Origin of the sequence: Chthoniobacter flavus Ellin428 (assembly GCF_000173075.1) — a bacterium.
Classification (GTDB): Bacteria; Verrucomicrobiota; Verrucomicrobiia; order Chthoniobacterales; family Chthoniobacteraceae; genus Chthoniobacter; species Chthoniobacter flavus.
In genome coordinates, this window is sequence record NZ_ABVL01000020.1 from 57,672 (window position 1) to 115,342 (window position 57,671).

A 57,671-nucleotide genomic window follows, 5' to 3' on the forward strand; every position below is an offset into this window, starting at 1 on the left:
GATCGAGCGAGCGGTGATCAAGGATGAACGGCAGCGTATCGCGCGGGAATTGCATGACACCATCGAACAGGAACTCGCAGGGCTTTCCGTCCAGTTGCGCAATGCCCGCCAGCGTCTCCTGAATATGCCTGAACAGGCGGGCACGGCGATCGAACTCGCGGAACGAATGCTACGCCACTGCCGCGAAGAAGCGCGCACCTCGATCCGCGATCTACGCAGCGTGGCGCTGGAACAGCGCGGCCTGCCCGGGGCATTGGAAGAAACGCTCGCGCCGCTGGTCGAGGGGAGCGGTGCGCGGCTTTCGTTTGAGGCCAGAGGTCGCGCGCGCAGTCTGGCCGGCCCGGTGGAGATCCACATTCTGCGAATCGCGCAACAGGCCGTGGCCAACGCCGTGCAACATGCCGCGCCGAAGGAGATTCGCGTTCACTTGGAATACCTGGCTGACGCCGTAACGCTGGAGGTGCGCGACGATGGGCGCGGTTTTGATCCCGCGGCGCCCGCGCCGCGCGGACATTTCGGCATTCTCGGCATTCGCGAGCGAGCGAATAAGATTCACGCTACGCTGACCGTCGACAGCGCGCCGGGAGCGGGCACGACGATTCGCGCGGTCGTGCCGATCGCCGCCGTGGAGATGGCGTGGAATGGCCACCCCAACGGAACAGTTTTATGAAACGAAAAATTCGCGTCTTGATCGTCGACGATCATGCTATGATGCGGCTCGGTCTGGTGGAAGCAATCGCCGGCGAACGGGATCTCACCCTCGTAGGTGAGGCCGCCAACGGCACGCAATGTCTCGAGCAGTATCGCAAGCATCAGCCCGATGTGGTGACGATGGATTTTCGCCTGCCTGGCGCCGATGGCGCGGAGAGCACCGCGCATCTGCGCACGGAATTTCCGGACGCGCGGGTCGTTGTCCTTTCGGTCTTCGAAGGAGAGGAGGACATCTGGCGGGCGGTCGAGGCCGGGGCGATGGGCTATGTCTCGAAATCCGCCGAGGTGGAGGAAGTTCTCGAAGCGATCCGCTGTGTTGTCGGAGGGGAGACGTATTTCCCTGCGCCGATCGCCAGCAAGCTGGCCTCTCGCCGGACGCGGGACGCGCTCACTCCGCGCGAGCACCAGGTCCTGCACCACATCGTCGCTGGTCTGAGCAACAAGGAAATCGCCGCGGCGTTGCACATGTCGGAAGCGACGGTGAAGCTGCATATCTCCAATACGCTGGCCAAACTCCACGTGGCCGACCGCACGCAGGCCGCGATCGTCGCCGTGCAGCGCGGGATCATCCACTTGGATACGTGAACGTTACGGCCGGAACGTCCGGATTCGTCCGGTGACCGGCTCGACCAGCGCCGTGAAGTAGTTATCCGGAATGCCCGTGGCGGCATTCTTGGGCGCGTTCTCGAGATACAAGGTCAGAAACCACCGGCCATCGGGCGGGTCAACGGGGGTCAGATTGGTTCCGCCCGTGGAGCGGAAGAGGAAGCTAATATAAGTGGTCGGGTCGGTGTTGCCCGGTAGCGTCTCCTGTCCCTTCATGAGGCCGGCGCGCTGGCCCCCGATGCTGCCGTAATCCAGCAATGTCGAGTATTGCGCATTACTGGAGATGATTGCCGGTTCCGGGAGATAACGGATCTCGCTCAGCGGTTGTGCGGCGGCGGCATTGAGCGGGTTCGGCAGAAAAGAACGAAAGGCACGGAATTGCAGATCGTTGGGGTCCGACTTTGAGGCCACCTGATAGAAACGCACCTCCACGTCGCGGTTCTGGGTGAGAGCAGTCTGGTGCGCGAGGTTGAGCTCGTCCATGAGCATCGCTGCCGATTGGTTGACATTGGAGGCGCGCAGCAATGGCACCACCGCCGGGGTGATGAGGGCGATCAAAATAAGGATGATCGCAATGACGATGATGAGTTCCACGAGCGAGAACGCTCGCGCGAAAGATCGTCGTGGATTCATCCGGTTCATATTCACTACGGAGCAAATCTTTTGCTGCTCAATACGCGGATTTTATACGGGCCGACCATCGCATCGGCATCCAATTCGGTGGCCGGCGTGCGGCCGTCCGCCTTGACCAGGCCATCGGCATTGGGATCGAGATAGCGTTGCACGACAAAGGATCCGCGAAACTCACCGACAACCTGATCCTGACCCTCGACAAATTCGTCCACCGCCGTTTTCCCGATCTTCTTCAGCGACTGGGCGCGGACGTGGACGGTGAAGGTATTCGATTTCGTGGTGACGCGAGGATAGATGTTCCCGTAAGGACTCTCGCGAACGTTGTCGCCGGTGAGTTGATAACCGTTCCACCAACTATCCATTGTGGCGTAAGTCGGATTTACCCCTGGCATGCCCGGGTCGACGGAGTCCTTCGGCACGAGGGAGATGTCACAAATCTCGGAAGCGGAGCGGAAGATGTCGCCGTTGTTGAAGCGCTGCTCGAAGCCGGCCAGCGTGCCGCTTTTTTCATCCAGGTTGAGCGAATAGCGGTAGTCCTGGGTGGGGGCGGCGGCGGTATTCAGCTTGTAACGATCCCCCTGGCCAGTCCCAATCGCCATGACATCCGTGGACTTTAGAACCGCCCGCATCCCGGTATCGCGCGTGAGATAGGTGAAGGGCACGATTTGGTAATTCATGTTTACCTTGCCCGCGGTGGAGAAAGGTTCGCTGATCGCGTAGGGTTCGACGATCGGCATATCGAAGAGATCGAGCAGCAGGTGATCGGGCGGCATGCTATAAGGCGGCGCGGTGCCGTGGGCGCTCGAACGCGGCACACCGAATCCCGGGTGCGCCTGGCCGCCGAGCGGATTTTTGCAAAACAGCAGGGTCTGCCAGGGTTTCGGATGTTCGGGTGCGGATGGGTCGATGCCACTCGGCAGCGAACCGAAGGCGACGGCCGAGCAAATCTGGCGGTTGGGCGAGAAGGAAGCGCCGCTATCCACGACACCAGCCCCGTTGATGTATCCGCCGCTGTCGTAGTAGAGCATGCCGCCCGACTGCGATTTGTTGGCACTGCATTGGTCGGCGGGATTGATGTAGGGACCGTCCGGTTGCGCGCCGATGCCCGTGTCCCAGTCTCCCAGCGTGAGGCCATCCGCCATGAGTGCCGCAGGCAAGCCACGCGGGACAATGGGTACCTTGCGATTGCGGATCGTCGCGCCGCGATTGGGGTCGGGGTAGACGACGTTCGCAACGAGCTTTCCACGCGTGTCTCCACTCCCACCCGCGCCAGCGTAGTAGCCATTCTGGCTGCTGGTATCAGAACTGCCGGCCATGCCGTCGATCGTCAGGCTGTGGACCAATTTGGCGGCCAAACTCGGGTCGTTATAAAGCTTCGCTGTGCCTTGGGGTGGATCGGACAGGCCGTGCCCTTCGAAATAATCCTGGGGCACATCCTGCAAGCCGGCGAAGACGCGGTAGTCGCCGCGAGCAGGACCGCCGTAACGGGCTTCCACGCTGCGGACGGTATCCCCGGTAGTGCCGGCGAGAATGATCAAGGGCAGGGGATTGTGTTGACTATCCTCAGCGATGCCGTAGCGGCCATTGCCCGGCGCCTTGGCATGAATGTGACTCAGGCGGTCGTTGTAGGAGGTGTAGTTATTGCCGTTGGAGTCGGTCTCGTTATCGGTAATGGTAGTCACTAGCGTTTTCGAGTTATAACTCGATGTCCGCGCATAAGTGGGGACCGGCAGCGTAGCCGGTGGGAACGACATGTGTATGGTTTGGACCAAGTCACCCGGGTCGAGGGCTCCCGTGCTGCCCTGGTAAATCTGGATCTGCACGTCGCCACCGGAGAAATCGAAAGTCTGATCGCCCGCTTTGGTGACGAAGTTACCAAAGAACGGATAGAGCCCAGGGTCCGGGTTTTCCGCCACCGTGGTTCCCAACGTCTTGGGCGAACGGGTTGGTTTTTGCAGAAACGGCTCCAGGCCGGTAAGCGCGGTCGCGTTGATCGTCGAATCGACGGATGCGACCATGTTCACCGCCTGCGACGGGAATCCCAGCGAGTTGCCGCCGGAAGTGAATTTATCGAGTCCGGTGACGACAAAGCGCGCATTGGTCGTCCACGGCGGCGGGCCAGGAGTGGAATTGAATGGCTCCAGAATCAAGACCACGCCGATGTTTGCGTCGGAATCAAAGTCCGAATAGTGAATGATCGTTCCGGGTTGCTTGCCGGGGACGACGACGGGGGAGTTTCCCGGGAGGATGACCGACCCGTTTGGCACGGTCGGTCCGCTGACCACCAGTTTATCCTTCCGATAGAAAACCAACGCCGCCTCGGTGACGGTGGAGAAGCGACCGAATCCTTTGGTGCCATTGGGGAGGACCAGGGGGACGACCTGGGATTGGCCTTTGACAAAACCCTTGGGATCAAAAGGCGTGTAATAGTAACTCGGTGTCCCCGCGGTGCTGAACGTGTTTACGTTACTGCGGATAAAGTCGAAGATCTCCGTGAGAATTTGATCACGGGTGGCCGCGTTGTATTTGCCGTTGGCGCCGCCAAAGATACCACCGAGTCCAGGGATCGACTGTCCAGTGAGCGATTGCAGGTAGGAGTAGAGCTCCTGGTTGCGAGGGACATTTGTCCAATCCATCGTCGGGCTCTGGCTGCTCGGGATGGGACTCTGGGTGGGCGAGGTGTAAGTATTGTAGCGCTGAAAATAGTAGGGTTTCTTTCCGATCGTGGAGCAGAAGGCGATCAACTTGTCGGCCGCATTGCGATTGGAGGCATGCGCCGCGTCGTCGACGTTGGCCGTATTGGCCTGCAACGGCCACAGACAGATGCGCGGCTTGTTGAAAAGATTCACCTCGGGCGCGCAACTGTTCGTCGTGAGGAAGAAGCGCGCGCGGTCGACGTCCTCCTCGGTGAATGGGGTGTTCGGGCCCTTGAGATTGGGCTGGCGCGGTCCCGCGGAAGCCTGGAAGAGAAATTCATCCACCGAGGCAAACAACCGGTCAGTGTCGGGGACGAGCGGCGCCGTAGTTTGATCGACCTGCACCGTCCCCGCTTCGCTGCCGCCATCGACGACGCGCGGGATGATGCCGTAAATGCGTTTGTCGTAATCGAGGGGACTCTCGCCCGACAGCGCCGGAAAAACCGCGCTCAGGCAGGTCATCGCCGGATGCCCCGGGTAGCGTTGAAATTCATTTTGCGCGGGTCGATTGAAGGCGAGATTTCTCTCGTAGAGATAGGGAGCGGTGCCTTGCGCCACCCATGGACGATCCCAATAGGTGCCTTCCGAAGCGGTGTTGACGTTGACTTTGCACGTCTCGTCATCGGTCCAATAAGCGATCCGGCCGACGATGGTATTCACCGTGCCGTCGGGCAGGTTCTGTCCGGTGCCCGGGATTTTTTTGGTCGCCGGGTCGATGGCGACGACGGCGCCGTTTTTCAAGACATACATCCATTGCACGGGCAGGGGCAGAGGATTGGTCTGACTCGCGCTGGCGCCGATCGGCGCATTGGTGGAATTCAGGAAACAGCCTGGGACCGGGTTGGTTCCTCCGTCGAGGGCCGTATTGCTATCCTGCGCGGAAGCCACCGCGGAGGGATCGAGGATGGGGTAATGTTGCGACGCGGTGCTGCCGATGGTCACGGTGACCGGTTGGTTCAGGTCGGTATAGAGATTGGCGTTGGCCGCGCTCGACCAATCGGTGGGTATTTCCTTGGAGAGATTGGCATTGGCATCGAAGCCGCCATCGACCCGCAACTTGTTTGAGGAATAGAGTTTGTAATCGGTCGTCTCGGTGCCGGTGTTGTCGTAGGTTCGGATCATGCCCGGTTGAGAGGCCCAGGCGAGGGATGGGGTGCCGGTGGCGTCCTGAATCTGCGAGATGACGATGTTCACCGCGGAATCGGCGAGGGCGCGGGCATCCGATTCCGAGGCATAACTCTTCGCGGAGCGTAACTCGAGCGAGACGCTGCTCAGAAAGGCCACGATGAGCACGGCGATCAAGACCAGCATGCCGAGGACGATGACCAGCGCGACACCGGCCCTGCGAAGCGGACGGTGCGGTGGCAGGCACTGCATTGGGTTCATAGTTCTAGTCATTGCTCCACTTGGCTTCGCGCATGATGATCTCTGTGTTGAAGACGTGGTAGGTCAGCCGCTGCCGGTTGCCAGTAAGATTGCCGGGTTTCGCACTGCAAATGTCTTCCACCGCCTGGAGGTCGCTGCTCATATTGGCGGCATCGGTAAAAAGCCCCGTGGCGTGCAGGTCGATCGCTGTGGGGACGTTGGCGCTGCCGCCCTGCAAACGGGTGGCGGAAGCCTCGTCGATGACGATCATCGCCACGCGCATCGTCGGCGGGAGTTGATGATGCCGGGAGGCCTGGGCCGTCGTTCCGTCCGAGGGGTAGGTGGTAAATGAATCGGGAGGAAACGCGGGAGTGGCGCCCGGCCAGGAATCGTCGTTCGTTGCGCCGAGGGCGACACGGGAGTTATAGTTATAGTTAGGCGCGATGGAGACGCCTTTGCCCTGGAGACCGGGGTCGTCCTCGCGGGGCGATAGCTTCGGGAGCAATACCAAGGCGATGACATTCTCGGCCAATACGCGACTGGAAGTGCCGGCGTTGTCGGTGAACCAGGAATTGGGCGTCTTCGCCGCTGGATCATAGATGCCCGACTGCTCCGTGCGCTGCATCAATTCCATGAGCCGATAACGATAGCGAGGTTGATAGCCCGGCGTTTTCACCACATGATCGGGAACCATTTGGGAGGCGTCATCGAACTGCAAAAAATAGCCGCAGCTATTGAGGGCGTTGTCCAGTCGTTGATACGAGACGGAATAGCCCAGCGGCGCCTGAAAGAAGACCGCATGCGTCTGCGTGACGATGGGCGGAGAACTGTCCTTGAGCAACGTGCCGGCCTGTCCGGAGATGAAGTGCAGATCCGACATCCGGTCGTAACGGGTCGGCGTGAAATTCGCGAGATTGGAACCGGTCAGCGGCGCGCGTGGGTGATTGGACGCGTCGTAGTAGTCGTAATAGGTGTTCAGCGTCGCCTGGCTGAGTTTGCGCGTCATCGCTTCGAAGCCGGCCCGTGCATCCTGGAACGACTGGATCTTGGCCGCCGACGCATGCCAGATACGGCCGGTTTGATCGGACATCTGGAGCACGATCGCTACGACGAGGACGAGCAAGACCATCGAGACCAGCAATTCGACCAGGGTAAACGCCGCCCGTGATCGCCGGCCGCGATGCCTCAAGGGGGGAGGGGGCGTGGACATGGCTCAGCGACCGTTGTCCGGGACCAGAAAGGTGATCTTTTTCGAATCCGGATTTTTCGTCAGGTCCTGTTCCTTGCTGTGGCGGTTCGATTTCGTGTTCAGGACACAGAGGGTGACCGTGGCCAGCTTCTGCGTCGCGACGGCGTCGGGCAGCGTAGTGCTGGTGGAAATGGCAAAGACCGCTTGATAGATCGCGTTGTTCGGATCCGTCACTGGATTGCCTTGGTCGTCGAAGTAGTACGGGCTGGCTGTGGAGGCGGAGGCGAGGTCGCCGAGTCGGGAAAAGTCGGTCTGTTGCACCTCGGTGGTCAATTGTTGGACGATCTGCGCCTGGACCGTGGTATCGATCGCCTGCCGGGAAAGATCGAGACCCATGGGCAGCATGCCCACCATGGGAATGAAGGCGAAGGCGATCACCCCGATGGCGATGATGACTTCGACCAAAGAGAAGCCGCCAACGCGCGCCCCGCGTTTCATTCCGGCAACGGGCGCATCCGGCACGCGATGCAAATTGCGGGACGGGTTGGCCAGGGAGTGATGGGCTAAGGGGGGCATCGGCACGTTACGGTTTCCGGAATGTCCGAAAAAATGACCGCCGGGCCCGGGACTGTCTACCTAGCCAAATGGCTAAATCGATTCACAGCGCCTCGGAATCGAGCGCCTTCGTTCGGTGCCGATTGTGGAGATCTCGGGGTGTCAGGGTAGCGAATTTTCGGAGGAGGCTGTCGTAGAAGTTTTGTTTCGGGGCTGATTTCGAAAATATTATTGAAAGCACGATACTTGCTTTGGCTCCTGTGAAGTGCTGCGAAACCCGATCAATGCCCGCGCTGAAGTGGGTACGTGAATGCCCTTATTCGATATCTCTCCGAAACGTTTGCTGGCTGCCAGCTGCCCAGAGAGCGAGGACAGCGTAAAAAACGCTTGTCAGAATGCCCCGTCGCTAATAAAAGATGCTGCTTGACGGAAGGCCTGTAAAAGAGGAAAAACTGCCCCGTCTCTCCAAACAAATTATCAACTTGTGAAAAAGCTGCTTTTGTCCATCTCGGTTGTGTCGGTGCTCTGTGGTTCCGTGGCCTTCGGTCAATCGACGGCAACCACGACTCCAGTCGGATTTATTTCTGAGACATTGTATGGGGGGGCTCTTTCGGCTCCAAAGTTGAGTCTCATTTCTCCTACGCTTACCCAGCCGGTCGTTTTTCAGGGAACCATTTCATCCATTTCGGGCACTTCCATCACTATCTCAGGGGCGTCGTGGACGTCGGGGCAGTTCAATGGTTCGAACGGCGAATATTACGTGGAGGTTTTTTCGGCATCGAAGCCGGGTGCGCTGTCTGATGTCACCGCGACCGGGACATCTTCCGTGACGACCGCCGACGACTTGAGTTCGTTCGCGGCGGCGGGTGATTCGATCGCGATTCGTAAGCACGTTACGATCAATGATTTGCTTGGTGCAACGAATACTTTCGGCCTGCTGGCCAGCGACGATCCGACTACGGCTGACGAGATTCAGATTTACGATGGAACCAATTCCGTTGGTTACTTCTACTATACCGGCTCGCCTGGCTTTCCTGCGGGTTGGTGGGATTCTGCGTTCACCGGTCCGGCTGGTAATGTCGTCATTGCTCCTCATGATGGAGTGCTTGTAAAACGCAGGGGCTCTAGTGCCCTTACTGTTGTTTCGACCGGAACTGTAAAGACGGGCAATACACTGTTTCCGGTGTATGTTGGAACAAATATAATCGGAACTGTTGCCGCGCAGGGGCTTACGTTGGATTCGAGTGGCCTTTATAAGGCCGATGGATCGCAATTTCGCGCATCGGATGACCCAACTACAGGTGATGAATTGACCATTTACGGTGGTGGCACTTCGATCAGCTATTTCTATTATATTGGATCGCCTGGCTTTCCTGCGGGTTGGTGGGATTCTGGGTTTACTGCGCCGGCTGGCAGTGTGGCCATTGTGCCGGGCACCGCATTTATTCTCAAGCATCGGGCAGGTAATCCGTTCAACTGGACTGTGCCGGCGCCGACAACCTTCTGAAAAATTCCTGTTCTCCCATTAAACTACATTCTTTTCTATGCGTCGCATTTTACTGAGTTCGCTTTTCGCGCTATTTGCGGCATGTGCCTCTAGCTATGGCACGATCGTTGTTTTTAGTGCGAGCCCGAGTGCGCGTAATGTCCTCGATTCGTCTCTAAACGCCTTACCCGCGAACGATCTTGTATTGGTCGGCATGTTCTCGAATGTCACCAATCCGACGAGCGCTCCGTTTACGTTCAACGCGTCGGAATCGATTGCGCAAAACTTCTCGGCTATTTCAGCGGCTGGTGGATGGACCCAATTTGGTTCGTCGGGACTGGCAATCACTTCCTCGCCTGCGGATAAGATCGGGGGAACCGTGACGGACGATACGGCTGCTGCAAATCCGTTTAATGGCCAGATGCTGTATGTGTGGGTATTCAATGCTTCTTCCGTCAGTGCGGCGACGGAGATGGGTATCTTTACCGCGACATCCGCGAACGAACCGTGGGTCTTCCCTGTGAACGCGGGTCCGAACAACAATACAACCTATTCCACTACCCCTTCGGCGACGACTACAATGGTTGCTGTTGGCAATACGGGCGCTGTGCAGCCTAGTGGGACGGGAAATATGGTTCTCTCCGCCGCTTCCCCAGCTCCAGAGCCTTCGACCGTAGTTTCCTTGATCGGCGCCACTGGCTTCCTGGCCATGCTGCGCCGGCGGCGGGCGGTTCATTCCTAAGTCCTGATTTTCTGGACGGCCCGGTCTCTGGACCGGGCCGTTTCTCTTTTATGACCTTCTGATCATGAAGCCTCTGCGAGCTTTGCTGCTGGGAATTTTTGCGGCAGGCTTCAGTTTGGCCACGGGCGTGGCGGCCACTCCGCCGGCGCTTTCCCTCAAGACGATCAGTAGTGGTCAGTTAATCGCGCCGGTTTTCATTACGAACGCCGCCGATGGGTCCAAGCGGCTCTTCGTTTGTGATCAGGTGGGAAAGGTTCGCATCGTTCAGGATGAGATGCTGTTGCCGACGCCGTTTCTCGATGTTTCGTCGGAAATGGTCACGCTCAGTCCCAACTATGATGAGCGCGGTCTTCTGAGCGTCGCCTTTCATCCGGACTTCGCCCATGTGGGAATGCCCGGCTACCACAAGTTCTACGTCTTTTACAGCGCCCCGTCGCCCAACGCTCCGGGAACGACCACGAACCCGGTCAATTGCCGATCGACGATTTCGGAATTTCAAGTCTCGGCCAGCAATCCGAATGTCGCCGATCCCACCTCCGAACGGGTGGTGCTGTCGTACGACAAGCCGCAATCGAATCACAACGGTGGCCAGCTCGGCTTTGGGCCGGATGGATATCTTTACATCAGCGTCGGAGACGGTGGCAGCCAGCACGACAACGACTACGGGCACACCGGTGGCCAGTCGGGAGATCCCGTCGTCTCTGGCAACCTCGGCAACGCCCAGGACCTGACGAAGCTCTTGGGCAAGATCCTGCGCATCGATCCCTTGGGGACGAACGGGCCGGGCGGCAGCTATGGCATTCCGGCGTCGAATCCTTTTGTGGGCGCTGGCGGCGGTGTTCGCGAGGAAATCTACACCCTCGGCATGCGCAACCCATGGCGCTTTTCGTTTGATACGGACCCGGTGCTGGGCGCGCGGATGATCGAGGGCGACGTGGGGCAGGACAACGTGGAAGAAATCAACCTCATCGTCTCGGGTGGCAATTACGGGTGGCGCATCAAAGAAGGCACGTTCAACCATGATAGCACGGCGCCGAGTGGCCCTGGCCCATTGATCGATCCGGTAGCCGAATACGCTCATCCCCTGACCAACCTCACCAACTATCCAGGCCTGACGCGGATTGGTGTGGCGGTGGTGGGCGGCTATGTCTATCGGGGCAACGCGATCCCCAGTTTGGTGGGGCAGTACGTCTTCGGCGATTACAGTACCAGCACGAGCTCCACTCCGGCCGGCGTCTTGCTGGCTTTGGACTCGAGCAACTGGTCGCTCTCCCGTCCCTTGGTGGTGGGCAATGTGCCGTTCTTCCTCATGTCCATGGGACAAGGCGAAGATGGCGAATTGTACGTCGCCACCGAAGTGGCCCGTGGCCCGCGCCTGAACCCGACGAACAGCCAGCCGAGTGGAACGATCTACAAAATCGTCCAGGCCCAGACGGCGACGATCACGCTGGCGCCGGTGCAGGACAACACCCTCTTTTCAGAGTCTTCCGCCCTGAGTAATGCCGTGGGGAACATTTATGCGGGGGAGACCAACACGGGCACTTGGCGCCGCGGCTTGCTGGCTTTCGATATTGCCAACAATGTGCCCACGGGGGCAGTGATCAACTCGGCGCAGTTGAGTCTGAATATGAATTTTACCGCGGCAACCACGGCCGCGAATATGTCGCTTTATAAGGTCTCGCAAAGTTGGGGAGAGGGGACTTCGGGGCCGTCTTCCGGCGGCGGCTCGCCGGCAACGGTGAATGATGCCACTTGGGGGGACCGTTTCTATGATCCGACGTCGCCGACGGCGTGGGCTGTCGCAGGTGGCACTCATTCGGCCACGGTCACTGCCACCACTTCTGTGGGCACGACCGCGGGCTTTTACACCTGGACTTCCTCCCAGATGGTGACCGACGTCCAAGGCTGGCTGACCACGCCTTCGACGAACTTCGGTTGGTTGCTCATCGGAGACGAGACCACCGTGCAGACGACCCGGCGTTTTGACAGTCGCGAGAGTGCGGCGGGCGTGCAGCCGGCCTTGCAACTGACCTACTCGTTCGCACCGCCGCTCACCCGGCGCGAAACCTGGTTGCAACAATACTTCACCCCAGTCGGAACTTTTGTGAGCGATACCGCGGATGCGAACGGGAACGGCGTGAGCAACCTGCTCGAGTACGCTTATTCCTTTTCGCCGATCGCCGCGAACTCCAGTTCGCCGGGATTCCAAACCAGCGCGAGCACGAGTGGAACGACGACCACTTACATGATGACCTTCCGTCGCGATCCGCGCGCGGTGGATCTGACTTATCAACTGCAGACGAGTGATGATCTCGCGCATTGGACCACGGTCGTGCAAAGTGCCGGTGGCGCCTCTCCCACCGGCTCGGCATTCGTTTCCGAGGCGGATGCGCCCGGCGAGGCGCCTGTCAAAGTCGTCACCGCGGTCGAAACTTTGTCCTCTTCCGTGAAGCATTTTTCGCGATTGCAGATTACGCGTTCGCAATAGGGATCACTTTGCCGTAAAGACTTTCAGGTCTCGTCCATGCTGCTTGCCCCTTTTCGGTATCCGCTTTTGCTGACGCTCGCCCTGGCGGGCGTGGTCGTGCCGGCTTGGGCTACCACCGTGGACCTGGTGCCGGTGGCGGACACCACGATTTTTTCGGCGTATCCGGACAATAACTTCGGCGCGAGCACCTTGGAGACGGGAAGCAATGGCGTGGGCGCGCCGGGACGCGCTCTGGTGCGCTTCGATCTGAGTTCCATACCCGTTGGCGCGGTGATTACCGACGTAGAACTCACGATGACAGTGGTGAGAGTTCCGCCCGGAGACCAGCATGCGGGGGCGATCGATTCGGATTTCAATCTTTACCGAATGCTGGTTCCGTGGACGGAAGGGACGGGCGGTGGTAACAGCGGTGGGATTGCCCAAGTCGGAGAAACGACCTGGAACGAACTCGGTGCGGATGGAGTGGCCGCGTGGGGCACACCGGGCGGACAGATCGGCACCGATTACGCCAACAATCCCAGCACCTCTGCCGCCGTCGGAACGGTAACCGGAGCGATCGGCTGGGGTTCCACTCCGGACTTCGTGGCGGACGCGCAATTCTGGTTGGAAAATCCGGATCAGAATTTCGGATTCATTACGATCAGCGATCAGGAGGGTGCGCCCGGCACCGCCCGCCGCATGGCTTCGCGCGAGAGCGCCGGCGGCTCAATCCCTCCTCCGACGCTCACCTTGACTTACTCGCTGGTTCCCGAGCCCAATGTGGGCGTGCTGAGTGTGGTTGGTTTGATGGCGTGGAGTGGCCGGCGACTCCGAGCCCGAGGGAGCCGCTAATCCTAAAAGCGGAAGCAGGGGATGGCCACAAAGAGGCACAAAGGGCACAAAAGGAATTTTTTCCGTGGACCAATAGACAGCGCACATGGGCACCCTTCGGGTGAGGCTGTCGTGCCCTATCATGGCCTGCCTCTGTGCTTTTTGTGCCTCTTTGTGGCCATTCAATACCTTATTTAGGCTAAGCCGCTTTACCTTTGAATGAGGTCGTCGCTCGTGCCCATCTTCCGGTCGGGGCCGGCGGACCAGATTTCCATTTGGGTGCCTGAGAGTTGATGGAAGAAATAGGGCGTGCCCCAGCGGTCGACCAGTTCTCCACTGCCGTTGAGGGACTGCCCTTCGGGTGGGCCGAGCTTGGCTCCTTTGGGATTGGCGCCCAAGATCGCTTTCATGATCTCGGCATTGGTGCCTACCGGATTCTCGCCCATGAGGGTGCGATAGTCGCGCACCATGAGGCTGACTTTATTGAGGTCGGTCAACGCTTCCGCCGTTTCTTGGGGCACGGGGGGAGCGACATATGAAAGCGGCTTCGATGGTGGATTGCTATTGGTGGAGGCCGCTGCAGGGGAGGGTGGGGATGGAAGGATCGACGATGGCGGAGTGACTTGCCCGGGTCCAGTCGGACCCGGTTTCTGTTTTGCCGTCTGTCCGGTGGATGAAGGAGAGGAGGTTGAAGCGGTGGCCGATTTCCCGGTGGGTGATTCCTGTGTTCCATTCGGCTTTGGCGTGATGGCGGATTCAGGGCTGGCGGTGTCCCGTTTCGAAGTCGTGGCAAACCAGATCGCGGCGATCAGCACCAGACCGCACGCGACTATGACTCGGACCTGCGATTTCATGCGGCGATGAACATCCCGCGATGAAGCTTAGATAAAGCCCAGGTTGGAAGAAGCAAAACGGCCAAGATTGGGGAAAATGGTGCTGAGATTGCCCGGGTCGACCCCGAACCACGTCGCCAGGGTCGCGGCATATTGATCGACGGACGTCGTCGGATCCAGCGGCCGGTGCCGGTATCATCCGGACCATTGATCGTCAACGTGGGCAATTTGCCGTAGGTCGCTCCGCCTTTGACGGCGCCGCCCACGACGAAGTGGTGGCTACCCCATCCATGGTCGCTGCCCGAGCCATTGCTGGGGAACGTGCGGCCGAAGTCGCTCATCGTAAAAGCGGTGACGTTGTTGGCTAAGCCCATGTCCGACATGGCCTGATAGAAGACGTTGAGCGTCTGGCTCAGTTCAGCAAAAAGTTGCGCCTGCGCGCCGAGGATGACCGTCGCGTTACTCGGGTTCGAACTCGTGGCGCTGGCGGTCTGCACAGTGTGCGTATCATAGCCGCCGACCTGGATGAAAAAGATCTGGCGTTTCATGCCGAGACCATAGCTGCCCCCTCCGGTGTACGGACGACTGCCGATATCGATCAAGCGAGCGACCATTTTCATCTGGTTCATGAGCGAGGAGGTAAACGGGACTCCCCCGTTGGGAGGGACGACCTGCGCTGGGAATCGATTCAAGAATGCGGGGTTTGCCGTATTTTGCGCGGTAATCGATGCCGAGACGATGGAGGCTTCGTTGATGGCGTGATTCAGCACGGATGCGTAGGCTTTCGTTTGCAAGTCCGGGCTGGCGATATCGCTGCTCAGGAGCGACTGCATTGCTGTCAGTCGCGCGCCAGTGACGCCGGAAATGGTGACGGCGCCACCTGTGGAGACGGAATACTGTGGCGCCGCGTTGACATTGCCGACCTCGAAGATATTCGAACCCGCGATGGTGAGTGCCATGGAGATTTGCCCGCCCGCATTGACATTCACTGGCGTCGTCATGAGATCGCCGATGCGGCCACCCCAGCCGCTGACCGCGGGTTGATCCGGGATGGAGGTTTGCCATTGCGTCTGCTGGTCGCTGTGCGAGTAGAGCTGCGGAGGCTTGGGTACGGTCCCGGAGTTGTACTGGGCCTTGGTGATGGGGTAGCTGAGGGTCCCTACATTGAACAGAGCGGCTGCGTGTCCGTTGTTGAACAACGCCGCCAATTCCGGCATCGCCGGGTGCAGACCATAGGTGTGGTGGTCATTCGCGGGATAACCAGCCTGGCCATTGCGCGAAGTGAGGGCCTGAGCGGTGGCGGGTCCACCATCGGTATTCGGAATCGCCAGCACGCTCGTTCGTGCGGCGGCGTAGCTTTGCCATTCCGCCGGAATCGTCGGAATGATCATGTTGTTGGCGTCGTTTCCTCCGTTGAGGAAGACACAAATGAGCGCCTTGTAATCGGTGATATTGCTTTGGGCGAGAGCGCTGCTCATGAAGCGCAAGTCGCGCAGGACACTGCTCATGCCGATGGACCCCACTGCCGCACAGGCGGCGTGGCGGATAAATTTGCGCCGGGATTGCAATTCGGAGAGGTAATTCGATTTCATGTGAGGATTACTTTTGAATGGCGAATTCGGCGGAGGTAAGGATCAGTTGAACGATGGCGCGTACCCGGTCTCGCATTTGTGAATTGGTTGGGGGTGACGAGAAGGGAAAGTTCGTGGTGTTCGCGACGTAATTGCTGATCGTCGTTTGCGACGCCGCGGAGAGATTATTTCCGCAGAGCAGAGTTCCGAGCGCCGACACGAGCGCCGGGATGCCGGAATTCTGAGTCTGCGCTTGCGTAAGATACGATCCCAAATCGATGGCCGCGGAGCCGTTGCCATTGACGTTCCAAAAGGAGAAGCCGAAGGTGTTTCCCGAAGTCAGAATACTGGAGGTGATCGCGTTGGTCAGATTCATTGTGTCTGAATCGTCGGTTAACTGGAACTCCGGCGTCGTCATTCCGGCCGTCGCAATTGCGCCCGGATATTGATAGCTGGGATAGAAGAAGTTGAAGACGGTCGCCGAATTTAAGGGCGACTGGTTCAACGTGCTGTTTGTCGTCGTGTTGCCGATACCGAAAGTCCCGTAGTCGACGTGGACCGTGCCATTTCGCTTGGCCGCATTGTTCGTCAGGGGATAGGCTACCATGCCGGTGGTGCTTTCCGTGCCTGCCGTAATGACGGTGGGGCTGGCGACGGTGATGAGATTATTTCCCGGCACAGCGGTCACCGTGTAAACCTGGCTGGCGGCTCCCAATGGCGTCAGCGTCACCAGGAAATCCACCTGAATCTGATCGCCGACCTTCACATCGAAGTTATTGGCGGTCTGCAAAGTGATGGTGGATTGATTGCCCGCCGTAGTCACCGTGTAACCGCCACTGAGTTTTGGAATGAGGGTCAACCCTCCGGTAGTGCCCGGCGGAGACGCAGATAGGGTCACGGTAAAGTTGGTGCTGGTGTTGCCGCCGCTGCCGTTTTGGACCTGGTAGATGCCGTCGTAGCCAGCGCCGAGCAGGCTGCCCGACGTGAACTCGATGTAGACGCTGTGTCCGGCGGTGTAACCCGGCGAGGTGATGGTGACGGTTGTGCCGCTGATGGTATAGCTGGGCGTGCTGACGCCGGTATTGTTTACTGTAAAGTTATTTGGAGTGAAGGCCGCGCCCGATGTGTCGCCACTTGGGGCGCTGGGGCCGAGGTCCACGGTAAAGCTTCCCGAGGTGCCGGTATCCGGAGGGGCGCTCACCACGCCGTAGGTCTGTACCGTGCTAAACGGGCTGATGGTGCTCAGGGTGCCGGTGGTGAACTGGATATTTACGCTATCGCCGGCCTTGTAACCGGGCGCGGGCGATCGTCGCAACGTGCGTGGCCCCCACGTAGGTATAGTTCGGTGTCGTGTTGCTGACCGGACCATAACCTTGGGTGTAAGGCAGGTTAGTCGTCGAACCGCCTCCATCCGCCCAGTTATCGAGCAGGACGAAGTCACTGTTGCTGAGCCGGTGCGGGTTGGGGGTGGTGATGAGGATAACCTGTTCTCCTTGTTCACGGTAGGTGGCATTGGTGATTCCCGTTACGGGGAAGGCTCGCATCGCGGCGGTGACGCGCAGCAGCGGTTCGCGTTGCTTGCCAAAACCGATGGCCGTGGCCTCCGTGGCGTTACGCGCTTCCGGATCGAGGAGAATGGCGCGGATGACGTCTTTCATGTCGCCCACGACCCCCGTGGCTACGCCATCGATGTTGCGCTCGCCATTGAAAGCACGAACGACGCGATAGACGTAGTCAGGTTTCGGATTGCTGGTGACGAGACGCTGGATGAGCTGCCGGCAGATGAACGGGCCGACGCTGCCGCTGTTCATGATCCCGTTGAGGGCGGCTTCGAGATCGTGCAGGCCGTTGAGGTCGAAACTGCTCGTGATGCTGGTCGAGACCAGGTTGCCCGGTCCGTTGGCAGGATCCGTCGACTGGATCGTGATCGGGTTCGGGTTCGGATCGTGTGAAGTATCCGATTGGCTGGTGACGATTGCCGCCGGCAACATGACGTTATCCAGCAGGATCTTCGTTCCCAGTTCGTGCTGGGTGGAAATCAAGACCATCGGGTCGAGGTAATTGGAACCCGGCGTGCCGGTGGGCAGGCGGCCATTGTTGAGGGATTGGCCCCAATTCCAGCCAGTAAAGACGCGGGCCATGCCGGTGATGACCGTTTGGTCGTAAGTGGGGATCGGATTGCCGGTGGAGTCCAGGACGAGCGTGCCATCCGGCCAGAGGCGATACAGGCCGATCGAGAAGAGCTGCATGATTTCCCGCGCGTAGTTTTCGTTCGGGTGCAGGCCGGTCTGATAGTTGCCCTTGTAGTTGCCCTGCATATTCAGATAGACGCCCATCGCCGAAGTCAGCGTGACTTGCTTGAGGATTGTGCGGAAGTCCGTGAAGGCGTAGTCCACGAGGGTGTCATAATAGTCGGCGAGCGTCCGCCCGTTGTTGTTCAGCGGGCCCACATCGGAGGTGACCAGGATTTCGCTCAAGGCGAAGGCCACCCGTTGTCGCAATTGATCCGGCGCATTGACCGAGTTGTTCCACCAGGAATTGAAGAACAGCGTATCGTAGTATGGGTTCTGTGGATCGCCGGTGAGATGCGCCAGGATGTAGGGAACATTGTGGGTGCCCGACAAAGTAAATTGATTCTCCATCCACGGGCGATAGCCGAGGCTCTTCACGGAGCTGGACAAAGTGGCCGAGACGAAGCCCATGTCCGATGGACTGGGGCCGAACGTCGCCTGGGTGAGGAAACGCGAATTGCTGGCGTCGTTGGTGGCATGGTCATCCGTCCAACTTGGCGAAGTGTAACTCGGCAACGATGGCGCGATCTGTGAACCGGCGACCGCTCCGAACGTGCCAGTGAGTTCGCCGTAGGGATTGTTGGCCGTGATCGGGTTGCTCGTGGTGCCGATCGCCAGGAATACCTTTCCAGTCTGCAGCGCAGTGAGGTCGGACCCCTGCATGCTCCAGGTATAGCCACCGTCCGAGGTCTTGAGGGTGGAGTAGTTCTTGTCCTGGGCTCCCAGGTCGAAGAGCAGGGTGGGCGGATTGCTGCCCACGGCAGCGGCGTAGAGTTGCTGGGTGGTGGCCCCGGAGGTGAGCCCCGAAGAGTTGACGTGAACGATTCCCGTGGAACCGTTGACGCGGATGTAGGCGCCACCGGTTGCCTTGATGCCGCTTAGGGTGGTGGGACCAGCCAGTGAGGCGAGGTAGATGGTGCCGGATGTTGCCAGCGTGGGAGGATTATCCCAAGGCCAGAGAACAAAATTCGGGACCACACCGCCGGCGGTGGCGGCGGCGGGGTTGGCGCCGTTGGCAATGGGATTGGCCGTATTGCCCGTCGGATCGAAGAACCAGCCCACGGAAAGCGTGCTGCTCGACCCGCTGGAGCCGGTGTTATGCAGCACTTCGAAATAGTAGCGCTGGCCGCCGACCAGCGATAGCCAGGGCGACTGCTGGGTGGCTTGCGCGTTCCAGACACGCGAACCGGTGCCCGTCGTGCCCGAAACGTAGGCCCGCCGGATTTTTGCCACCGCTTGATCACTGTCGGAAATCCACAATTCCGCGACCGTGTGATTGGCATCGACAGCGCCACCGCTTCCGGCAATCCAGAAATAGTAATTGCCCGTGGCGGGAGCGGTGAAATAGCCGCGGAGACGCTCGCCGGTGTTGTTACCGTAGGCGCTGGTGTCCTCGATGGTAGTGAGCGTGTTGTTGGTGCTGTTGGGGGCCGTCGAGAGCAGCGGAATATCCGACACGCTGGGGCCCGCCAGGCCGGTCCAGATTTCGCGGGTAATATTGCCAGGCGCGCCCACGACCTGAAGATTGACCACCTCGCTGCTGGTGCCGGAAGCGTTGTTGGTGGTGACGGTGAATTGGTAATTACCCGGTGTCGACAGCGTGCCGCTGATCACATTGCCGCTGAGAGAAAGTCCCGACGGAAGATTGCTCGCGGAATAGGTTCCGGGTCCATTGCTTCCCGAGATGGCATAGGAATACGGAGTTCCGGAACCGGCGACATACACGTCATTCGTGTTGCTCGTTACCCCCGTCGCCCCGGCGCCCGCCAGGCCGGTCATGTTCGGGAAGAGTCGGGCCATCGGAATGATCTGCTCGGCCTGGTCGGCACTGTACCAATTCAGATGGCACTCGGCGTTGCCGGTGCTTTCCAGATACTCGAGCTTGATGTCATAGAAGACCCCGGCCTGGAGATAGATCGGCGGACTGATGTTTTCCGTGGTGCCCTGGCTCTTCCATTGGTTGATCACTAACTGCCCATTCACCCAGAGTCGGGCGCCATCATCGCTCTTTACGGTGAAAAAATAAGGTTCCGTGTATTGCGGCAACACTTGTCCGGTCCAGCGCACGGTAAATCCGTCGAAGGGCAGAGACGGGTCGGGCCGCCCCGTCCCGTAGTAGTAATTCAGTTCCGGATTGTTGTTTTCCTGGACCTGATAGAAATAAGGAGCCGTCTGGGTGGTGTTGGCGTAGTACGTCGCCAGCAGACCTTGCTGGGAAGTCGTGGCATCGCGGAACACCGCGCTGTTGGGAAGCGTAGTTAGACTCGCCTGGGTCGGGGGCTGCCACAGCACGTAAAGGAAGCCTCCCGTGGCGCTGGAGGCATAATCAACGTGGATGGGGACGCGGGCGTTGGTGCCGCCGGGCAGAGAAATCGTGCCGGTCAACGGGTTCGCTGCCGAACCGGGCGTAGTCCAGCCGTCGATGATCAGCACGCCATTGACGTAAAGTCTCGCTTGCGATTGGGCCTGCAGGGTGAAGGTGTAAGTGCCGTTAGTGGCCGCGGCCAGATAGCCATCCCACGCAGCGGAGAAATTCGCTGCCGCCCACGTATCTCCCGGTTGACCGCTGCCCTTACTGTAGCTGATCTGCGTTTGGAAATCGGAGAATGACGGAGTTCCGAGGAAAGCGGTATTCGTCCAATAGCTGCCCACCACGCCAGGGGTGGTCGCTCCCGAGTCCTGGAAGAAGTTCGCCGCCGGCACCGTCACAAAGGGGCCGGTATTTCCGGGTTTCCAACTGAGGACGGCGGAGCCGTTCGCATTGACATCATAGAACTCCACCCGCACGGGATAGGCTGTACTCGCCGTCAGGCTGGCGACCGTGGTGGTCGATGTTCCGGCGGTGAAGGGGATGACTTCGGTGCCGTTGAAAACGAGACGGCCGGCAGTGGTGGCGACCAATTGGAATCCATAGGGGCCCGCGACCGTTGTCTTGATGTAGGTATCGAAACGTCCCGCATAGTTGTTGCTGCCGGCCGAACCAAGGCTGCCGGTGCCCGGCTTGGAAGCGCCGTAGGTATTCGTCAAGGTGACGCTCGTGCTGGTGGGCGTGCTCGGATCCTGGGCCGCATAAAGGGGCGGATCGGTCAGCGAGGCATTGCTGAAATAGCTGGCCCACAAGCCAAGGGTGCCGGTAGCCACTCCGGTAAGCGGGTCGGCGCGCAGGACGCAACCGACGGGAATCGGCGCCATCGTGCCGGTGCTGTTCGACTTCATTCGTACCTTTACCAACGCGTTGCTCGAGGCGGTGTCATTGTATTCGACGCGGAATCGATATACCTGGCCGGCAGTCAGCGTATAGGAGCTACTCGCGAGCGGGCTGCTGGCGGCCTGGCCGGTCCACGCATCGATGATCGTTTCGCCGGAGTCGAACGTTCCATTCTGGTTCAAGTCGAGATAGACCCGTGCGCCATCCGCCGCCTGAACATCGAATGTGTAAGTATCGGTGCCACCGGCGACCGCAGTCTGTGTTCCAGACTGAGTGCCAGACGTATTGACCGCAGAGCCCCCCGGCGTGGCCGAGACTTCGAAGGCATTCGCGGTCAAGCCGGCCGAAATAACGAAATAAGTCGTTCCCGCGGTTAGTCCGGTCGGAAGGGCGCCGGTCGTGCTGAAGACGACCGGGGCGCCGGGTTGAAGCCCGTGATTGGTCCAGGTGACCACGCAGGGCGAGGCGCTGGAGGTCGTCACGGTTGAGGTCTCGGTAGGGGAGAGATAGCCGTCCCAGCGGACCGAGTAGTTATTCGTGCTGGGTAACGTCGCCGACGGCTGGCTGGGCCAGCTTAGGTTGGCCAGCGAACTCGGGTAATCGCCATAGCGCGGCAGGCCATAAAAAGCGGTGAAACTGAAGGCGGTTTGCGTTCCTGATTGCGTACCAGAGGTGTTGATGGCCGCGCCTCCCGGCGTGCCAGCGACTTCAAAAGTGTTGGCGGTCAGACCCGCCGAGAGCACGTAGTAAGTGGCTCCAGCAGTCAGTCCCGTGGGAAGGCCATTGGTCGCGCTGCTGGTGAAGACCACCGGGGTCCCCGGGATCAAGCTGTGCGAATTCCAAGTGACCACGGCCGGCGTACCGATCGAGATATTGACTGCGGAATTTCCGGGGCTCGGAGCGTTCCCGCCGATGTTGGTCCAATACGAGCCGCTCCATCCATTGGCGCCGGTACCGGCGCCGGGGAGGAATACGTTCGAACTGGGGATGTTGACAAAAGAGCTGCTGCCCGGTGCCTTCCATCCCAAGTTGAACGACGCTGTAGTTCCGTCGAGGTGGTAGTATTCCACGCGGATCGGGATGACCGGAGTGAGCAAGGGGTTCAGCGAGATCGCGACGCCACCGGGCGGATAAGCTGCGTAACTGGAGACACCGGGAGTCCAGGCATCGATCACCAGGGCGTTATTAACATAGAGTCGGGCGCCATCGTTGGCCTGAAGCTCGAAGGTGTAGGTGCTGTTGCCGTAAGCGAGCGCGGTCTGCGTTCCGGATTGTGTGCCCGAGGTATTGATTGGAGTTCCTCCGGGTGTCGCGGAGACTTCGAAGTTGTTGGCCGTCAAGCCCGTGGAGCTGACGAAATAAGCAGTTCCCGCGGTCAGACCGGTCGGGAGCGCACCCGTGGTGCTGAAAACGACGGATGCACCGGCTTGGAACCCGTGATTGGCCCAGGTGACGACACAGGGTGAGGCGATAGTGGTGGTAACCGTCGATGTCTGGGTAAGGACGGCCGTCGCGGTCTGCGTTCCGGATTGCGTGCCCGAGGTGTTGACCGGAGTTCCTCCAGATGTCGCGGAGACTTCGAAGGCGTTGGCCGTCAAGCCCGAGGAACTGACGAAGTAAGTCGTCCCTGCGGTGAGACCGGTCGGGAGCGCACCAGTGGTACTGAAAATGACAGGTGCACCGGCCTTCAGCCCGTGATTGGTCCAGGCCACCACGCCGGGCGAGGCGATGGTCATGGTGACCGTCGATATCTTGCCGGAGAGGCTCCCATCCCAGCGAGCGGCCCAGTTGTTATTCGTGCCCGTTTGCAGCGAGGCGTTCGTGGGCTGGCCGGATCCCCAGAGAAAATCGACGGTGGGATCCAGGCGGGTGAGCGTGGGAGCGGTAAAAGGTGTGAGTGTCGCGTTCGCACTCCCGGTTTGGCTGCCAGGCACGGCGGTGCCGGTAATGGCGACGGTCAAAGTCCCGCTCCCTGATCCGCCGGTCACTTGCGTGATTGTGTAAGTTCTATCGTAAACTCCCACAGCAGAGCCCGTGAACAGGTTGCCCGAAGTAAATTGCAAAGTGACCGTGCCGTTGACTGCAAAAGGCGTCGCGGGAGTGCCGGTATAAGAGATCACCGCGGTGCCGGTGGTGCCCGTTGATTGCGTGTAGGTATAGGCCACCGCGAGGCCCCCAAAGTTCGAAGCATTGGTCGGCGCAGCAAATGGATTAATCGTGACATTGCCTGAGCCGGAGCCGGCCAGGGCCACGCCGTTCACCGATGCCGTGACGGTGAAGCTGTTCGTTCCGACCGAGGCGATATTATACGTGCCGTTGTAATAATCGTTCGAGCTCAGGAAAAGCGGCCCGTTCGTAAAGGTGAGGGTGACGGGACTGCCGACGGCGAAGGGAACGGCGGGCGCGCCCGTGTAGGTGACGGTGACCGTGCCGGCTGTCGAGGAGGTGGGAGCAAATGTATAGCTCCCCGTGGCGGCGCCGAGACCGCCGGAGTTCGTCGTATAGGCTGCGTTGGAGCCGACGTAATATTGGCCGGTTAATCCCGTTCCGGTCGCGGCTCCAGCCACAGTGCTCGGATAAATGGTGACGCTGGCCGAGGTCGGCGTGCCGAGCGAGTAGCCTCCACCGGCTTGCGCGGTAATGGTGAGAGTGGTGCTGCTCGTCCGGGTGGAATTGTAGAGCGGCGTCACATTCAATGTCACCGAGTTCACCCACGGCGGGAACGTCACCGAATTGGGCAGCGCCGCGTAATCGGTGCCTTCGATGGCGGTGCCGGATTTTTGAATCGGAACGGTAATCGAACTGAAAGATTGATAACCGGACCGGGTGAAAGTAATGACACCCGTGTCGCTTGGGGCGGTGACGCTGTCCGGAGGTTGGATGGCGCTGGGATCGGAGGTGGTGACGGTGACCACGTTTTGCGTCGCCAGGGCGTTGGCGAGCGCGGTGTGGTCATAAATGGATTGGGAGGAAATCGAAGTGCCCGTGGCATAACCCAGGACTGCTTTTGCCCAATCGGCGACCTGGTCGCTGGAGGTCGATTGATCTTGCGCGACCACGCGGAAGAATGCTCCCGCGGCCTTCGGGCAAACGAGCGTCTTCGAAGTGCCATCGCCCACGACGGAAACACCGGCTACCGCCTGCCAGTTCAGCGGGTTGAGCGAGGCCGTGGACTGCGCGGTGTAGAGCTTTTGATTGATCGTGGGGAAGGTGAGCGAAACGGTGGTGCTGTTACTCGTGATCGTGGCGACTTGCAGCCGGGAGTTGGGTTGGAAGGGATTGGTCCCGGCCGCGAGCTCCGCGCCATTGCTAATACCATCGCCATCATCATCCGCCGCTAGCCAGGTCGGACTGTTAATCTGTGCGTCGGTGACGCCGTAGAGCATTTTCCAGACGCTCTTGTTGATGTTGGAATCAATCTGTCCAAAGCTCAACGGAGCACTACAGCAGAGGCCGAGAGCGATCAGGAAGAGAAGCAATGGGTTGCGCCGTGGGTCGTTTGCTTGAGTTGGGTGGGTTGCGCTCATAACTAGGGTGAGTTGGCAGCTTGTTTGGAGGGAGAGGGGAAGCGGTCCGGAAACTAGAACGCAGCCGGAATCGGGTGCGGTATGGCTGGAGAATGACAGCAACTCGCGATGAAAAATCCCAATGACATCCGGAGCGGAGAGCGAGGCCTCAAGGGGGGAAGCGTCATTGTGGTTTGCGGGGACAAACGGAAGTTTCTCGAACTGATGTCGTAAACTGAATAAAGATTTTAGAGGAAATAATACGGGCGTCGAGACTTTTTCCGCTACGTGCTTGTCCTGAAATGCCTTCTCCCAGTTGGCACAGACCCGCGTTTGACAGAGAGGGGGATTCTGATAATTATCGCGGCGTGGCCCGCCTCCATTTCCTCATCCCACTTCTTGCCGGGGGCATTGCCCTTGGCCAGAATCCACCATCGCCGATTCTCCCCGCGGGAGGCCGCCCGCCTGTGCCGGAGGCTCCGGGGAAAGGGTCCGTGCCGACGCGGTTGCAATTTCCGAATACCGACGTGAAGGAAGTGCTCGCGTTTTACGAGCGCCTGACGAAGAAGCGGATGATCATCGACAATCAAGTGCAGGGCACGGTCAATATTGTCGTGAGCGGCGAAGTGCCGGCGGAAGAGGCCATTCGGATTATCGAGATCAACCTTTTGCTCAATGGCTTTACGTTGATTCCCGTGGAGGGGACGGACATGGTGAAAGTCGTCGGGAGCGGCAAGAACCCGCGCACCGCTGCTATTCCGATCATCTCCGACGAATTATTACTGCCGGAAGGCGAGCAGGTCGTGACTTACATTGCCAAGTTGCACTACGCCGACCCGACCGAGGTGCAGCAACTATTGAGCACCTTCGTCGTTCCGGCTCCAGGCGGATACACGAACGTCACGGCGTTGCCGAAGTCGCAGACTCTGGTTATCACCGAGAACACCGCGACGATTCGTGGGCTCATCCGCATTCTGCACGAGATTGATATTCCTCCGGCCGAAGTGATTAGCGAATTCATTCCGCTGGAACGGGCGGACGCCAAGGACGTGCTGGAAAAGCTGACCGCAATTTTCGAAAAACAGCCGACTTCGGGCAGCGGTGCGGCCCCGCGTGCGCCGGGAGCGCCGCCCGCGCCTGTGCCTGCGGCGCTGGCCAACGTTCCTCCGGGAAGTGTGGCGGCGGAAGTGAATCAGGCGGGGGCGGTGGAGCTACACAGCCGCTCCTTGTCGGAGGACTCGATCATCATCGGTAAAATCAAGCTGACTGCGGATGTGCGGACCAACCGGATTCACGTGGTGACGCGACCGGTCAATATGCCTTTCGTGCGGAAATTGATCACCGAGTTCGATGAGTCGGTGAAATTTGGCATACCGGTGGAACGTCCTTTGCGCTTCATCTCGGTGGGCGATGTGCTGGACGTCATCGTCAAGGCCATCACCGAACCCGGAGCGAAGGAGGAAGGTGGCGGTGGAGGCTCCGAGGGTCGCAAGTCGTCACAGCAAAACACGGCGGCGCGCTCGACGGGCGGAACTTCCGGTGGCGCCGGCGTCACGGGCTCGGGCGATAGCTCGGGCACGGGCAGCGAGTTCAATGTTTCCGAGGAGCTTTCCACGCAAGGCGTGGATACCACTCCCGAAGCGCGGGTGGTGGGGACCACGAAGATCATCGCGGACAAGAATGCCAATAAGATCATCATCATTGGCGGCGAGGACGTCAAAGCGAAGGTGTTTCGTTTGCTGGATGAACTCGATCAACGCATTCCGCAGGTCATGCTCCACACGGTCATCGGTGAGTTGAACCTCGACGACAAGTCGCAGTTTGGCGTCGACTACATCCTGCGCAATGCGGGACTGGGGCTGTCGCCGCTCGTGGTGAATGGCGGTAATTCGACGGGGACCAACAACACTTCGACGGGCACCGCGGCCGCGGCCACGGGTTCGAGCAATGCTGGCACCTCCACCGCGACGAACACGGTGACGCCCTCGAGTACGACCGGGACAACCACGACGGGGTCTACCGCTTCGAATTTGGTCGATGTGTCCAGTGGCCACGGCATACTCAATTTTAACAACCTGCTCAGCCAGGATACGATTCGGTCCGTCGCCGGTGTCGGAGGAAGTGGTGTGACTGGCTTTGTGACGGCTGGCAACTCCCTCACGGCAATCGTCACGGCGTTGATGAATACCAATCGTTTTCGGGTCGTGACCCGGCCGAGCGTTTTCACCCGCAACAACAAGAAAGCAATCATCGCTTCCGGTCAGGAAATTCCCGTTCCCACCAGCATTCAAAGCGCGCTCAATGCCGGAACGACGGTCAATACGGGCCTGGTTACCCAGTCCAGCGTCCAGTTCAAACGCGTCGCGTTGCAATTGGAGGTCGTCCCGCTGATCAATGCCGACCGCGAGGTATCACTCGATGTCCTGCAAAAGATCGATCAGGTTTCCGGTTCGACGCGCATCGATAACAACGACATTCCGAACATCGCCACGCGCTATGTCAAAACCAGCGTGACGGTTCCGAATGAGGGGACGGTGGTGCTCGGTGGGTTGATCCAGCAAAGCATGAACAAAGTCCGCTCGGGCATTCCGCTGCTCAGCAGCATACCGGGCCTCGGTTATCTTTTCAGCAGCACTACCAAGGAAAAGATCCGCACGGAGTTGGTCATCCTCATTCGGCCGGAAGTCAGTTGGGCTCCGCCGGAAGCCGCGCAAATCCGGGAACGCGCGCAGGAGGTGCTGTCCATGGATCCGGATCTGGAGGCATCGCTCTCTAAGAACGGCGTCCGCAAGGCCGAGGCGCCTGAGGGGCTGCCGACCGCGACCCCGACGCCGACTCCCAAGCCGAAGAAGCACAGTTGGTTTGGCAAGAAAGAGGCGTCGAGCACGGACACGCCGCTGTTGGACAAGCCGGCCTTTCGTTGGTAACGCGCGCGCCGGCGCAGCCGTGCGGTGGCTCGCGTTCTGCCGGGGCCGATCGCTAGCGGAAAGTTTTTCCGTCCGTTTCCGATCGGATTACTACCGGAGCATCTCCTTCGTATTCCGCGAGCCAGAGCGGTTTGGGACAACGCCAATGATGGATGTTCGGTCCGACCGCTGTCGTTCGCCAGCCATCCGGATAATGGGCGACCGTGGCGAAAGGGGGGGCGGTTCGTCTTTCGACCGCATCGATGCCATACCCGCGTTCCAACGGCGTGATGTAGCCTCGCGCGATCCACTCGGCCACCAGTTCGCCACGGACATTGGTGACACGCAATTTGGTAAAGGTGTCGTGCCCGTAAGGAGCATGCTCGCAAGCGGAAAGGCCTGCCGCGGCCACCAAAATAGGAAATAGAGAGGAGGACTTCACTCGAGGAAAAGATGCCCAATCCCAACTCCCATCACAAGCTCCGAGCGGAGGCAGTTCGCGGAAATGCAATCGGCTGAAAGAGACGGCTGCGTTGCCATGCTCGATAGCCGGAAGGGAAATGGACGCGAGTTTGCTGCGTCGGTGGCAAATTCTCCTCTGGTCGGGCGCGGGAGCTTGCGTCATCCTTGGCGGAATCTTCTCGAACAGATCTGCTCATGAGTATCGCCAAAGCCTGCCTCTTCTTCGCCATTTGCCTCGGGGCATCTCCTGCGTGGGCCGGGGATGCAGTTGCGTTTGATTATGCGAAGGGGCTCGGCGGGATTTACTATTCTTCCTCCCGGGAAGGCGGCGCCGACTATATGGAATCGCCCGACGCGCGTGCGCCCGCTCTGGCCTCGGCGCGAAAGCAGGGCGCTCGCTCGCCCATTATTATTCATCAATCCGACCTGACGGGTTATTTTTGCCTGGCGATCGGCTTCAATCAGGACGGGCGATACGTTGCCTATGTTGGCCAGGGAGACACCGCGGTGAATGCGAAGGCCGACGCCTTAAAGGGAGTCAAGGCATACGGCGCCGTGAGCAAACCAGATGTCATTCACGAGTACTTTTCTCACGGCGCGGGTTCGAAGGACACGAAGCTAACGAAATAGCTGATAGCGGCCGAACTAATGGCGCGTTCGGACTGCGATGAAGTCTTGGACCTGCCGAGACGATGCCGCGCCGAGTCCGATTTTTGTTTTGCTGTCGATCAACGACGCGTCTAAAACATTTGTATGTCTAAAGTGACGATTTGGAAGCGCGATTTGGCTGAGGAGATGAAGAAGGGCTACAAATCGAAGACGATTCCCGACATCAAGGGCTACATCCTCGAGTTGATCCTGAATGATGAAATTCTCGACGCGCTGGAGAAGGAGAATGATTATGTGACGCCGCAGCGCATGGTGGAGGACGCGCAGGAGCTTTGCGAAAAAACCGTCGCCGCGCTGAACGCCAAATTGAAGGACCTCGACGCCAAGGTTGCCGGCAAACCCAAGCTCGTGGTCGAGAAGGCGGTGGAGGAGTTCAAAAAGCTGCTGGAGAAAGAGGCACGGGATTTGGGGAACGCTTTGAAGAAAGTGCCGGCGGCGCGTTGGGCCAAGTTCATTGCGACCAAGAAGCAGTACAAGAGCTACAAGATCGATTGCGGTTTCAAGCTGACGCTGGGAACGCTCGGCGCAGTGGGGTCCGGGCTCGCCATCGCGGCGGCCGTCCCGACGGGTGGCGCCACCCTCGCGCTGGGTATCGTCGGAGGAGTCAGATCCGGCCTCTCGCTGGTCAAACTATGCGGTGATCTTTGGATGGAAATGGAAACGGTCCAAAAATCGGTGGGAATCAGCCTCGGGATCCTGGAGAAACTCTACAAGAAACGCGCGGGCGTAGTTGCCACGGAAACCAGTTCGACGGTGATCAACAGTGTTTTCGGCGCGGAGTTTGTCCCCAATGTGGGTAAGGTCGAAAAGGATGTGAAGCTTTGGAAAAACAAGCTCGCAGGGGTGGACATCAATGGCCACAAGCTGGGCGCGCAGGCGATGAAGGTCCTTCAGGACATCGATAAGCTGCAGGCGGTGCTGAAGAAATCGGCTTCGAAAAAAGCCGGTGAGATCATGACCAAGATTCCCAAGCTTCAGAAAGAGTTGCATAAGCTTCTCGAAAAAACCACGGCGATGAATGGGCGGGTCGCTCCGTCGGAAAAGGCGATCAAGGCGACCGAGGCGGTGTTGGAAGAACTGCAGAAGAAAATTCCGAATCTCCAGAAAGCTTTTAATACCCTGTTCCCGATCGTCACCAGTCTGGCACTGGCCGGCGCGAATGCCGGTGTCGGCTTCAAAGAGGCCCAGAATGCCATGGATAACGCGAGCACGGCACTCGGGCTCGCCAACGATCTGCTGGGCACATTGAACGACGCGATCGAAGACTAAAACGGCAATCGGGGCAGACCCGGTGGAGGAGACAAAATGGGCAACCGACTCCTTTTGTCCTGAGGCACCCTCTTAGGGATTAGGATACACGCCGATTTGCAAATCCCCTGGGTGGCCGGGTGTCTCGCGGTAGGAGAACTCGCAGCGGATCCCGATCAAATCGAGCGCGTCTTTGATGGCCAGTGCGTGGCGAGGGATGGGCGCCTGACTGGAGACAAACAGCAATACCGGCGGATTTTGCGGCGTCTCCGTTGCCGGCAGCAAGCTGACCGGCGGATCACTGCTGGCATAGCCGGCGTCGCTCAGTATCGAAGCAATCTTGGCGGCATAGAGATACGTTTCGCGGTCACCTTTGAATGCGGCAATGGTCACGGTACCGTGCGGTGCATTGTGCAGCGTTCGCACGAACCTGGCTTTCTGTTCACCCGTGATCGCCCGATCCTGAAGCTTCGGTTCGTAGGCCGGGGTTGCCGCCGATTTCGATTTCGAACGGCCTTTGTCCGCGGCTTGGTTTTCCATGACGATTTGGTCGCGCCCGGGAGCATTCCGATGCGCCCGGTGTTCTCGCTGCAGCCAGATCAGCCCAGCGATGGCGAGCAACCCGAGCCCGAGCACGGCGGCGACGAGGCGGGGGTTGCGCCCATCGCCCGCGGGCGTCGCGGGCGTGGGCCTGGATTCTTCAGCAGAGAGAGTGGATTTGGCTTTCAAGGACGGGTGCCGCTCAGCGGCTGCCCGCAGTTTATCTATGAAAAAGTCCGGCTGCAAAGAAGAGTCCGTGACGTTTATCTGTCATGCGAACGATCGAGTTCACATCGGATTTCCGGTCTCCTTGAAGGAGATGCTGAAATCCATCGTGAACGAGTCGTACCCATCCGAGGTGTTCGGCCCAACGGCCACATAGATGGTGTCTCCCGGATTCAGGAAGCCCACGTTTTGGTCGAAGTTGATCGTGCCACCGCCCGGATACAGGCCGCTGTATTTCTGGGTAAATACAGTCGTGCTGCCGTTGGCCGTTTCGGTGAAGACCATCACCTGGCCGCCATTGGCGCGGCTGTCGCTGCTGGTGACGAAGCTGCTGGTGATCGCGTAGTAACCAGCGAGCTTCGCCGTGTAAGCGGCGATGGGGTAACGATCATAGGTTGCGCCCTGGGTGCTTCCCCGGCCAGGATGGCCGCCGCTGGAGGTGAGACCGCCGTAAGGGAAGAGCGTGGAGGAGTTGTCGGGAGAAACGGGGAATCCGTTGACCGTGTATTTGTTGATCACCTGGCTCCAGTTCAGGCTCTCGTAGTTGCTGGCGCTGGTGATCGGGCCGTTCGCATTCCACAGGTAGCTCCAACCGGGTGAGGGTGAGCCGCTCCGGAAATCGCTGCGATAACCCGCGACGACTCGCGCCGTGTTGCCGGCGACGGTGAAATTGACCGTCAAGGTGGACCCACTTTGGGTCGTGGCCACGATGCTGTGGCTGCCTACCGCCAGCGTCGCCCCGGTGTAGGGCGTGGTGTCCGTGCCGAAGGCGGTGTAAGGCGGCTTCGTCTTGGTATTGGATGCGCCATCGTACTTCAGCGTCACGCTTCCCTGGGCGCTGCTGATGTTAGCGCGAATGGTGAAGTTCGTGGTCCCCAATTTGGCCGGATCGACCATGGCTCCGCTGGTCAGAGTCATCAGGTCCGCGTGGGTATTCGCGTCCACGAGAGTGAAGGTTTTGACCGCGGCATTATTGGCATAGCTGGGCAACTGCCACACGTCGATGTGCTGCCCGCCAGCACCGGCATCCAGACCCGCACTGGGCAGGCCCGTGCTGTCGACGAGGCCCGCCGGGATCCAGCCATAGATCAGCTGCGGCGGTTGGAACGGCTGGCGGCGCGAATCCGTCGAAGTCGTGTGCGTCGTATCCAGGGTCAGCGCACCGGGATCCAGTCCGCCGTTTCCGCCCGGTTGGTGGCAGGTCACGCAGAAGGCATTCGTTTCCGAATCCGGCCGCGGCGCGTTGTTGAAGAGCGGCCCCTCGGGGAAATGAATATCCTGGCGCACCGAAACCGTTCCACTCGGGATGCTGAAACGATTCGAGGTGTTGTCGTTTTTGTAATCGTAGAAGTTCGCGTAGAGCGGATAAGTCGTCTTCCCGCTATTCGCGAGTTGATTGGAGATTTCCTTTTGCACCCACGCTGGATAACGGCTGGCAAACTTGGTCTTCCACACGTCCGTGTAAGTGCTCGGCAGGCCGATGAGAGTACCATTGGCATTGTTACAAGCTGTCTCGAAATCCACCGCGTGGGCGAAGACTTTGAAATCGTCCACCCAACCGGTGAAACCGGTCATACCGCTGCCCGAAGGAACACCGATGGTCAATTTCCCCGGCGGCAACTGGAACAGCGCTTGATAAGCGTCCTGCCAGCGATCGAAGAGGATGCCGTTCAAGTAGAAGTCAACCAGCGTGCCGGAGGTCTGCACCTGGAAGGCGAGATGCGCCCAGCCGGTATCCGGCAGCAAGTCGTCCATCGGGCTCGCCGGAGTCGTTGTGCTCACCGGCGGCATGGCGATGCGATGGATGATGTTGCCGGTGGCATCGGCATAGAGAATCTGGTTGCGACCGTAGAGATGCACGCTCGTCCCGTCGGGGAAGGTCAGCAGCCGCCGATCGGTCGTGTCGTCGGCGAACCGGCAATCGACGAAGATGCCCATGTACCAATTCTTGGACGACACATTCTGCGGTTGCGGGTCGATGGTGAATTCCAGCCCGATGGTCCCGTCCATCCAGAAGCCCTTGCCATGCACCCCGCCGGCCGCGGCCGGTTCCACCCGCCCATCGCCGAGCACCAGTCCGTTTTTGGGAGTGATCCAGCGGCTGGTCGGAGCGGTCGCGGCATTCTGTAGTTTCACCGTCCCGCCGCTGAACGTATGCGTGCTGCTATTCCAGCCGCTCCAACTCGTGAAAGCGTTCATCCCGGTCCCCACCGTCGAGGGGAATGTGATGAGGTTGCTCATGTTGCAAACGATGAAGCCATCCGGGTCGACGTAGTCGTCGAAGGAGAGCTCGTCCGCCTGCTTGCTATCGCTGATGAGCCAGGCGACATCGCGGAAGCTGATCGGCAGCATGTAGTTCCGGTAATTGAACATGTTCTGCACCGACTCGATGATGTTACCGTTGTCGTTTTCGCCTGCGGGCATCTTGCGCGTGGCGCGCCCGTAGCCCATGCGCAGCCAGCCCGTCTCGTTGCCCAGCGGACCAGAGTTGGCCTGATACAGGTTCACCATGCGTTCCTGCGGCCCGGTCACTGGATTGGGGTCCGTCGACACCGCGCTATCGCCCTGGCCGATCGCGTAGTCCACGTCGTTGTTCAGGTTGTCGATGGTCACGATCTTGCCATGGCTCCAGAGCCCCACAAAAGAAACGCCCTGGTGGATGCCGCCATCTTCACCCTGCAAATAGTCGGCCGGGTCCTCGGGAACTTTCGTTTGGGGATAGCGCGCGTGGTTATAGGTGCCATCCGTGCTGCTGTAATAGTGGAGTTGATCGCGGATGGTCTCGAAGAAGAGGTTCTTGGCGTCGCGATCGATCCACGGATACGAGCCGCCGAGATCTTTTCCATCGGGCAGCAGCGTTCCTTCCGCATCGCGGAACGGCGCCATGGCGAAGCCGAATTTCGTATTGATCCGCGTATCGTAAGGCGCGTGGGTGATCGGGATGAGATTCGTCCACTGCGTGGCGTCCGCGACGTTTCCGCCGGTGTAATAGGAATACACGATATCCACCCCCTGCGGTCCGTGCGCCGTCCCGGTGATCGGGTCGGTCCACGTGAAGTTGCCCGATCCCACACGGGTGATCAGCAACCGGCCGTCGCCACAAATGACCGGTTCAAAAGCGGAGCCGTTGAAGCTGAACTGCGGGGTGCCCGTGGTCGCGCCGGTCTTGGCAATCAGACGGATGGTCGCGTTGACCGTCTTCGGATTGGTGACCGTGATTTGGATCGGCGTGACGAAGAACTGGGTCTTGTTGTTGGGAGACGTGCCGCTGTTGCTCGTGACGAAGACATAGACATTGTAGACGTCTTCGCCGTTGACCACCGTGGGGTTCGCGCCCGGATCGTAAAGGCAGGCGTGCGACACGCCCGCGGAGTTCAGCGTGTAGTTCGTGGAGCCGAGGCCGGGATTGCCGTAGGTGTTGGTGACATTGATGCGGGTCACCGTCGGAGACGACACCGTATAGGCACTCGCCGGGTTGAGGAGAAACGCCTGGGTCAGCTTTTCCGGAATGAAGAGCGTGAACCGGGGAATCCCGCCGTCCGGGCCCGAGCCCTCCACCGTCGAGGCAATGCGGCCATCGGCCGTGGTACGATAGCCCGGGATGTGCGGACGGGTGAAGTTGGGAACGGCCGTTCCCGTGGAATAATTGTTCACCACGCCGGTGACTTCGCGCCAGATGGCGGGAGATTCCGGGGTCGCTTGTTGCGCGGGGCTGAGCAGGGGCATGGACGCGAGGAGCGCCACGAGGAAGGGGAGGGAATGCTTCATAGTCGGGAGGCTGACGTATCGATGCATAGCGGTTGCGCTCGCACCTGCCTTGAATGCTTCGCCGCAATTTTTGAATAATTCGCTCGCTGCGCGCGATTACGGTGTCTGGTAGAGTTTGCGATACGCCAGAGGAGAAATGGCGTTCTTCGCCTTGAACAAACGCTGCAGATGGCTTTGGTCGGCGAAGCCGGTATCGCAGGCGATTTCGGCGATGCTCTTGGTCGTCTCGCGCAGCATGTGCGCGGCGCGTTCCAGGCGTAAATCGCGCAAGTAATCGCCGTAGCGCCAGCCGGTCGTTTCCTTGAAGAAGGCGCGAAAACGACTGGTGCTCATCCCGGCAAATCGCGCGACCTCCGGTTGCGGCACCGCCTCGTGCGAACGCCCGCCGACATACTCGAGCACGCGGCTCAAGCGCGCATGCCGCTCGGCGCGCCGCGCCGTGGTGTCCGGTGCGGAGTGGCCACGGGAAAGGAAGGCGCGCCGCAATTCAACGAGCACCTCGAGCAGGCGGAATTTCAATTCCACCTGCCGGTCCTTGCCGGACGATGCGGCAAACCACGCCTGGGTGAGGCGCAGCAGGCCCGCATGGACCGCTGATGAACCCGCGGCGTCGGCCGTCAATTTGGGCGGGATTCTTTCCGGGCGGCGGTCCCATGCTGCCAGGAATTCGCGATCCAGGGACATCCCGGCGGCGGCCACGGCTTCCGGGCGAAAGAAGACGACCAGCGGGGCATGGGTGGGTTCCATGCGGACGACCCCGTGGAGTTTCAATGGGTCGACCAGAATGATGTCGCCGGGGGCGAAAGAAAACTGGTGATTACCGCTGCGGTAATGGCCGGTGCCGGTGGCCATCCAGAATTCGTAATAGTCATGCCAGTGCATCCAATTTTCGCCGACCATGCGCTTGTAGCCGGGATATTGCTGCAGGGAGACAAGCAAAGGCAGCGGCGCGGGAAACTGCCGTGGTAGATAACGGCGGGCGTCGATTCGACCGGCTACGGTAAAGGCGTCGTGTTTTTGGGCACGGACAAAGGAAATGAGTTCGAGTTTGCGGGTATTAGTCGCCAACGGCATCTGGGGGATGGGGAAAATGAAGCAGGATGCGCACTAGCTAGCGTTTGCGCAGCTGCCGTTTTTCGTGACGAAGGGCCGGGATGGATGGGTCGGCCTGACTTAAACGCAGAGGACGCAACGCGGAGAGGCGTCTTCGGACGGTGTGTATTTCCTTAATCTTTAATCCTTGATCGTTAATCCTTAATCCTCCGACCGGCGGTTAGATTAAGGATTAAGGATCAAAGATTACGATTAAGAAAGGACACTACTCCGTCTCCGCCAACGCTTCGTCCTGCTGCGTCACGCGCACCACTTCCTCGACCGTCGTCTGGCCGAGGAGCACGCGCCGCCAGCCGTCCTGGCGCAGGGTATCCATGCCATCCATCGCGGCGCGTTGCTTGAGCACGCTGCCGGGTTCCTTGCGGATGATCAACCGGCGCAGGTTTTCATTCACCACGCAGACCTCGTAGATGGCCATGCGCCCGCGATAACCGGTCTGGCGGCAATGCTCGCAGCCCTTGCCACGATAGAGCTTGGAATCCGCGGGGATGGGCGCGTTGATCTCCCGCAGGTACTCGGGCAGGTAACTGGCTTCCGCTTTGCAATCGGGGCAAATCGTCCGGACGAGACGTTGCGCAAGGAAGCAGCGGACGACACTGGCCAGCAGGAACGGCTCGATGCCCATGTCCAGCAAACGCGTGATGCCGCTGACGGCGTCATTGGTGTGCAGCGTCGAGAACACGAGGTGACCCGTCATGGCCGCGCGGATGGCGATTTCGGCCGTCTCGAAGTCACGAATTTCGCCGACCATCACGATGTTCGGGTCCTGGCGGAGAATGGCGCGCAAGCCGTTGGCAAAGGTCAGGCCGATTTCCGATTTCACCTCGATCTGGCTCACGCCAGCCAGGCGGTATTCCACCGGCTCTTCGATGGTGATGATGCGCCGGCTGACCGCATTGATGGAGCTGAGGAAGCAGTAAAGGCTGGTCGATTTGCCCGAGCCGGTGGGGCCGGTGACGAGGATGATGCCATTCGGCTCCTGGAGGAGCGCGCGAATCATCTTCATCTGCGCATCGCTCATCCCGAGCCGGTCGAGGGCGAAGCTGAGCGATTCGTTGCGGGAGAGCAGACGCAGCGAGATGCTCTCGCCATTCACCGTGGGAATGGTCGAGACGCGCACGTCGATGGCGCCCTGGTGCGTGTTGAGATTGATCCGCCCGTCCTGTGGCAAGCGGCGCTCGGCGATGTCCATGTGGGCCATGACCTTGAGGCGCGAAATGATCGCGCTCTGCAGCACGCGCAACTGCCCGGGCACGGCGACTTCGTGGAGGATGCCGTCGATGCGATAGCGGATGCGCAGGTCGTTCTCCAGCGGCTCGACGTGAATATCCGTGGCCCGTTCCTGGATCGCTTCGCGGATGATCTGGTTGACGAATTTGACGACGCTGGCCTCGGGGGAGTCGCCGGTGATGTCTTGCGCCACGTCGCGCTCTTCGCCGTCGTAGTGGCGCGCGGTCAGGAGGATTTCCTCGAAGGTTTCCGCGCCGACGCCGTAGAGCGACTTGATGGCACGGAGCAGGGGGCTGCGCGGCGCGACCACCCACTCCACGTTCTTGCCCTTGAGCTGTTGGGAGGTGAGTCGGCGGGCGACGAGGTTGAAGACGTCGTAGGTGGCGACGCGAACGGTGTTCTCGTTTTCGGAAAGCGGCAGGAGGTGATGCTTGAAAACGAACCGGCTGGGGAGGAGGCCGAGCGATTTGCGGTCGATGCCGTCCGCCTCGATCTGGACAAAGGGATTATGGAACGAACGGGCCAGTTGTTCCGCCAGCCGGGCTTCGTCCACGCGGCCGGAATTGAGCACCTCCACCGTCCAGCTTCCGCCGGGCGGAGGCTGCAGGGCGGCCAGTTCGGTGGCGTCGTTTTCTTCGAGACCAGTCTCCTGCAAAACCTGAACCAAAATTTTCCGCGAGTTCATGAGGGCTGATGGGACAAGAGCAGAGAAAGAGGGGTTGGCAAAGCTCGCAATGGTAGCAGCCGATGGCGGAGGCGGTCAAACGCGCCTCTTTTCCGGCGCGGAGATTTTGCACGATTGCCGTTTTCCGGGAAGCGATTCGCGGCTAGTATGGCAGCGATGTCCACGCCCCGGGCCGCTTTTACACTGCTGGAAATCTGCCTTACCCTGGCGATCGGGGTGGTGCTGATGCTGCTGGCCGTGCCGAGCGTGGCGGGCCTGCTGGCTGAGCAGCGCCTGCACGAGTCCTACGAGCGGTTCCAGAAGTTTGCGGACAACGCGCGGGCCCACAGCCTGCGGGAACAACAACCCTACACGCTGGTGTGGCAGCGCCATGGCATTGCCCTGGTGGGGGTCGAGCGGGATGCCCACGGGGAACCGGTGGTGGTGGATCAGATGGGTTTCGACAAGGACGAGGTGTTCGATTTGGAGCGTCCCGCAGCGCTCGCGAAAAAGCCCGCGGCGGAATGGACGTTCTGGCCCAGTGGCGTCTGTGAGCCCGCGATTGTCAGTTACAAAGGGCCTTCAGGCCACTGGCGGGTGAGCTTTAGTGCGTTGACCTCGCGGGGCACATTCATCCAGTCCGAAGCGTTATGAAACACCAGGCCACGAGATCCGCGGGCGGTTCCCACCGGGGCTTTATGCTGCTGGAGACGCTTCTGGCCGTGGCGATCTTTGCCATCGGCGTGCTGGCGCTGGGCCAGGGCGTTTCGAAAGGCCTGCGCGTCGAGCGAATCATGAATGAAGAAGCTCGGGCGCGCCGCGTCCTGCAGAATCGTTTCGCCGAGATCGAGGCAGGCGCCATTCCGTCGAAGGATTCACACGAAAAGCTGGGCGGCGTGGCCACTGGGCTCACCCTGACCCAGAAGCGGACGCAATTGCACAAGACCGACGAGCATGGCCAGGAACTGGCGAACCTTTTCTCGGTCACGTTGACAGTCGATTGGATGAGCGATGGCGACAAGGAAACACGTTCCCTCACGTTCTATGTTTTGCCGCAGCAACCCTAGAGCGCGCTCCGCGTTCACCCTTCTCGAAATGATCATCGCCATGATGATCGTTTCAATGATCGTCTTTACGATTTATCGGTTCGTGAGCACGCATCTGCTCATTATGCAGGCCTCGACGGAGATCGGGGATGAGCGGGAGTCGATGGAAGCGGTGATCAACCTGGTGCAGGGCCAATTGGGCTCGCTCCCGGCGCTCGAGCCCGATGCGCTTCTCGGCAAGGCGTATAAATTCCACGGCCTTTCCAATGATGAAATGACGTGGATGTGTGGGCCGGGATCCGGACTGCTGACCACGGCCGCCCAAGGCGAATATCAAGTCACGCTCACCGTCCAGCCGATGGATTCGAAATCCTCCGAGACGGAACTCGGGTTGCGGCGCCGGCCCTCGGCGGCCAATAAATCTTCGGTGGAGTTGACCCGTGGTTCGGGCACCGATCGTTACGATTGGCAACCGCTCATCAGCCCGATGGCCGCCTTGGAAATCCGCTACTACGACTCGGTGACCAACTCGTGGGTTGACCAATGGACGGATGGCTCACGCCGGCCACCCCTGGTGCGGCTGCGGCTGCAGAAACATAAAGACGACGCTCCAATCGAGGCGGTGCTGAACGTGCCTTCCTCGCAGTTGACTCCATGAAACCGGCGCCGCATTCCCGAGCCTCCGCCTTGATCATAGTGCTGTGGGCGCTGCTGTTACTTTCCGCGGCGACGATCACCTGGGTCATGTGGGTCCAGCAGGGGATCCTGGCGCATGCGGTGGATAGTCGGACGGTCGAAGCCCGCGCCATGGCGCATTCCGGAATGACCCTGGCCATGCATCCGCAGGTCACGCGAATGACGCCTTTGCCGCCGGAAGAAATCTATCCCGGCGTGGGTTATGAGGTGCGAATTCGCGGCGAAGGCGGCAAGCTGAATATCAACTGGCTGTTGCGAGGGGAGGAGCCGATGAAGCTCGCGATCATGAAGCAGTATCTCCAGCGCCGGGGGCTGGAATTGCATCAGATCGAGACGTTCATGGATTGCCTGCTCGACTATATCGATGCCGACAATGTGAAACGGCTCAATGGCGCCGAAGACGACGGCGATTATCATCCGGCCAATCGGGAACTCTTGAGCGTGGATGAGTTGTTGCGGGTCCGCGGCACCGGCCCGCTGACCAGTCAGCCCGGCTGGCGGGATGAGTTGACGGTTTACAGTCTCGGTCCCATCGACCTGGCTTCGGCGGATGCCCAGGTGCTGGCATTGATCCCCGGGCTGAGCGATGCGCGCATCCAGCAGTTCCTCCAGATGCGGGCCGGGCGGGACGGCAAAGATGGCACCGAGGACGACGTCATTTTTCCGAGTATCGATGCGATTGCTGGGGCGCTGGGGCTCACCGCGAGCCAGTTTGAAGTGCTCCGACCATTGGTCTCATATCAGGATCCGACGATGAACATTCAGAGCATTGGCCATAGTGGTGACATCACGCGCAAAGTGGAGGCCGTGGTGCGCAAGGGCGGGGCCAAGCCGCAGATTCTCTCGTGGAAAGAGTGAAGCGAACGTCCGCTTGAAAGTGGATGGAGCCGACGCTAGGTAGGTGCGTGGTCATTTCCCAATCGCTCGCTGGTATGCGCTTCCTTAGCATCGCCTCGCTGCGGTTCTTTCGACTCCTTTTGGGCGCTGTGTTGATTTTCGCGGGCGCGCAGAGCAGGGGGGAAGAACCGATTCCCACGGCGTTCCCCAGGAACCGCTACGATGCGGTGCGCGCGCATTCGCCGTTTGCGGTAGCCACGGTCGAGGCTCCGCCGTCCGCTCCGACCGCCTCTTTTGCCGCGAATTGGTTTGTCAGTGGGATCGCGCGGGTGGGCGACGAAGATTTTGTGACGATCAAAAGCCGCGATCTGAGCACGCAGTTTTCGCTTTTCGGGAAGAATGACACCGTGTCTGGTGTCGCCCTGGCGAGCGTCACCTGGTCGGAAGCCGTCGGGAAGAGTACCGTCACCCTGCGCAAGGGGACTGAGACGGCCAAGCTGGAGTTCAACGAAGCGGAAATGAAGGCGACGCCGGCGCCGCACCCCGGCACGTCGCCGGTGCCGGGAGCAGTGGCAAATGGCGGGCCGCGCCCGGTGAACAACCAGCCTTTGATGCCGAAAGCGATTCCGGGACAACCTCCTATTGGTCAGCCCCCTATTGGACAACCGGCCCCGCCTTCCGCGAGCCCGCAAGTCCGCCGCCGGGTGCAAGTGATCCAGCCCCCCCCGCGCTAAGCGCAGCCGGCGAATTCAAGAAAACAACCCTCAACTTTCCTGTCTCTCCCCAGACCGCGGCCAAAAATTCTCGTGGGATTTGAGGCACCCTGGCTAAATAGGATGATGCCAGATGATTCCGACTCCAGCCTTCCCTCGGCGGATTTCATTTCGCACGTCACTCGTCTCGCACTCGTCCTCGCGACGCTCGGCATCTTTGCCTGCTCTGCCATCGCCGGTTCCTGGACTCCATTGACGCAAAGGGCGCCGAGGACGATCGGACTCATGGTCCTGCTTTCGGATGGCACGGTTCTGGCACAAAATAACAATGGCACCGCCTGGTATCGGCTCACGCCGGACAGCCAGGGTCACTATGCTACGGGCACCTGGAGCACGATCGCGGCGATGCACGACAGCCGTCTTTATTGCGCGACCCAGATGTTGAAGGACGGGCGAATATTCGTGGCCGGCGGCGAATACGGCACCGGTCACACCACTGCGGAAGTCTACAATCCATTGACCAATGTCTGGACGGAGTTGCCATCGGCCAACGCCACTTTCAGCGACGCCAATTCCGAGATCCTGCCCGACGGTCGCGTGATCGTCGCCCTGGTGCAGGGCACCTTGAAACAAACGATTATCTACAATCCCGTCGCCAACACCTGGACCGCGGGGCCGACGACCAATGGCATTCACAATGAATCCATGTGGATCAAGCAGCCGGACGACAGCATCCTGTTCATCGACCGGCTCACGACCAATTCCGAGCGCTATATCCCGTCGCTGAACCAGTGGATCACCGACGCCACCGTTCCCGTGTCGATTTACGATCCGTACGGCCTCGAGTCGGGGCCGGGATTTCTGCTGCCCAATGGAAAGAGCATCTTCCTCGGAGCGACCGGCCACACGGCCATTTACACACCCTCCGGCAGCACGGCCAATGGGAGCTGGATCGCCGGCCCGGATATTCCCAATAGCTCGGGAGCGCCCGACGCCCCGGGCGCGATGATGCCCAACGGGATCATTCTTTGCTCCGTTTCGCCCACGCCGACTTCGGGTAATCATTTTCCGACACCCACGACGTTCTACGAGTATGACTATGTCGCCAATACGTTCACGCAAGTCAACGCACCCACGGGGACCTCATTGAGCCAATCCGCCTACATCGGCAACATGCTGGTCGTGCCGGATGGAACGGTCCTCTATTCGAATGACGGCACCCAGCTCTACGACTATCAGCCCAGCGGCACGCCGCTGGTGGCGGGCCAGCCCACGATCAGCAGCATTACGCAAAACTCGGACGGTTCATTTCATCTCGTTGGCACGCAACTCAACGGCATTTCGGAAGGCTCGGCCTATGGCGACGACAACCAGAACGCCAGCAATTACCCCATCGTCCGTCTGACCTCGAGCGGAGGAACGGTCTATTTTGCGCGGACCTATAATTGGAGCCGCACGAGCGTGCAAACCGGTAGCACGGCGGTCACTACCGAGTTCACCCTGCCCACCGGTTTGCCGGCGGACACTTATTCGCTCAACGTGATTGCCAACGGCATCCCGTCCGATCCCACTTCTTTCACGGTGGCGCCGATCGTCGTCAGTATGCCGGCGACGGTGACGGAGGGGACGTCCGTTTCCGCTACCGTGACTTTGCCGGTCGCGCCCGGCCAGGACACCGCGGTAAACTTGAGCGCGAGTAATAGCACACTCCTTTCGGTTCCTGCTTCCGTGACTGTCCTGGCGGGACAGACCAGCGCCAACTTCACCGTCACCGCGCCAGAGCAGGCGGGGCTCATCGGCAAGCAAGCGGTGGCGATCTCTGCCGCGTCGTCGGGTTATCAGACCGGACTCTCCTACATCGACGAACTGGACGACAAGTCGGCGTTCCTGACGGTCTCGCCGGCCACTTCGTTCAACCCGAACGGGCTGAAAGGAGGGCCCTTCTCACCTGCCAGTGCGACCTACACGCTCAAAAACACCGGAAATTTCACCTTGAGTTGGACCGCGAAAAAAACGGCTAGTTGGATGACCCTCTCTCCAACCAGCGGTTCACTCGTGGCCGGCGCGAGCACGACGGTGACGGTCTCGATCAATACTTCCGTGGCCAACGGCGAGGCCGTCGGCAGCTATTCCGACAACATCCTATTTTCGAATACGACTTCCGGTGATGGCAATACGGCGATCGCCGCGTCACTGACCGTGAATGGCTCTCCGGCGATGGTCGTGAGCGGCAATGCGGTGAATTCCACTGGTCCGGGGGGAGGCCCCTTTGTTCCCGCGAGCACCACGTTCAGCATCAAAAATACCGGCACCGCGGCGATGTTGTGGTCGGCCACCAAGACGGCGAGTTGGCTGACGATCTCACCGACCAGCGGGACCATCCAGCCCAATTCCAGTACGAACGTGACGGTCTCCATCAATACGGCCGCCAACTCACTCGCGATGGGCGCCTACAATGACACGATTACTTTTACCAATACGAGCAATAGCGTGGGCAATACCACGAGCAGTGCGCTGCTCATCGTTGACCAAACCACTTACACGAACACCATCGACACCGACCCAGGCTGGTCGCGCCAGGGAGAATGGGCGTGGGGCACGCCGACCGGTGGCGGCGGAGCCAATGGAACGCACGATCCGACGAGTGGAGCGACGGGAGCGAAAGTGCTCGGAGTCAATCTCTCCGGCGATTACTCTCTCACCCCGGGAGGCCCATTCTATCTCACCGCGGGGCCATTCAACCTGACGGGGAACGCGGCCACGCGACTGCGTTTTGCGCGCTGGCTCAATACCGATGTGCAGCCCAACGCGTTTGCCACCGTCGATATCTCCAAGGACGGAACCAATTGGACCAACGTCTGGAACAACGGCACCTCGGCGGTCACCGATTCCTCGTGGCAAACGGTGCAGTACGATATTTCCAGCGTGGCGGATAACCAATCAACGGTCTATGTCCGGTGGGGGTACCAGATCGCCAGCGGCGCGTTGGCCTATTCCGGTTGGAACATCGATGACGTCAAGATCCTGGGCACGACCAACGGAATCGCCCCGACTGCCACGCTGCAAAGGGTGCTCGTGCCGTTGAATACGGCCACGGCTGTCACCCTCACCGGCACGGATACCAACAATCCCGTTCAGCCGATGACGTTCCAGGTCACCACCCAGCCACAGCACGGCACACTTTCCGGCACGGCGCCGAATCTCACCTACACGCCGGTGAATGGTTTCGTTGGACTCGACAGTTTCACCTTTACCTGCACCAACGAGTTCAACCTGACGAGTGCACCGGCGACGGTCACGCTCGACGTTTACGCGAACTACTCCACCTGGGCGGCCAGCCACGGTGTGACCGGAGCGCTCAATGGCCCGCTGGCCGACTTCGATGGAGATGGAGTGCTCAATCTGTTCGAGTGGGCGTTCGGGATGAACCCGGCCGCGGCGGACGATAGTTCGATCAGCCTTTCCGGCGGAACGATTGTGCATCGTGGCGGATTAAGCGTCGTTGTCACCGGCAGTGGCGTGAATACCCAGTATTCCGTGCTCTTTGGACGGCGCGACGATTATCTCGCCGTGGGGCTGGTCTACACCGTGCAGTTCAGCAACGATCTCCAGAACTGGGTGACGAGCAACGCCACGCCCACGGTGATGGCTGACGACGGCGAAATCCAAGCGGTGACCGTCGCCGCTCCCGCCGCGCAAAACGGCAAGCCTTTTGGCTTCGTACGGTTGCAGATCACCGGTCCGAATTAGGAGCTTAGGATTAATGGGGTTGGCCGTTGGCAGGCGTTTCCCGGCGCGCCGCGGTCGAGGCATGGTTCCGATACTCCTCGAGGAGATGTTTACCCTTCGCGATGTTATCCAGGCCCATCATATATTCGAGTTCCATCAGGCGCTTCTCCGCGAATTTGTTGCCCTGTTGCTCGCTGAGTTTTAGCCAGAGCCATGCCTGGGGCATGCTTTGCTCCACGCCCTTGCCCACGGAATAGAGGCGTCCGAGATTTTCCTGGCCCAAGGCGCTTCCTTGTTCTGCGGAAGCCCGGAAGAGCTCCACCGCTTTAGGCACATTCTTTTCCACACCTTTTCCGTCTTCGTAAAGTTGACCGAGAAGATTTTGGGCCGAGGCGTTTTTGCCGGCCGCGGCTTTGGTCAGCCACTCGATGGCCTTTGCCTGGTCGGGGGCGAAATCGTCTCCGCCACGGAAATAGAGTTCGCCGAGATGAAACTCAGCGAGGGAAAAACCCTGGTCCGCGGACTTGCGAAACCACTCCTCCGCTTCCTTGAAGTTATGCGGGACCGCGGTGCTCTTGGTGAGCAACTGGCCAAGGTTGTCCTGAGCCAGCGAGGCGCCCTGCTCGGCAGCCAGACGATACCATTTCACCGCCTCGGCATCATCCTTGGACACTCCGAAGCCCTCCCGGTAGAGAGTACCGAGATTGTTCTGGGCCTTGAGGTTACCCTGGTCGGCGGACTTGCGGTACCACTCCGCCGCTTTCGCACGGTCCTTGGGCGTACCTTCACCACGATCGTAGGCCCGGCCGAGTTGGAATTCCGCTTCGGCATCTCCACGCTCGGCGGAAGCCTTGGTGCTCTCGAGATCTGGTTGTGCCAGGAGGGCCGTCTCGGGGATGAACATGGCGGCCAATATTAATGGAAGGAGAGAATGAGAGATCTGCTGAGACATGGAATGGATGGGATTCTATTGTGGAGTTTCGCTGCTCGAGGCACCGCCTTCGCCGCCCCCGTAACCCACCACTTCCACGGTGATGTCCGAATCCGGCGTGGCGACAGGCGCCTGTTCCTGTTGTTGCTTGGTTTGATCTGCCTGACCGGCCGCGGCCGCCCCGGCATTGCTGGCGGCCGTCAATCCGCCGATATTCGGCGCCGCAGGAACCACCGCAGCCGGTGCACCGGTGGTGGTGCCCGAAACCGTAATGTTGTCGGCGTTCAAAACCTTGGTGGCGGCGATATTCAAGTTGCCGGTCGCGCGGATGCCCGCGTCGCCGGCGTCCACGGTGCCATTCGGGGCGACCAGATCGACGTTACCAGGCGCCACGCCGGCGACCGTGGCCAGCACGCCGATGCCGCCGCCAGTGGCCAGACCGGCAAGGTCCGTCTTGACGTCGGCACTGACGGGATCGATGAGCACGCGGGTGGGCGGTGCCGAGACCACCGTCTTCGGAGAACTACCGGCGGCAATGTTACCGGTCGAGGACCAGATGATGATATTGCCTCCCCGCAGGGTGAAGATACGGGAGACACCGAGATTTACGTCACTGTTGGTGAAGATATTCACGTTGCCACCGTCCTGGGTGATGATGCCTGGCGGGGTCAGTGTCGCGGTGGCCGTGGAGGTCTGCAAAGTGAGGGAACCTCCAGGCGCGGCGAGACTGATGTCACCGCCGCTTTCTGTCACGATCGTGCGCGAACGCGTGTTGATATCTCCCAACGTGTGACTGGTGCCGAATAGGCTGGTGATGGCATCCGTGCCTGTGGAGTACGTGCCGGTGCCGGCGGTTTGCGCCCGGCCGGCATCCCGGAGAATGAGATAGAATGCCTCGAGCGCGACGCGTGCCTTTTGCTCATCCGACATCGACGAGAGATCCGTCGCCTTGATCCCGAGTTCGGCGAGATACGGGCTTCCGGTGGTCAGATCTTTCGTGATGAAGGTATTGAAATCGAGGGAGCTGTTTTGAGTCAGGTCCCCAGGGCCACCGATGCCCGCCATAGCGATGATATTGGCGCCCTCGAAGGGCAGGAACGGGTTTCGAGCATTGCCATTGGAGGTGATGCCGACGCCGGTGCCGTCCGGGTTATTGGGGCCGTCGCCCAGATCGAGATTGCGTCCAGCCAGCACTTCCACGGTTCCGGGACCGTTGATTTGAACATCGCCGGCCCTCGGCGAGGCGGGCGTAAAGGATGTCACCGAGAACGCCGGAATGGCATTGCCGGGGGTTTGCGCCTGCTGGCGCAGGGCGGAGTTCGGATCGTAAAGGATGATGTCGCGTCCCGCGGATACGACCGAGATATCCTGGTCGCTGACGTTTTGGATGTACAAGCCGATATCGGTGATGTCGTGGGACGCCAGAACGTCCGTCATTTTGGGGGCAAAGAGAGAAATGCCCGAGACGTCGCCCCCGTTGGCATAAATATGGATGGGTGTCGTATCGCCGGCGTGCAGGAGGCTGCTGTCGTGCAAGGCCTCCTTGTTCTGAGTTGAGCCAAATGTCCCCGTGATGGAGCCAGACTCCGTAAACATGGTGGAAAATGAACTCAACGTGTTCGCGTTCGTCAGCGCGATATCGTTAGCCGCGGCGAAAGGCTGCAAGATGCTGGGAATATTTGCGGGATCAGCGTCCGAGATATTGATGGTACTCGCTCCCCATTGGTTGATGCCGCCCGTAATGGTGTTCGGTTGGAAGCCATTGACCGCGCCGGCGCTGAGGAGATTGAGCGTACCAGTCGCGGCAGGGGTTAAGGTGATGGTCCCTATCAGGTCGATGTTACCGGTAAACGTGGTTACGTTCAGAGTCGGTGGCATCAATGTGGCCGCGACCGCGAAGCCGGGGACAAAATTCGATTCATACGTTTTCAGCCACGGTTGGCTGACCACGGCAGCTTTTCCGGTGGAAAAGTACTGACTGGTGTACCAGGCCGCCAGCGAGCCGACGCCGCCCGAGGCGTTGTCTTTGATGGTAACGTCCCCGGTAAGAGAGGAGACGTCTACGAAATCGGTCGGTGCGTAGGTGGAGAAATACGAACGATACGCGAAGTTGTTGTCGATGCCCGAAGGGAGGAGGAACGGGTTGGCGACCGGTCCGAGGAGGACATTTCCGCGAGCACTGACATCGAAGCTTCCCTGACCGAGAAAGAGAGTCGTGGGCAGTTGGTCGGCGGTGGTCGCAGCGCCGATCGTCGCGGCCCGGGTGGCGTTGGTGTGAATGGTGCCGCCGGCTTGCAGTGTGCCTGTGCCACGTTCGACATAGTAAACGCCGCCATCGATATCCGCGCCGGCGTGGACAACGAGATCGCCACCGCCCAGTTCGAGTAGATTGGAGCTATTCGGAGTCCCCTTGGGCATGCGCGCGTTGGTGGGAATCACCGCATCCACATTGGTGATGTTGTTGCCCGCATTCATGGTGACATTGCCGCCACCCAGGGCGCCGACCCCTTCGAAGAAATTGCTGAAATCGACCCACCAGGTGGTGGAGGCGATGTCCCCTCTACCCAATCCGACCGAGCCAAATTGACCGGTGGTCGGATCTACAAAATCACGGCGATACAACCAATCGGTAGGCATCTCCTTGCTGGAGTCCGCGACACCGTTGACTCCCAGGTGAGTGATATTGTTTTGCGCCGTGATGGTCACCCGGCCGCCGTCCATGCTGTAAAACACCGGGTAGAATGGGGTCTGGGCGCCGCTAAGGCCGACGGTGTAGGGCAGATTGGGCAGATCGAAATCGGCCATGGCTGGGGCCTGGGTACCGGCGGTGTAAATCGTCGCCAACGGATTGAGCAACTGCACGTCACGCCCGGCGACGATATCGATACTGCCCGTTCCGGTGCGGATGGTCTGGTAAAAGTTCGGGATGATGTTCGACCGGAGTGTGGCGCTGCTCGTCGGCAGGGCGGTGGCGCCTTTGCCTAACAACAATGAACCACTATTCGCGGCCAGCGTGCTCAAGGATTGCACCTTGTGGTAATCGGTGGCGGAGAAGTCGGCACCGGCTACGAGGCGGTAAGACCATGACTGGCTGCCGGCCGGCATGAGGTTGGCCGTCCAAAGAGTGCTGGCGCCTGGGCCAAAGCCATCGCTCAAGCTGTCCTTAAAGTTGAAGATAAGATTGCCGGAGGTGCGGAGGGTGAGGTCGCCTGCGGCGGATTTGGGGCCAAACCGGTCGGTCGATAGGTCCCAGTTGTTCGTCAGCGTAAGGTCGCCGGAAGTATTGACCAGCTCGACGCCCGGTTCGATGAGGGTTACTCCCGAGTAAGCACTCAGTTGGCTGCCTGGCAGAAGGCGATTGAGCATCGCGGTATAACTCGCGGTCGTGGTTCCGTTCGCACCAACAAAGGCGTTCCCATTTGTGAGGACCTGAGTTTCAACCGTACTATTGATAGTGCCGTTGGCTGGTTTAATCACCGTGTAACCCTCCAGGACGATCTGCGACGCATCGACGATCGTACCCATGATGGGCGCAACCTGGAGATCCTTATTACCCGCCGCCTGGGGCGCACGGATGTGCAGAGTACCTGTGAGGTCACCCTTCGCGGCGCTGCCGGCAAAGTTGACCGTGCCATTGCTGGCCAATGTTACGGAAACGGCGCCGGCTACGGAAGTGGGAGTGTTGGCGGCAATGGCTGCAGTGGTTCCGTCGGCAAAGTTGATGATGCCGGCGGTGGTAGTCGTGAGGACATCGATTCCCTGGTCGATGGCCGGCAGATTCACCGGAGTGTTTGCCACCGCCACCACAGAGCTGGCTGGCACATTGCCCGCCACGGAGAGGATGATGGTCGACCCGCTCTGGACATTGACTTGCGGGCCGGTGCCCAAGGCAACCAGAGTCAGGTTCCCATTGGTTTCCGAACCGGCTTCCAACGACACGGAACCGCCCTTGCCATCGGCACTGAACCCTTGCGTGCCGGCGACGGTGAGCACGGAACCGGAGGCCAGGGTGACGCTTCCGGCGGAAATCAAATTGATCGAGCCGCCTTGCGGGCCTGAGGCATTGATCGTGCCGGTGGCGAGAATCGAACCGACATCGGAGGACAGTGTATAATTCAGGCTCGTGGCGTTGCCCACCGTGATGGTGTTGGCGGCCGTATTGACGACGTTGCGGATGCGATAGTTGCGGGACTGCGCGAAAGCGCCGGCGTCGAGCGCGAGATCGATCGGCGCCACGGTGTCGTTGGGCACCGTCTTGACGTCGAGATTGAAACTTCCGCTGGTGCCTCCCTCACCACCCTGGCCAAACATCGTGTTATTCGCCACGGAGAAGCTGCCGTTCGGAGCGCTCACCGACAAGGTTCCGGCGTTTCCACCTCCGGACGAAGCGGTAACATCGAGCTTCGCGCCAGTGACCACCGAGACGTTGCCTTTGTCTGAGGCCAGGGTAATCTGTCCCGCATCGGTGTAGGCAAAGAGATCGTAAAACTGTTCGGTGATCCCGCCGACGCCCAGAGTTCCGCCCACGGTGACATTACCACCCGCGCCAGTGGCGTGGAGCGAGAGAGTGCCACTTGGAAGCAGGATATCGCTGTTTTCCGTGACGCTGGATCCGGCGAGAGTGAGCGTCGCGGCGAGTCCGCTGGACAAGGAACTGGCGCCGCCGCCGGCTATCGGCTCGATGTCCAGCGCACCACCGGTGGTGATGGTTTGATTGGCCAGCTTGGCTCCGGTCAGCAACGGTGCCGTGATGGTCAGCGCGCCGGCGATATTCAGTCCGCCAGTGCCCTGGAACAGCACTCCGTTGGAGGCGTTGAAGGCGACGGTTGCATACTGATCGATGTTCGCCTGGCCCTGGCCGATGACGATCGCTTGGGAATTGACTGTGAGAGTGCCGGCGAGCGGTTGTGCAGGCGGGATTGGCCCAGCGCCGGTTTGTCCCGGGACGTTATCCAACGAGAACTGAGTCGTATTGATGACCACGGCGCCCCCATCGGCTCCGCGGAGATCGGGAGTGTGCAGAGCGAGAGAGTTCGGTGAAAACTGGCCGTTCCCGTAGAGATCAATGGAGGAGTAACCCGTCAAAGATAGACGGCCTGCTCCGGCGAGTCCGTCCAGCAACGAGCCTTGAAGGACGAGGCCAGGGTTGGCGAGCAAAGTTCCCGCACCCGGCAGCACGACGCTGATGCGTCCGGCGTCGATGGTCATCGACTGACCGTTGAGTATGGCTGCGGGACTGAGCGACGCAGCGGCGGTGGAATCCAGCGTGACGCTCAAACCCGAGACGGTCGCTCCCGCGGAGATGACCAGATCCGGGACGCTGCTGGTGGCCGAGGTGGTAAAGCCGGCCCGAACCAGCGGAACATCCAGACCGCTGACGCGCAAAAATACGCCGTTGCCGCTCCCTGCCACCGCCGAATTGCCGATATTGATGACCGGCGAGGCACTCTTGGAGGAAAGGACGCCGCTTTGGATAACTTCGGCGCCGGGATCCAAAGTGATCGTCTGACTGGCGGCGAGCATGATCTCCGATCCCATCAACGGGGCACCGGCGTTGTTGAGCTCGATGTTCGGCGTGTTGACGGTAATGGTCGTGCCAGTGGAGGTGACCTGCCGCAAACCGCCGATGAGCAGACTTTCCGCCCCATAGGAGTTGAGCAGCGAGGCATTCAAATAAACCGTGCCCGCAGGCGCGGAGCCATTGGGCCCGCCGATGAGGATGTTTTCGTCGGTACTGATATCGACGGCGGCATTGCGGCCTCCCGCGGCACTGCGACCGTAGATGGTGCCTTGCAAGATCAGCGATTGATTCCCGGAGATGGCCACCGTGCCGGAGTCGATCGGCAGACGCGGCACCTGGCCGCCGTTGAGCGAGATCTGGGTGTTGAGATAATCGGAGCCGAAATAATCCGTATACTGGGCCCGGTTTCGCGTGACCGCAGAACTGGCGACGTCGAACGATGACACGAGAGATTTGCCCGGGTTGGTTGAGTCAAAGCCATTCAGCGTGTAGCCGGCGACGACGCTCGACCCATCCGTCATGCTTATGGTGCCGAGCGGCGTTCCGCTTTGCGGAGTGACGAGAACGGCACCGGGCAGCAGCGCATAACGAGCCGGGAGCAGGTATAGGTTCCAGCCGGCAGCCCACTGCTCGCGCTGAGATAGACCTGCTGGCCGGCCTTTGAGGTTGCTACTTGTGTAACCAACGGCCACCTTGGAAGCCAGGTTTTCGGCGCCGCCGGAGGTATTGAATGTGCCGTAGGGCGCGTAATCGAACTGATACCCCGGAATGACCGCAAAGGATTGCGGGACCTGTGACCAGTATTGACTGGTCGAAGGCGTCACCCCACTGGTGGAAACGCGAGCCGTCCAAGTCGCACCATTGAAAGTAACCAGTGTCCCCGCGGAGTAGGTGGTGGTGCCGTCCCACGGCGCTGGCGCAGCCCCGGAGCCGAGAATATCGGTGCTGCCGCCATTCCCTGGAACGAACTGATAGGCATATAAGTCGCCACCACCGCGGACATCGAGAGTGGAGCCGGCCAGGTCGGTGACCTTGGAACCGGAAATGGTGATCGCTTTGCCAGGCACGCCTGCGCTGACGATGTTGACGCCGGTTGCATCAATCCACTGCGTGCCATTGATGACGAAGCCATCGGGGATGAGGACGCCCTGGCCGGTGATGGGATCGATCGCGGAGACGGAAGTCAGGCTGTTTGGCAGGAGCGTGATCTGCTGCGCGACAGGAACGGCGGTGCCGCTGAGGACATTCGTCGGGGCGGCGCCGGTCCCATCCCAGCCCAACGTGATGGTGCCGAGCGGCGCCCGCAAGACGCCTCCCTGCGCGATATTCGAGGCGTAGATATTCAGACTCCCGGTCGCTGAAAGAGGCAATTGGCGGAGACCGGAACCCGCGATGGTGATCGAACCCGAGCCGGGCGCAAAGACCACTTCGGCCGAAGTCACGGTTGCATTGGCGCCCGCGGCCAAAGTGACTGTCGTGCCGCTGATAGCCGAGACTGTCGATCCCAGCAAAGGCGCGCCTATCCCGAAGCCGGGCGGCAAAGCGGCTGAGGCGAGAGTCACTGTCTGGCTGCCTGCCGTGCTGGAGGCCACGAGGATATTCCGATCGTAGGCCGCGATGTTGAAGGTGGTGGCGGAGGCCGGGTAAATCTGCCCCGCGCGCAGGTAGAGATCTCCCGCCACGTCGAAGGTGCCGTCGCCGCGAATATCGCCACCATCGGCGATCAAGCTGGTGTGTCCGATATTCTGAAGCAGGAGGTTGCCGACATCGATCAAGCTCCCCGAGATCGTCAAACTGCCGGAACCGAAGCCGGGAGTAGCGTGGAAATCGCCGAGGCTCGACTGCAGGGGGGCGACCACTTCCGAAGACTGCAACGGTGCAACGAAGGGTTGCCCGAGGACGACGTGTGGGGCGCTCAAATTGACGGTGGAATTCGCGAGGATGACGCCGGACGTGCCAACGGTCAGGGTGTTGCGCGCCTGGATGGAGACCGGACCGGAAAATTGCACGGTGCCGCCGAGAGTCAGGGAATCGAAGCCGCCGTTCTGGAAAGCATTGGCGGCGAAATATCCTCCGCCGACGATCGTGTTGCCCGTGGCGTCCACCACGGGATTGCCGATCACGCTTTGACCCGCCCCGTGGTTGGGTTGGGGATTGGTCTGCGGTGTTTGGACAACGATGAGCGTCGGGTCCAGTGGTGTTTGGACAGTGCCTCCGGGAGGCGCAAAACGACCGGAACTGACACTCAAGTTTCCGCCTAATGCCGTGGGGCCGCCGGCCGCACCGAGAAGGCTGGCATTGGTCACCAGGAGTTCACCTCCGGTGAGGGTGATTGAACCGCCGTTGCTATCCACACGGGTGGGCATGACTGCCGAACCGGAGAACGATCCATTGAGACCGTTCGCCGCCGTACCCGTCGAAAGACCGAGCAGGCTGCTGGGGACGATCAATCCGTGAAAGGCAAAACTCGTCCCGGAGGAGAGAGGCTGCACGACCGAACCGGAGAGCGCGCCCAATAGCGAGGTGCTCGCGCCGCTGAGGGCCGGTGACAAATCGAGGATGCCCGACGTGCCGGATACATCGAGGACAGCGCCCGCGTCGGCGACGATATTGCCGGAGATATTGATATTCCCTCCGGGGAGAACGGTGCCCGACAAATACCCGCGATGGTCGCGAATCAGAACCACGGCTCCGGCGGTGGATAAAAGGCTTTGCGGACCCAGATAGACGGTGGCCAGAGCATTGGTTCCCCCCACACCCGGAAAGGCGGTGGCCGACGTCGATGCACCCGTGACGGAGATCGTTCCGCCAGGGGCGATGATGCTGCCTAACACCGTGGCGGTGTATCCCTTGATCGTTACCCCGCCAGTCGAACTCGTTTGGGGATCGGTCTTGATGACGGCGCCGGCTTCCACGACCACATCACCGCGGAAGGCCAGTAAGTTGGGAGTGGTGGCGCTGGAATTGGAATCCACGCTGCCCAGCGCATTGAAGGTGAGGCTCACCGGTGAACGGAAACCGATGGGTTCCAGGACCGGGTACAAGAGCGGGCCGCCGCCCGGCCCACCGGTGGAAGCGGCAACGTAACTTTCCGCCTCTGGCGAAATGATAGTGCCGGCGACGATTCTCACCGCGGGAATGACGTTGCCGCTGGCATCCAGACCACCAATGCCGCTGAGGGTAAAGTTGGCGAAGCCGCCTTCGTCGAAGAATTGCGGCGAGAACACGAGTGCGCCGTTTGGTGACGTCGTTCCGCCGACCTGAATCAAGGGGGCCTGGATGGAAAGCGAACCACCGGTGCCGCCGGCAAATCCCTTCAATGTCGAACCGAGTTCCAGATGACCCCCGTTCAAAAAGGTGTTCAGCGGATCGCGGCCAGCCTGAATGGTGATGCTGCCGCCGTTGCCATAAGTCCGTTTGCCAGTGCCGGAAAAAGCCACACCGCCGGAAGCATCGATTACGCTGCCCGGCAGGAGATCGCTGCTGAAGCTTTGAATCGCGATGGAGCCGCCGTTCGTGGTGGTGACCGAAGAAGTGCTCGTGGTCACTCCCAAAATGGTCGAGGTCAACGCAACCGAAGTTGCGGTCAACGGATTCTGGAAGGCGGTCGCAGAAGACGGGCGATCGTCCACGACGAGGCCGGCGGAACTGAGGGTGGCTTTCGCGCCGAGAGTAAACAGACCTCTTCCCGGGATGGCTGGCGCCTTGTCGGGGAGCGATCCATTGCTCGGTGATAAGTCGTAAGTGGTAAAGCTTTGGCTGCCGGCAGGAGTGATGACCTGGCCTTCCACATCGATATTTGCGCCGGCCAGCGTAATCGACCCGCCGGCTGGTGTCTTCAACGTGACGCCGTTCGGCACGGTGATCGACCCATCCCCGTTGGAGATATTGAGAGTGGCAAACCCATCGGTGCTGACCAAATTGGGGTCGAGGAAAACTTGCGACCGGCGATCCGTGCGCAGGGGCAACGGCGCCCCCGTGGAGTCCACGGCGAATGGATCGGCGGCTGCCGGATTATTATTCGACAGAAAATAGATGGACGGTGGCGTCGGGGAAATCGTGCCCGCCGAAATATTCTGTTCCTGAATATTGATGGCGAGCGCGCCACCTGCAGGAGCGTTGCTTTCCTGGCGCGGACCGGTGACGGTATTTCCGCGCAATGTTCCATCGAGCGCCACACTGGCTGCGGAAATGGAGATTTGGCCGCCCGCCGCACCGTTGACATAGGTTTGCTCGAAATGCGTACCGGTGAGTGCCAGTGGACTGGTGAACTGGTTGGTCACACCCCACGCCGAATGACTGACGGTAAATTGGCCCGTGTAAATGCCCGAGTAGACGCGATCCGGGGTGGCTTGCGAGAGGTCGACGAGTTGTCCGTTGGACATGAGTCGCGTGGTTTGCACCATGCCACCCTGGTAGTTGATGTAACCGCCGGAGACATCGATCGTGGACCCGTTCTGCAGAACCACGGAATCGCCCGCCTTGAGGGCGACGGATCCTCCCGTGGTCGTGAGTTGCGCGACGTTGCGCTGAATGAGATTCACAAACCCCCAGGCGTTGGCCAGGGGGGTCCCGATCCACGCCACTCCATTGAAAACCCCCGTCTGGCGCAGATCGATATCGAGCGAAATGCCACGCAACACGCCGTCGCGCTGGACCGGCGAGTCGGCCAGTTCTCCGCCGCGGAATTGGACGGAAAGAATGTTCTGGCCCACCGGCACGGAGACGTCAGTCGAGCCCGCTACATTGACCAACGCTCCGCGATCCACATAGATCTGGCCGCCGCTGAGCAAAAATTGAGTGGTCGTGCCGACGACCGCCCACGTTCCGGCGCTCATGCTAACGCCCGCCTGCAAGTTGAACAGGTTACTGCCAGCCAGCGGTTCGCTGCTGACGGGGACCACGGCGCCTGAACCGGTGGGAAGCGCGGCTCCCGGGGCCAGCAGAACCGAGTTTGTTCCCAAATGAATTGCCTTGCCTTGGATATTGACCAGAGAGGGCAGGGCCAGTTGCGTGCCCGCGACAGTCTCGTTGCTGCTGACTTCCGGCAGAATGCGCGTCACGCTACCGGCACCGAGCGTAACAGTCCCCGACGCAGCCGGCAAAAACTCCGGCGCATTCAAGGGCTTGGTGGCGTCGTAATTGGAGTTGGGCGTCGAATTGTAATTTGCCTGAAGATCGATCCGGCCGTTGAGAGTGACCGAGGTGCTGCTGTCGATGACCCCGTTTTGGTTGACCGCCGCGCCGGTGATAATCGTGCTGGCGCGCGGTGTTTCGAGCAATCCATTGTTAGTCGCGGTGCCACTGGTTTGCTTAATTACCCCACTGGGGTCGGTGACCATGCCCACATAGGCATCCAGGCCGCGCAGACTGGGATCGTTCGTCGTGTGGGCGTTAAAGCCAACCTGCAGACCGGCGGCGAGGATCGTCTGGCCATCCGGGGTCGAAATGGCGCCGTTGTTGGTTACATTGGCACCGACGAGCACGACGCGCCCGCCGACATGCGACGCGGTGGTCGGCGCCGTGAGGGTGGCGCCAGCTTCCACGGTCACGTCGCCATAGACCTGGCCGGGAGGCAAGGGGTCAGGGGTGAACGCGGGGGTGGCATTTGTCCCGGTCCCGGCGGGAATGGTCAGCCCGCTAAAGAGGAACTGCTCGTTCGGGTTATTCAACAAGCCGCTGTTGATCAGGTTGTCATTGATCGGCAACGACGAGGCGAAAAGAGCGTGCGTGTTAACCTGGGAAGACCCGCTAAAGATGATGCCGTTGCGGTTGATGACAAACACCTGACCGTTGGCCTGAATGGAGCCGAGAATCTGCGACGGGACACCAGTCGGATCGTTGACTTTGTTAAAAACGATCCACTGGCTGGTTTGATTGCCGCCGAAGGACTGATCGAAATTCAGCAACGTATTCCTGCCGACGTTAAACGAACTCCAGGTGAGGACGGCTTGAGGAGAAGTCTGCTGGACGTTGACCAGCGTCTGGCTGCCGCTGGTCGTCTGCTGAGGTTGTCGGGCGCCCTGCCAGACGCCACCGGGTGCCACCACCAACCCGCCGGGTGTCAGCCCGTTCGGGACGTCAGGCAGTTGAAGTCCATTCACCGGATTCCGCCCGGCATTGGAGCTCACGGCTGAGGAGCGGGCGACATTCTGCATGGCCTGCACCGCCTTTACCGCCTGCGTTGTCCGGGAGAGGATGTCCTGCGCATTGGCGCGAGCCTGGGCCGTAGCTTGGGCGCTGCTCGGATTGCTCCCGGGCGTATTGCCGCGCCCGCCGGCGCCGGCCCCGCCGCGAAGCAGATCTCCCGCGTGCGTGGCCAAAGGCGTCGCCGCGAGTGCGGCAAAGAAGACGCCCAGGATGGGCGAGAGACGGGTCGGCGCGACGGCACGACTGCGCCATGCCGGGCCGTCGGTCATCGAGAGAAACGCCGTGGCATCGTGGCGATGGCGCAAACGGGCCAGGAAGTGCTTCTTGAGAGCGGCAGTAGTAAGGTTGCTCCGGGTCATCGGCTAAAGACCAATTGCAATTGAGGAAGATGGATGGGGTCGCCTGTCTTGGGCGACAGGATCACGACTTGGACTTTTGCTCGCCGGCCTTGCTCTGGGCGTTTTTGGATTTGCCCGGTTTTTCGCTCGAAGGAGTGGCGTTGGCGGGTGTCGGGACGGTATCGCCAGGCTTGA

At 60.2% G+C, this 57,671-nt stretch carries 31 protein-coding genes (2 of these 31 cut by a window edge); 15 read left to right on the top strand and 16 right to left on the bottom strand.

The window, feature by feature from the left end; translation table 11 throughout:
• Window positions 1-670 carry the 3' end of a histidine kinase gene (locus CFE428DRAFT_RS24620; RefSeq protein WP_162145311.1) on the top strand. 1,343 nt of this gene lie to the left of the window's left edge, so the window shows 670 of its 2,013 coding nt (coding positions 1,344-2,013); the start codon falls outside the window, past its left edge; the stop codon is at window positions 668-670.
• A complete protein-coding gene (locus tag CFE428DRAFT_RS24625; protein WP_006982392.1) occupies window positions 667-1,296 on the top strand; it encodes a response regulator in 630 nt (209 codons plus the stop codon). The genes CFE428DRAFT_RS24620 and CFE428DRAFT_RS24625 overlap by 4 nt, the downstream gene beginning before the upstream one ends.
• Window positions 1,297-1,299: 3 nt before the next feature.
• On the opposite strand, the gene vccD is transcribed toward CFE428DRAFT_RS24625, so the two are convergent.
• From vccD to vccB, 4 genes are read right to left on the bottom strand one after another with little or no spacing between them, the layout of a single operon-like run.
• Window positions 1,300-1,950 (bottom strand): Verru_Chthon cassette protein D, encoded by a 651-nt coding sequence (gene vccD / locus CFE428DRAFT_RS24630; RefSeq protein WP_157447620.1) that lies wholly within the window; start codon window positions 1,948-1,950, stop codon window positions 1,300-1,302.
• 14 nt (window positions 1,951-1,964) lie between these two features.
• A complete protein-coding gene (vccA, locus tag CFE428DRAFT_RS24635) occupies window positions 1,965-6,023 on the bottom strand; it encodes a Verru_Chthon cassette protein A (RefSeq protein WP_157447621.1) in 4,059 nt (1,352 codons plus the stop codon).
• 13 nt (window positions 6,024-6,036) lie between these two features.
• A complete protein-coding gene (locus CFE428DRAFT_RS24640; RefSeq protein WP_006982395.1) occupies window positions 6,037-7,221 on the bottom strand; it encodes a prepilin-type N-terminal cleavage/methylation domain-containing protein in 1,185 nt (394 codons plus the stop codon).
• A gap of 3 nt (window positions 7,222-7,224) precedes the next feature.
• Window positions 7,225-7,776 (bottom strand): Verru_Chthon cassette protein B, encoded by a 552-nt coding sequence (gene vccB, locus CFE428DRAFT_RS24645; RefSeq protein ID WP_006982396.1) that lies wholly within the window; start codon window positions 7,774-7,776, stop codon window positions 7,225-7,227.
• A gap of 463 nt (window positions 7,777-8,239) precedes the next feature.
• Between vccB and CFE428DRAFT_RS36140 the strand changes: the two genes are divergently transcribed.
• The 4 genes from CFE428DRAFT_RS36140 to CFE428DRAFT_RS37735 all read left to right on the top strand — a co-directional run bounded on the left by CFE428DRAFT_RS36140 (window position 8,240) and on the right by CFE428DRAFT_RS37735 (window position 13,302).
• A complete protein-coding gene (locus CFE428DRAFT_RS36140; RefSeq protein WP_083805328.1) occupies window positions 8,240-9,262 on the top strand; it encodes a TIGR02597 family protein in 1,023 nt (340 codons plus the stop codon).
• A 37-nt stretch (window positions 9,263-9,299) separates the two neighbouring features.
• Window positions 9,300-9,983: a PEP-CTERM sorting domain-containing protein gene (locus CFE428DRAFT_RS24655; protein ID WP_006982398.1), complete on the top strand. Its 684-nt coding sequence runs from the start codon at window positions 9,300-9,302 to the stop codon at window positions 9,981-9,983.
• 64 nt (window positions 9,984-10,047) lie between these two features.
• Window positions 10,048-12,471 (top strand): PQQ-dependent sugar dehydrogenase, encoded by a 2,424-nt coding sequence (locus tag CFE428DRAFT_RS34430; RefSeq protein WP_006982399.1) that lies wholly within the window; start codon window positions 10,048-10,050, stop codon window positions 12,469-12,471.
• 36 nt (window positions 12,472-12,507) lie between these two features.
• Window positions 12,508-13,302, top strand: coding sequence for a DNRLRE domain-containing protein (locus CFE428DRAFT_RS37735; RefSeq protein WP_006982400.1), 795 nt, complete (start codon window positions 12,508-12,510; stop codon window positions 13,300-13,302).
• A gap of 188 nt (window positions 13,303-13,490) precedes the next feature.
• Here CFE428DRAFT_RS37735 and CFE428DRAFT_RS24670 read toward each other — a convergent pair whose 3' ends face one another.
• The 4 genes from CFE428DRAFT_RS24670 to CFE428DRAFT_RS24690 all read right to left on the bottom strand — a co-directional run bounded on the left by CFE428DRAFT_RS24670 (window position 13,491) and on the right by CFE428DRAFT_RS24690 (window position 24,711).
• A complete protein-coding gene (locus CFE428DRAFT_RS24670) occupies window positions 13,491-13,802 on the bottom strand; it encodes a type II secretion system protein GspG (RefSeq protein ID WP_042725732.1) in 312 nt (103 codons plus the stop codon).
• A gap of 329 nt (window positions 13,803-14,131) precedes the next feature.
• Window positions 14,132-15,706 carry a DUF1501 domain-containing protein gene (locus CFE428DRAFT_RS24680; protein ID WP_006982402.1) on the bottom strand — a complete coding sequence of 525 codons (1,575 nt, stop codon included), beginning with the start codon at window positions 15,704-15,706 and terminating at the stop codon, window positions 14,132-14,134.
• 7 nt (window positions 15,707-15,713) lie between these two features.
• Entirely contained in the window at window positions 15,714-17,000 is a 1,287-nt protein-coding gene (locus CFE428DRAFT_RS24685; RefSeq protein WP_006982403.1) for a hypothetical protein, read from the bottom strand.
• Window positions 16,960-24,711, bottom strand: a complete 7,752-nt coding sequence (locus CFE428DRAFT_RS24690) for a DUF1800 family protein (protein ID WP_006982404.1) — start codon at window positions 24,709-24,711, stop codon at window positions 16,960-16,962. Before CFE428DRAFT_RS24690 ends, CFE428DRAFT_RS24685 begins: the two co-directional genes overlap by 41 nt.
• Before the next feature lie 347 nt (window positions 24,712-25,058).
• Between CFE428DRAFT_RS24690 and CFE428DRAFT_RS24695 the strand changes: the two genes are divergently transcribed.
• Window positions 25,059-27,617 carry a secretin N-terminal domain-containing protein gene (locus tag CFE428DRAFT_RS24695; RefSeq protein ID WP_162145312.1) on the top strand — a complete coding sequence of 853 codons (2,559 nt, stop codon included), beginning with the start codon at window positions 25,059-25,061 and terminating at the stop codon, window positions 27,615-27,617.
• A gap of 52 nt (window positions 27,618-27,669) precedes the next feature.
• Here CFE428DRAFT_RS24695 and CFE428DRAFT_RS24700 read toward each other — a convergent pair whose 3' ends face one another.
• Window positions 27,670-28,038, bottom strand: coding sequence for a hypothetical protein (locus CFE428DRAFT_RS24700; RefSeq protein WP_157447622.1), 369 nt, complete (start codon window positions 28,036-28,038; stop codon window positions 27,670-27,672).
• A gap of 185 nt (window positions 28,039-28,223) precedes the next feature.
• Between CFE428DRAFT_RS24700 and CFE428DRAFT_RS24705 the strand changes: the two genes are divergently transcribed.
• Both CFE428DRAFT_RS24705 and CFE428DRAFT_RS24710 read left to right on the top strand, forming a co-directional pair.
• A complete protein-coding gene (locus CFE428DRAFT_RS24705) occupies window positions 28,224-28,688 on the top strand; it encodes a hypothetical protein (protein WP_131989916.1) in 465 nt (154 codons plus the stop codon).
• 123 nt (window positions 28,689-28,811) lie between these two features.
• Window positions 28,812-29,996 carry a hypothetical protein gene (locus tag CFE428DRAFT_RS24710; RefSeq protein ID WP_006982409.1) on the top strand — a complete coding sequence of 395 codons (1,185 nt, stop codon included), beginning with the start codon at window positions 28,812-28,814 and terminating at the stop codon, window positions 29,994-29,996.
• Between the two features lie 72 nt (window positions 29,997-30,068).
• Here the strand turns inward: CFE428DRAFT_RS24710 and CFE428DRAFT_RS24715 are convergent, their stop codons facing one another.
• From CFE428DRAFT_RS24715 to CFE428DRAFT_RS24730, 4 genes are all read right to left on the bottom strand, one after another.
• Window positions 30,069-30,704: a hypothetical protein gene (locus CFE428DRAFT_RS24715; RefSeq protein WP_006982410.1), complete on the bottom strand. Its 636-nt coding sequence runs from the start codon at window positions 30,702-30,704 to the stop codon at window positions 30,069-30,071.
• A gap of 99 nt (window positions 30,705-30,803) precedes the next feature.
• On the bottom strand, window positions 30,804-34,508 hold the full coding sequence (locus tag CFE428DRAFT_RS24720) for a hypothetical protein (RefSeq protein WP_042725738.1): 3,705 nt from the start codon (window positions 34,506-34,508) through the stop codon (window positions 30,804-30,806).
• A 96-nt stretch (window positions 34,509-34,604) separates the two neighbouring features.
• Entirely contained in the window at window positions 34,605-35,582 is a 978-nt protein-coding gene (locus CFE428DRAFT_RS24725) for an AraC family transcriptional regulator (RefSeq protein WP_006982412.1), read from the bottom strand.
• Window positions 35,583-35,826: 244 nt separating this feature from the next.
• Window positions 35,827-37,536 carry a GspE/PulE family protein gene (locus CFE428DRAFT_RS24730; protein WP_006982413.1) on the bottom strand — a complete coding sequence of 570 codons (1,710 nt, stop codon included), beginning with the start codon at window positions 37,534-37,536 and terminating at the stop codon, window positions 35,827-35,829.
• A 156-nt stretch (window positions 37,537-37,692) separates the two neighbouring features.
• Here CFE428DRAFT_RS24730 and CFE428DRAFT_RS24735 point away from each other — a divergent pair, with 156 nt between their 5' ends.
• From CFE428DRAFT_RS24735 to CFE428DRAFT_RS24760, 6 genes are all read left to right on the top strand, one after another.
• Window positions 37,693-38,169, top strand: a complete 477-nt coding sequence (locus CFE428DRAFT_RS24735) for a pilus assembly FimT family protein (protein ID WP_006982414.1) — start codon at window positions 37,693-37,695, stop codon at window positions 38,167-38,169.
• Window positions 38,166-38,582, top strand: a complete 417-nt coding sequence (locus tag CFE428DRAFT_RS24740) for a type IV pilus modification PilV family protein (protein ID WP_006982415.1) — start codon at window positions 38,166-38,168, stop codon at window positions 38,580-38,582. Before CFE428DRAFT_RS24735 ends, CFE428DRAFT_RS24740 begins: the two co-directional genes overlap by 4 nt.
• Window positions 38,560-39,219, top strand: a complete 660-nt coding sequence (locus CFE428DRAFT_RS24745) for a PulJ/GspJ family protein (protein ID WP_272941140.1) — start codon at window positions 38,560-38,562, stop codon at window positions 39,217-39,219. The genes CFE428DRAFT_RS24740 and CFE428DRAFT_RS24745 overlap by 23 nt, the downstream gene beginning before the upstream one ends.
• 38 nt (window positions 39,220-39,257) lie before the next feature.
• Entirely contained in the window at window positions 39,258-40,115 is an 858-nt protein-coding gene (locus CFE428DRAFT_RS24750) for a type II secretion system minor pseudopilin (RefSeq protein WP_237705561.1), read from the top strand.
• A 74-nt stretch (window positions 40,116-40,189) separates the two neighbouring features.
• Window positions 40,190-40,828, top strand: a complete 639-nt coding sequence (locus tag CFE428DRAFT_RS24755; RefSeq protein ID WP_042725740.1) for a hypothetical protein — start codon at window positions 40,190-40,192, stop codon at window positions 40,826-40,828.
• A 105-nt stretch (window positions 40,829-40,933) separates the two neighbouring features.
• Window positions 40,934-44,557 carry a BACON domain-containing protein gene (locus CFE428DRAFT_RS24760; RefSeq protein WP_157447624.1) on the top strand — a complete coding sequence of 1,208 codons (3,624 nt, stop codon included), beginning with the start codon at window positions 40,934-40,936 and terminating at the stop codon, window positions 44,555-44,557.
• Between the two features lie 10 nt (window positions 44,558-44,567).
• On the opposite strand, the gene CFE428DRAFT_RS24765 is transcribed toward CFE428DRAFT_RS24760, so the two are convergent.
• From CFE428DRAFT_RS24765 to CFE428DRAFT_RS24775, 3 genes are all read right to left on the bottom strand, one after another.
• Window positions 44,568-45,440, bottom strand: a complete 873-nt coding sequence (locus CFE428DRAFT_RS24765) for an SEL1-like repeat protein (RefSeq protein ID WP_006982420.1) — start codon at window positions 45,438-45,440, stop codon at window positions 44,568-44,570.
• A 63-nt stretch (window positions 45,441-45,503) separates the two neighbouring features.
• On the bottom strand, window positions 45,504-57,497 hold the full coding sequence (locus tag CFE428DRAFT_RS24770; protein WP_006982421.1) for a filamentous haemagglutinin family protein: 11,994 nt from the start codon (window positions 57,495-57,497) through the stop codon (window positions 45,504-45,506).
• 61 nt (window positions 57,498-57,558) lie between these two features.
• Window positions 57,559-57,671: the 3' end of a hypothetical protein gene (locus CFE428DRAFT_RS24775; protein WP_006982422.1), read on the bottom strand. It continues 625 nt past the right edge of the window; the window shows 113 of its 738 coding nt (coding positions 626-738); the start codon falls outside the window, past its right edge; the stop codon is at window positions 57,559-57,561.

Bases quoted from the DNA above. Each gene is read 5' to 3' on its own strand.
- CFE428DRAFT_RS24770 (WP_006982421.1), bottom strand. From the start codon at position 57,497: ATGACCCGGAGCAACCTTACTACTGCCGCTCTCAAGAAGCACTTCCTG.
- CFE428DRAFT_RS24765 (WP_006982420.1), bottom strand. From the start codon at position 45,440: ATGTTCATCCCCGAGACGGCCCTCCTGGCACAACCAGATCTCGAGAGC.
- CFE428DRAFT_RS34430 (WP_006982399.1), top strand. From the start codon at position 10,048: ATGAAGCCTCTGCGAGCTTTGCTGCTGGGAATTTTTGCGGCAGGCTTC.
- vccB (WP_006982396.1), bottom strand. From the start codon at position 7,776: ATGCCCCCCTTAGCCCATCACTCCCTGGCCAACCCGTCCCGCAATTTG.
- CFE428DRAFT_RS24720 (WP_042725738.1), bottom strand. From the start codon at position 34,508: ATGAAGCATTCCCTCCCCTTCCTCGTGGCGCTCCTCGCGTCCATGCCC.
- CFE428DRAFT_RS24755 (WP_042725740.1), top strand. From the start codon at position 40,190: ATGCGCTTCCTTAGCATCGCCTCGCTGCGGTTCTTTCGACTCCTTTTG.
- CFE428DRAFT_RS37735 (WP_006982400.1), top strand. From the start codon at position 12,508: ATGCTGCTTGCCCCTTTTCGGTATCCGCTTTTGCTGACGCTCGCCCTG.
- CFE428DRAFT_RS24640 (WP_006982395.1), bottom strand. From the start codon at position 7,221: ATGTCCACGCCCCCTCCCCCCTTGAGGCATCGCGGCCGGCGATCACGG.
- CFE428DRAFT_RS24680 (WP_006982402.1), bottom strand. From the start codon at position 15,706: ATGAAATCGAATTACCTCTCCGAATTGCAATCCCGGCGCAAATTTATC.
- CFE428DRAFT_RS24690 (WP_006982404.1), bottom strand. From the start codon at position 24,711: ATGAGCGCAACCCACCCAACTCAAGCAAACGACCCACGGCGCAACCCA.
- CFE428DRAFT_RS24735 (WP_006982414.1), top strand. From the start codon at position 37,693: ATGTCCACGCCCCGGGCCGCTTTTACACTGCTGGAAATCTGCCTTACC.
- CFE428DRAFT_RS24740 (WP_006982415.1), top strand. From the start codon at position 38,166: ATGAAACACCAGGCCACGAGATCCGCGGGCGGTTCCCACCGGGGCTTT.
- CFE428DRAFT_RS24730 (WP_006982413.1), bottom strand. From the start codon at position 37,536: ATGAACTCGCGGAAAATTTTGGTTCAGGTTTTGCAGGAGACTGGTCTC.
- vccD (WP_157447620.1), bottom strand. From the start codon at position 1,950: ATGAATCCACGACGATCTTTCGCGCGAGCGTTCTCGCTCGTGGAACTC.
- CFE428DRAFT_RS24725 (WP_006982412.1), bottom strand. From the start codon at position 35,582: ATGCCGTTGGCGACTAATACCCGCAAACTCGAACTCATTTCCTTTGTC.
- CFE428DRAFT_RS24655 (WP_006982398.1), top strand. From the start codon at position 9,300: ATGCGTCGCATTTTACTGAGTTCGCTTTTCGCGCTATTTGCGGCATGT.
- CFE428DRAFT_RS24625 (WP_006982392.1), top strand. From the start codon at position 667: ATGAAACGAAAAATTCGCGTCTTGATCGTCGACGATCATGCTATGATG.
- CFE428DRAFT_RS24710 (WP_006982409.1), top strand. From the start codon at position 28,812: ATGTCTAAAGTGACGATTTGGAAGCGCGATTTGGCTGAGGAGATGAAG.
- vccA (WP_157447621.1), bottom strand. From the start codon at position 6,023: ATGCAGTGCCTGCCACCGCACCGTCCGCTTCGCAGGGCCGGTGTCGCG.
- CFE428DRAFT_RS24745 (WP_272941140.1), top strand. From the start codon at position 38,560: ATGTTTTGCCGCAGCAACCCTAGAGCGCGCTCCGCGTTCACCCTTCTC.
- CFE428DRAFT_RS24760 (WP_157447624.1), top strand. From the start codon at position 40,934: ATGCCAGATGATTCCGACTCCAGCCTTCCCTCGGCGGATTTCATTTCG.